The organism is uncultured Bradyrhizobium sp. (genome assembly GCF_936943645.1).
Taxonomy (GTDB): domain Bacteria; phylum Pseudomonadota; class Alphaproteobacteria; order Rhizobiales; family Xanthobacteraceae; genus Bradyrhizobium.
Genome location: NZ_CAKZJO010000053.1, coordinates 227761 through 285431 on the forward strand (window position 1 = coordinate 227761; position 57671 = coordinate 285431).

At 63.8% G+C, this 57671-nt stretch carries 51 protein-coding genes and 1 pseudogene (2 of these 52 only partly in view); 38 read left to right on the plus strand and 14 right to left on the minus strand.

Going from position 1 to position 57671, the window contains the following annotated elements; all coding sequences use genetic code 11:
* The 4 genes from Q0743_RS12970 to Q0743_RS12985 all read left to right on the plus strand — a co-directional run.
* Positions 1–440, plus strand: the 3' end of a protein-coding gene (locus tag Q0743_RS12970; protein ID WP_018317428.1) for a branched-chain amino acid ABC transporter permease. The gene continues 454 nt to the left of window position 1, outside the view; only the last 440 of its 894 coding nucleotides appear in the window; the start codon falls outside the window, past its left edge; its stop codon occupies positions 438–440.
* Between the two features lie 3 nt (positions 441–443).
* Positions 444–1517 (plus strand): branched-chain amino acid ABC transporter permease, encoded by a 1074-nt coding sequence (locus tag Q0743_RS12975; protein ID WP_298241913.1) that lies wholly within the window; start codon positions 444–446, stop codon positions 1515–1517.
* Between the two features lie 48 nt (positions 1518–1565).
* Positions 1566–2849: an ABC transporter substrate-binding protein gene (locus tag Q0743_RS12980; RefSeq protein ID WP_298241914.1), complete on the plus strand. Its 1284-nt coding sequence runs from the start codon at positions 1566–1568 to the stop codon at positions 2847–2849.
* A 146-nt stretch (positions 2850–2995) separates the two neighbouring features.
* Positions 2996–3835: an ABC transporter ATP-binding protein gene (locus tag Q0743_RS12985; protein ID WP_298241915.1), complete on the plus strand. Its 840-nt coding sequence runs from the start codon at positions 2996–2998 to the stop codon at positions 3833–3835.
* Here the strand turns inward: Q0743_RS12985 and Q0743_RS12990 are convergent.
* Entirely contained in the window at positions 3832–4983 is a 1152-nt protein-coding gene (locus Q0743_RS12990) for an AGE family epimerase/isomerase (protein WP_298241916.1), read from the minus strand. The genes Q0743_RS12985 and Q0743_RS12990 overlap by 4 nt on opposite strands.
* 86 nt (positions 4984–5069) lie before the next feature.
* Here Q0743_RS12990 and Q0743_RS12995 point away from each other — a divergent pair.
* Positions 5070–6315: pseudogene (locus Q0743_RS12995) on the plus strand (phenylacetate--CoA ligase family protein).
* A 2-nt stretch (positions 6316–6317) separates the two neighbouring features.
* Here the strand turns inward: Q0743_RS12995 and Q0743_RS13000 are convergent.
* Positions 6318–7955, minus strand: a complete 1638-nt coding sequence (locus Q0743_RS13000; RefSeq protein WP_298241917.1) for a carbamoyltransferase C-terminal domain-containing protein — start codon at positions 7953–7955, stop codon at positions 6318–6320.
* Between the two features lie 197 nt (positions 7956–8152).
* On the opposite strand from Q0743_RS13000, the gene Q0743_RS13005 reads away from it, so the two are divergent.
* The 8 genes from Q0743_RS13005 to Q0743_RS13040 all read left to right on the plus strand — a co-directional run bounded on the left by Q0743_RS13005 (position 8153) and on the right by Q0743_RS13040 (position 17436).
* The gene (locus tag Q0743_RS13005; protein WP_298241918.1) at positions 8153–9529 is read left to right on the plus strand and encodes a CBS domain-containing protein; all 1377 of its coding nucleotides are present in this window, start codon (positions 8153–8155) and stop codon (positions 9527–9529) included.
* A 22-nt stretch (positions 9530–9551) separates the two neighbouring features.
* Entirely contained in the window at positions 9552–11471 is a 1920-nt protein-coding gene (locus tag Q0743_RS13010) for an N-acetylneuraminate synthase family protein (protein ID WP_298241919.1), read from the plus strand.
* On the plus strand, positions 11471–12160 hold the full coding sequence (locus Q0743_RS13015; RefSeq protein ID WP_298241920.1) for an acylneuraminate cytidylyltransferase family protein: 690 nt from the start codon (positions 11471–11473) through the stop codon (positions 12158–12160). The genes Q0743_RS13010 and Q0743_RS13015 overlap by 1 nt, the downstream gene beginning before the upstream one ends.
* Positions 12153–12917 (plus strand): SDR family oxidoreductase, encoded by a 765-nt coding sequence (locus Q0743_RS13020; RefSeq protein ID WP_298241921.1) that lies wholly within the window; start codon positions 12153–12155, stop codon positions 12915–12917. Before Q0743_RS13015 ends, Q0743_RS13020 begins: the two co-directional genes overlap by 8 nt.
* Positions 12914–13762 carry a sugar phosphate isomerase/epimerase gene (locus Q0743_RS13025; protein WP_298241922.1) on the plus strand — a complete coding sequence of 283 codons (849 nt, stop codon included), beginning with the start codon at positions 12914–12916 and terminating at the stop codon, positions 13760–13762. The genes Q0743_RS13020 and Q0743_RS13025 overlap by 4 nt, the downstream gene beginning before the upstream one ends.
* The gene (locus Q0743_RS13030; protein WP_298241923.1) at positions 13759–14520 is read left to right on the plus strand and encodes an SDR family NAD(P)-dependent oxidoreductase; all 762 of its coding nucleotides are present in this window, start codon (positions 13759–13761) and stop codon (positions 14518–14520) included. Before Q0743_RS13025 ends, Q0743_RS13030 begins: the two co-directional genes overlap by 4 nt.
* 13 nt (positions 14521–14533) lie before the next feature.
* Complete coding sequence (locus tag Q0743_RS13035; protein WP_298241924.1) at positions 14534–15373, plus strand: SDR family oxidoreductase; 840 nt, start codon at positions 14534–14536, stop codon at positions 15371–15373.
* Positions 15374–15474: 101 nt separating this feature from the next.
* The gene (locus Q0743_RS13040) at positions 15475–17436 is read left to right on the plus strand and encodes an acyltransferase family protein (protein ID WP_298241925.1); all 1962 of its coding nucleotides are present in this window, start codon (positions 15475–15477) and stop codon (positions 17434–17436) included.
* 219 nt (positions 17437–17655) lie between these two features.
* Here Q0743_RS13040 and Q0743_RS13045 read toward each other — a convergent pair whose 3' ends face one another.
* From Q0743_RS13045 to Q0743_RS13055, 3 genes are read right to left on the minus strand one after another with little or no spacing between them, the layout of a single operon-like run.
* Positions 17656–18864 (minus strand): hypothetical protein, encoded by a 1209-nt coding sequence (locus Q0743_RS13045; protein ID WP_298241926.1) that lies wholly within the window; start codon positions 18862–18864, stop codon positions 17656–17658.
* 14 nt (positions 18865–18878) lie between these two features.
* Positions 18879–19754, minus strand: coding sequence for a hypothetical protein (locus Q0743_RS13050; protein ID WP_298241927.1), 876 nt, complete (start codon positions 19752–19754; stop codon positions 18879–18881).
* A gap of 58 nt (positions 19755–19812) precedes the next feature.
* Positions 19813–20553: a hypothetical protein gene (locus Q0743_RS13055; protein ID WP_298241928.1), complete on the minus strand. Its 741-nt coding sequence runs from the start codon at positions 20551–20553 to the stop codon at positions 19813–19815.
* Between the two features lie 461 nt (positions 20554–21014).
* On the opposite strand from Q0743_RS13055, the gene Q0743_RS13060 reads away from it, so the two are divergent.
* From Q0743_RS13060 to neuB, 7 genes are all read left to right on the plus strand, one after another.
* On the plus strand, positions 21015–21899 hold the full coding sequence (locus tag Q0743_RS13060) for a class I SAM-dependent methyltransferase (protein ID WP_298241929.1): 885 nt from the start codon (positions 21015–21017) through the stop codon (positions 21897–21899).
* Between the two features lie 51 nt (positions 21900–21950).
* Positions 21951–24458: a hypothetical protein gene (locus Q0743_RS13065; RefSeq protein WP_298241930.1), complete on the plus strand. Its 2508-nt coding sequence runs from the start codon at positions 21951–21953 to the stop codon at positions 24456–24458.
* An 83-nt stretch (positions 24459–24541) separates the two neighbouring features.
* Positions 24542–25744, plus strand: a complete 1203-nt coding sequence (locus tag Q0743_RS13070; RefSeq protein WP_298241931.1) for an HAD-IIIA family hydrolase — start codon at positions 24542–24544, stop codon at positions 25742–25744.
* A 131-nt stretch (positions 25745–25875) separates the two neighbouring features.
* The gene (locus Q0743_RS13075; RefSeq protein WP_298241932.1) at positions 25876–26895 is read left to right on the plus strand and encodes an NAD-dependent 4,6-dehydratase LegB; all 1020 of its coding nucleotides are present in this window, start codon (positions 25876–25878) and stop codon (positions 26893–26895) included.
* Positions 26888–28102, plus strand: coding sequence for a LegC family aminotransferase (locus tag Q0743_RS13080; RefSeq protein ID WP_298241933.1), 1215 nt, complete (start codon positions 26888–26890; stop codon positions 28100–28102). The genes Q0743_RS13075 and Q0743_RS13080 overlap by 8 nt, the downstream gene beginning before the upstream one ends.
* A complete protein-coding gene (gene neuC, locus Q0743_RS13085) occupies positions 28095–29273 on the plus strand; it encodes a UDP-N-acetylglucosamine 2-epimerase (RefSeq protein ID WP_298241934.1) in 1179 nt (392 codons plus the stop codon). The genes Q0743_RS13080 and neuC overlap by 8 nt, the downstream gene beginning before the upstream one ends.
* Positions 29270–30340, plus strand: coding sequence for an N-acetylneuraminate synthase (gene neuB / locus Q0743_RS13090; protein ID WP_298241935.1), 1071 nt, complete (start codon positions 29270–29272; stop codon positions 30338–30340). Before neuC ends, neuB begins: the two co-directional genes overlap by 4 nt.
* On the opposite strand, the gene Q0743_RS13095 is transcribed toward neuB, so the two are convergent.
* Entirely contained in the window at positions 30337–30948 is a 612-nt protein-coding gene (locus tag Q0743_RS13095) for an acetyltransferase (protein ID WP_298241936.1), read from the minus strand. The genes neuB and Q0743_RS13095 overlap by 4 nt on opposite strands.
* A 196-nt stretch (positions 30949–31144) precedes the next feature.
* On the opposite strand from Q0743_RS13095, the gene Q0743_RS13100 reads away from it, so the two are divergent.
* The 12 genes from Q0743_RS13100 (at position 31145) to Q0743_RS13155 (ending at position 43520) form a co-directional block, all read left to right on the plus strand.
* On the plus strand, positions 31145–32194 hold the full coding sequence (locus Q0743_RS13100) for a nucleotidyltransferase family protein (RefSeq protein ID WP_298241937.1): 1050 nt from the start codon (positions 31145–31147) through the stop codon (positions 32192–32194).
* Positions 32191–33099 carry a Gfo/Idh/MocA family oxidoreductase gene (locus Q0743_RS13105; RefSeq protein ID WP_298241938.1) on the plus strand — a complete coding sequence of 303 codons (909 nt, stop codon included), beginning with the start codon at positions 32191–32193 and terminating at the stop codon, positions 33097–33099. Before Q0743_RS13100 ends, Q0743_RS13105 begins: the two co-directional genes overlap by 4 nt.
* Positions 33096–33797, plus strand: coding sequence for an acylneuraminate cytidylyltransferase family protein (locus Q0743_RS13110; RefSeq protein WP_298241939.1), 702 nt, complete (start codon positions 33096–33098; stop codon positions 33795–33797). Before Q0743_RS13105 ends, Q0743_RS13110 begins: the two co-directional genes overlap by 4 nt.
* Before the next feature lie 13 nt (positions 33798–33810).
* A complete protein-coding gene (locus Q0743_RS13115) occupies positions 33811–34632 on the plus strand; it encodes an SDR family oxidoreductase (RefSeq protein ID WP_298241940.1) in 822 nt (273 codons plus the stop codon).
* A 9-nt stretch (positions 34633–34641) separates the two neighbouring features.
* Positions 34642–36165: a hypothetical protein gene (locus tag Q0743_RS13120; protein ID WP_298241941.1), complete on the plus strand. Its 1524-nt coding sequence runs from the start codon at positions 34642–34644 to the stop codon at positions 36163–36165.
* Entirely contained in the window at positions 36166–36426 is a 261-nt protein-coding gene (locus tag Q0743_RS13125; protein WP_298241942.1) for a hypothetical protein, read from the plus strand.
* Positions 36423–37355, plus strand: a complete 933-nt coding sequence (locus Q0743_RS13130; RefSeq protein ID WP_298241943.1) for a hypothetical protein — start codon at positions 36423–36425, stop codon at positions 37353–37355. The genes Q0743_RS13125 and Q0743_RS13130 overlap by 4 nt, the downstream gene beginning before the upstream one ends.
* A 25-nt stretch (positions 37356–37380) precedes the next feature.
* Entirely contained in the window at positions 37381–38769 is a 1389-nt protein-coding gene (locus Q0743_RS13135) for a surface carbohydrate biosynthesis protein (protein ID WP_298241944.1), read from the plus strand.
* Between the two features lie 4 nt (positions 38770–38773).
* Entirely contained in the window at positions 38774–40177 is a 1404-nt protein-coding gene (locus tag Q0743_RS13140) for a capsule biosynthesis protein (protein ID WP_298241945.1), read from the plus strand.
* A gap of 12 nt (positions 40178–40189) precedes the next feature.
* Positions 40190–40939 carry a glycosyltransferase family 2 protein gene (locus Q0743_RS13145; protein WP_298241946.1) on the plus strand — a complete coding sequence of 250 codons (750 nt, stop codon included), beginning with the start codon at positions 40190–40192 and terminating at the stop codon, positions 40937–40939.
* 112 nt (positions 40940–41051) lie between these two features.
* Entirely contained in the window at positions 41052–42530 is a 1479-nt protein-coding gene (locus Q0743_RS13150; RefSeq protein ID WP_298241947.1) for a DUF6056 family protein, read from the plus strand.
* 27 nt (positions 42531–42557) lie between these two features.
* Positions 42558–43520 carry a glycosyltransferase family 2 protein gene (locus tag Q0743_RS13155; RefSeq protein WP_298241948.1) on the plus strand — a complete coding sequence of 321 codons (963 nt, stop codon included), beginning with the start codon at positions 42558–42560 and terminating at the stop codon, positions 43518–43520.
* A gap of 11 nt (positions 43521–43531) precedes the next feature.
* On the opposite strand, the gene Q0743_RS13160 is transcribed toward Q0743_RS13155, so the two are convergent.
* From Q0743_RS13160 to Q0743_RS13170, 3 genes are read right to left on the minus strand one after another with little or no spacing between them, the layout of a single operon-like run.
* Entirely contained in the window at positions 43532–44455 is a 924-nt protein-coding gene (locus tag Q0743_RS13160; protein ID WP_298241949.1) for a transketolase C-terminal domain-containing protein, read from the minus strand.
* Positions 44452–45270 carry a transketolase gene (locus tag Q0743_RS13165; RefSeq protein ID WP_298241950.1) on the minus strand — a complete coding sequence of 273 codons (819 nt, stop codon included), beginning with the start codon at positions 45268–45270 and terminating at the stop codon, positions 44452–44454. Before Q0743_RS13165 ends, Q0743_RS13160 begins: the two co-directional genes overlap by 4 nt.
* Complete coding sequence (locus Q0743_RS13170; RefSeq protein ID WP_298241951.1) at positions 45248–46165, minus strand: NAD(P)-dependent oxidoreductase; 918 nt, start codon at positions 46163–46165, stop codon at positions 45248–45250. Before Q0743_RS13170 ends, Q0743_RS13165 begins: the two co-directional genes overlap by 23 nt.
* 174 nt (positions 46166–46339) lie before the next feature.
* Here Q0743_RS13170 and Q0743_RS13175 point away from each other — a divergent pair, with 174 nt between their 5' ends.
* Together Q0743_RS13175 and Q0743_RS13180 are read left to right on the plus strand one after the other, a co-directional pair.
* On the plus strand, positions 46340–47293 hold the full coding sequence (locus tag Q0743_RS13175; protein WP_298241952.1) for a sulfotransferase: 954 nt from the start codon (positions 46340–46342) through the stop codon (positions 47291–47293).
* Positions 47283–48167: a phosphotransferase gene (locus Q0743_RS13180; RefSeq protein ID WP_298241953.1), complete on the plus strand. Its 885-nt coding sequence runs from the start codon at positions 47283–47285 to the stop codon at positions 48165–48167. Before Q0743_RS13175 ends, Q0743_RS13180 begins: the two co-directional genes overlap by 11 nt.
* Here the strand turns inward: Q0743_RS13180 and rfbG are convergent, their stop codons facing one another.
* Together rfbG and rfbF are read right to left on the minus strand one after the other, a co-directional pair.
* Positions 48168–49232, minus strand: a complete 1065-nt coding sequence (gene rfbG, locus Q0743_RS13185; protein WP_298241954.1) for a CDP-glucose 4,6-dehydratase — start codon at positions 49230–49232, stop codon at positions 48168–48170. It lies immediately after the preceding gene.
* Complete coding sequence (gene rfbF, locus Q0743_RS13190; RefSeq protein WP_298241955.1) at positions 49229–49999, minus strand: glucose-1-phosphate cytidylyltransferase; 771 nt, start codon at positions 49997–49999, stop codon at positions 49229–49231. The genes rfbG and rfbF overlap by 4 nt, the downstream gene beginning before the upstream one ends.
* A 218-nt stretch (positions 50000–50217) precedes the next feature.
* Between rfbF and Q0743_RS13195 the strand changes: the two genes are divergently transcribed.
* From Q0743_RS13195 to Q0743_RS13205, 3 genes are read left to right on the plus strand one after another with little or no spacing between them, the layout of a single operon-like run.
* Complete coding sequence (locus tag Q0743_RS13195; RefSeq protein WP_298241956.1) at positions 50218–51180, plus strand: UDP-glucuronic acid decarboxylase family protein; 963 nt, start codon at positions 50218–50220, stop codon at positions 51178–51180.
* Positions 51181–51219: 39 nt separating this feature from the next.
* Positions 51220–52524, plus strand: a complete 1305-nt coding sequence (locus Q0743_RS13200; protein ID WP_298241957.1) for a hypothetical protein — start codon at positions 51220–51222, stop codon at positions 52522–52524.
* Positions 52525–52528: 4 nt separating this feature from the next.
* On the plus strand, positions 52529–53707 hold the full coding sequence (locus Q0743_RS13205; protein WP_298241958.1) for a glycosyltransferase: 1179 nt from the start codon (positions 52529–52531) through the stop codon (positions 53705–53707).
* Positions 53708–53753: 46 nt separating this feature from the next.
* Here the strand turns inward: Q0743_RS13205 and rfbB are convergent, their stop codons facing one another.
* Both rfbB and rfbA read right to left on the minus strand, forming a co-directional pair.
* On the minus strand, positions 53754–54818 hold the full coding sequence (rfbB, locus tag Q0743_RS13210) for a dTDP-glucose 4,6-dehydratase (RefSeq protein WP_298241959.1): 1065 nt from the start codon (positions 54816–54818) through the stop codon (positions 53754–53756).
* A 9-nt stretch (positions 54819–54827) separates the two neighbouring features.
* On the minus strand, positions 54828–55703 hold the full coding sequence (gene rfbA, locus Q0743_RS13215) for a glucose-1-phosphate thymidylyltransferase RfbA (protein ID WP_298241960.1): 876 nt from the start codon (positions 55701–55703) through the stop codon (positions 54828–54830).
* A gap of 153 nt (positions 55704–55856) precedes the next feature.
* Between rfbA and Q0743_RS13220 the strand changes: the two genes are divergently transcribed.
* Positions 55857–56648 (plus strand): class I SAM-dependent methyltransferase, encoded by a 792-nt coding sequence (locus Q0743_RS13220; RefSeq protein WP_298241961.1) that lies wholly within the window; start codon positions 55857–55859, stop codon positions 56646–56648.
* A gap of 3 nt (positions 56649–56651) precedes the next feature.
* Here the strand turns inward: Q0743_RS13220 and Q0743_RS13225 are convergent, their stop codons facing one another.
* On the minus strand, positions 56652–57671 hold the 3' portion of the coding sequence (locus Q0743_RS13225) for a hypothetical protein (protein ID WP_298241962.1). It continues 12 nt past the right edge of the window; 1020 of the gene's 1032 nt are visible here — the last part of the coding sequence; its start codon lies beyond the right edge, outside the window; it ends in the stop codon at positions 56652–56654.

A 57671-nucleotide genomic window follows, 5' to 3' on the forward strand; every position in this document is an offset into this window, starting at 1 on the left:
CCATGATGATCGGCATGGCCTGGTTCTTCCGTGCCTCCAAATACGGCCTTGCGATGCGCGCCACTGCGTTCAACCAGCAGGTCGCGCAGTCGCTCGGCATTTCCGTGAAAAGCGTGTTCGCGATGGCCTGGGCGATCTCGGCGACGGTGTCGGCGGTCGCGGGTGTCGTCGTCGCCGTCGTGAACGGCGTGTCCTCGGGCCTTGCCGCCTACGGCATCAAGGTGTTTCCGGCAGCGATCCTCGGCGGGCTCGATTCCGTCGGCGGCGCCGTGCTCGGCGGCATCATCATCGGCCTGCTCGAGAACGTCGCGCAATATGTCGACAGCGAGTACCTGCACTGGGGCAATCTCTACGAGATCGCGCCGTTCTACGTCCTCATCATCGTGCTGATGATCAAGCCCTACGGCCTGTTCGGCACCCACGACATCGAACGGATCTGACCCATGGCCGGCCCTGCCCTCATTCCTGCTGGTGATTTCCGCACCTCCTACGCGGCCGATACCACGATCTTCCCGACGACGACGAGCCGCAATTTCGCCATCGCGGGCGCGCTGCTCCTGTGCTTCGCGCCGCAGTTCTTCAGCGGCTACTGGCTCAGCATCCTGATCCAGATCGGCATCTTCTCGATCGCGGCGCTCGGCCTCAACATCCTGGTCGGCTTCACCGGGCAGATCTCGATCGGCCATGCCGCCTTCTTCCTGCTCGGCGCCTTCACCTCGGCGTATATCTCCAACAACGCGCCGATCCCGGTGTTCTTCGCCATCCCGCTCGCCGGTGTCATCACCGCCCTGGTCGGCCTGATCTTCGGCATTCCGGCGGCGCGGCTCAAGGGTCTCTACCTCGTCATCGCGACGCTGGCGGCGCAATATATCCTGCTCGACTTCTTCTCCCGTGCCGAGTGGTTTACCGGTGGCTCTGTGCCGGCGAGCGCGAATCCGTTCTCGATCTTCGGCTATACGCTGCGCGGCGATAAACAATATTTCTACGTCGTGCTGGCCTATGTGCTGCTTTGCTACATCCTCGTCACCAATCTGATGCGCACGCGCGACGGCCGCGCGCTGGTGGCGATCCGCGACCATTATCTCTCCGCCGAGATCATGGGCATCAACCTCACGAAATACCGCACGTTGTCGTTCGGACTTGCCGCCTTCTTCGCCGGCATCGCCGGCGCGCTCTACGCGCACTACCAGCTCGTGGTCTCGCAGGAAGGCTTCGGCATCGAGCGCTCGATCCTGTTCCTGGCCATGATCATCATCGGCGGCACCGGCTCGGTGATGGGCACGCTGATGGGCACGGCCTTCGTGGTGCTGCTGCCGGAGTCCATGGAATTCATCAGCCTGTACCTGAAGGGCGGCGCGATCGACAAAGCGCTGTCGCTCAACACCAACATCACCTTCCTGCGCGAGATCGCGATCGGGGTGATCATCATCGCATTCCTGATGTTCGAGCCTGACGGGCTCGCGCATCGCTGGCGGCAGATCAAGGCATACTGGAAACTCTACCCGTTCTCGCATTGAGCGCGGGCAACTAACTTCACTTAAACAATAAACAGGAGGAACCGACCCATGACGATGAAGTCACTTTTGAGCACCGCATCGCTCGCGATCGCGATCGCCGCATTCTCGACCGGCGCGCAGGCCCAGATCGCAATCGGCCATCTCGCCGACTATTCCGGCGGCACCTCCGACGTCGGCACGCCCTACGGCCAGGCCGTCGCCGACACCTTCGCCTGGGTCAACAAGAACGGCGGCGTCGGCGGCAAGCAGCTCAACGTCGACACCAACGACTATGGCTACCAGGTGCCGCGCGCGATCGCGCTGTACAAGAAGTGGTCCGCACCGGACAGCAAGGTCGCCGCGATCATGGGCTGGGGCACCGCCGACACCGAGGCACTGACCGGCTTCCTCGCCCAGGACAAGATCCCCGACATGTCCGGCTCCTATGCCGCGGCGCTGACCGATCCGGAAGGCACGAGCGGCAAGGCCAAGCCTGCGCCTTACAATTTCTTCTATGGCCCGAGCTATTCGGACTCGCTGCGCGCGATGCTGATGTGGGCCGCCGAGGACTGGAAGGCCAAGGGCAAGTCCGGCAAGCCGAAATTCGTGCACATGGGCGCCAACCACCCCTATCCGAACGCGCCGAAGGCCGCCGGTGAGGCGATGGCGCAGGAGCTCGGCTTCGAAGTGCTGCCGCCGCTGGTGTTCGCGCTGGCGCCGGGCGACTACAGCGCCCAGTGCCTGAGCCTGAAATCGTCGGGTGCCAACTACGCCTATCTCGGCAACACCGCCGCCTCCAACATCTCGGTGATGAAGGCCTGCAAGACCGCCGGCGTCGAGATCCAGTTCATGGGCAATGTCTGGGGCATGGACGAGAACGCCGCCAAGACGGCAGGCGATGCCGCCAACGGCGTGATCTTCCCCTTGCGCACCGCGGTGAGCTGGGGCGGCGATGCGCCCGGCATGAAGACGGTGATGGAAATCTCCAAGATGTCCGACGCCAGCGGCAAGGTCTATCGTCCCGTGCACTACGTCGCAGCCGTCTGCTCGGCGCTGTACATGAAGGAAGCGATCGACTGGGCCGCCAAGAACGGCGGCGCCACCGGTGAGAACGTCGCGAAGGGCTTCTACCAGAAGAAGGATTGGGTGCCGGCCGGAATGGAAGGCGTCTGCAATCCCTCGACCTGGACCGACAAGGACCATCGCGGCACGCTGAAGGTCGATCTCTATCGCACCAAAATCTCGGGCGCGACCGACGGCGACCTCAACGATCTCATGGCCAAGGGCACGATCAAGCTCGAGAAGGTCAAGACCGTCGAGCTGCCGCGCAAGCCGGAACTGCTGGGCTGGTGAGCCACGCCATCGCCTCAAACACAACTGTCATCCCCCGCGAATGCGGGGGATCCAGTACGCCGTGGCCCCTCGGGGAACGTCAGGCGGCTCTGGAATACTGGGTCGCCCGGTCAAGCCGGGCGACGACACCGAGAGAGTAACTGGCCATGAGTGAAACAGCTCAGATCGAACGCCCCACTCCCACCGCCGTCCCCGCACCGCCCCTCCTCGCGGTGCGCAACATCGAGGTGGTCTATGACGACGTCATCCTGGTGCTGCGCGGGCTCAGCCTCGACGTGCCCAAGGGCGCGATCGTGGCACTGCTGGGCGCCAACGGCGCCGGCAAGTCGACGACGCTGAAGGCGATCTCGGGGCTGCTCAAGACCGAGGACGGCGAGGTCACGCGCGGCGAGATCCTGTTCGAGGGCGAGCCCATCAACGGCATCGATCCCGACAAGATCGTCCGCCGCGGGATCTTCCAGGTGATGGAGGGCCGGCGCATCGTCGCCGACATGACGTCACTGGAGAACCTCAAGCTCGGCGCCTTCACCCGCAGGGACCGCGAGGTCGATTCCGATCTCGACATGGTCTTCAACTATTTCCCGCGCCTGAAGGAGCGCACCGGCCTTGCCGGTTATCTCTCCGGCGGCGAGCAGCAGATGCTCGCGATCGGCCGCGCGCTGATGGCACGCCCGAAGATGATCCTGATGGACGAGCCGTCGATGGGCCTGTCGCCGCTGCTGGTGAAGGAGGTGTTCTCCATCATCCAAAAGATCAACCGCGACCTCGGCGTCACCATCCTCCTGGTGGAGCAGAACGCGCGCGCCGCGCTGTCGGTGGCCAGCCACGGCTACATCATGGAGCAGGGCAAGGTCGTGCTCGACGGCACCGCCGACGAATTGCGCGACAACGAGGACGTCAAGGAATTCTATCTCGGCGGCGCCGGCGACCAGCGCAAGAGTTTCAAGAACCTCAAGAGCTTCAAGCGGCGCAAGCGGTGGCTCTAATCGAGCACCTGCTCCGCTTCCGTGACCGCGCAGAGAACATGATAGAACGACGACGCAGGAATGGTGTCGACCAGCGATTTGCCGTCGCGATCGAACTGATCGTACCAGCCGCCCCGCACGGGATGGCTGAGATAATGTCGTTCGAGCCGCACCAGCGCTGCGCGCGCCTCGTCGGCCGCGCCCGCTTCGCCGGATTCGGCTTGCGCGGTCCACGCCTTCGCAATTTCGGTCTGCGGCCACAGCCGGCGCGTGTGACGGCGGATGTTGCCGCTGTCGTCCCCCTCGTCGATCAGGCAGCCGGTGGCCTCGTCGCGATAGCGCAGCGCGCTCGCCAGGAGCTCGGCGCGCCGCTGCCCGGTCGGACAGCCCGTGATGCGTTCGAATCCCTTCAAGAGCCAGACCCATTCCGCCTGGTGGCCCGGCTCGATGCTGACCGGCTCGATCTTCGACCAGTCCTCCTCGAAATACTCGCTGAGCACGCACTTCCGCTTGTCATAGAGGTTGGCGAGGAACAGCGCGAAGAATTCGCCGGCGCGGTTCTGGAACGACAGATCGTGGGTCGCTTCGAAGCACGCGATCATCGCCTCGAACAGGTGCATGTGAGGGTTCTGCCGGCGCGGCAGCGAGACCGGCAGGCCTTCGTGCACGCCCCCGTGCGGCGAGCGCAGATGGCCGTCGAGAAAGGCGAGCAGCGCGTCGATTTCGGCGCGGACCTGCGCGTCCTGGTCGAGCGCGTAAACGGTCGCGAGCGCAAACAGGATGAAGGCGTGGTCGTAGGCATCGCGCCGGCCGTCCAGCACGGTGCCCTCCGGCGTCAGCCGGTGCACATAGCCCGGCCGGCCGTCAGGCGATTTCGCCTTCGCGAGCAAGTGCTCCAGCCCCTTCAGCGCGATGACGCGCCCCTCGGGATACCAGCCCATCTGCGCAGCCTTGGCATAGCAATAGATCTGCCGGGCCTGCACGAATACGCGCCGCGGCGCAGCGATATCCGCAGTGCCGTCCCGGTGCAGCCGGTCGATGAAGCCGCCCGTGGCCTGATCCCAGCCGACGGTCGACCACAGCGGCAGCGCCTCGTCGATCATGCGGCGTTTCAGACGCGCGACGACATCCGCAGCTTCATCCGCCGCAATGCTTCCTACGTCCGCCATCGGGTCCTCTCCAGGCCTTGCCAATGGCGGTCTGATACCCATGCCGGTCGCGGTGCGCAACGGATGCCAACACGGAAACAACAGCCATGACCGCCCATTACGACGCCCGCGAGACGCGTGAGCCAGCAGCGCGCGAGGCCGACCTGTTCTCCCGCCTGCCGGAGGTATTGCGAGCCGCGATGGCCGCCCCGGCCTATGCCGAGCGGCTGAGAGGTTTCGATCCCGCCGCCGTGACCTCCAGAGCGGCGCTGGCGGGCCTGCCGGTGCTGCGCAAGTCGGAACTGCCCGCCCTGCACAAGGCCTCTGCGCCCTTCGGTGGCTTCGTGGCGGCCGCCCCCGGCTCATAGGCCTGGAGTACGAGACCCAAAATTTTCATTTCTCTATTACTCCATATGTATCCTCTTAATTTACTAGATGGCACCAGACCCCTGGCGCGGTGCGCGGGCGCTGTTCGCAGCCGGGTTCCGCCCCGACGATATCGTCCTCAATACCTTCAGCTACCATCTCACCCCCGGCGGCTTCATCTTCGACGCTTCGGCACGTGCGCTCGGCTGCGCCGTGATCCCTGCCGGGCCCGGCAATACTGAACAGCAATTCGAGCTGATCGAGGCCTACCGGCCGGTCGGCTACAGCGGCACGCCGGACTTCCTGAAGATCCTGCTCGATGCCGCTGCAAGCGCGGGCCGGGACGCCTCTTCGATCAAGCGCGCGCTGGTCTCGGGCGCAGCCTTCCCGCCCTCGCTCCAGGCCGAGATCAAGGCGCGCGGCATCGACGCCTACCAGGCCTTCGGCACCGCCGATCTCGGCCTCATCGCCTTCGAGACCGAGGCGCGCGACGGTATGGTCGTGAACGAGGATCTGATCATGGAGATCGTCAAGCCCGGCACCGGTGATCCCGTCACGCCGGGCGATGTCGGCGAGATCGTGGTGACCTCGCTCGATCCGCACCATCCCTGGATCCGGCTCGCGCTCGGCGACCTCACCGCGGCGCTGCCGGGCACGAGCCCCTGCGGGCGCACCAATATGCGCATCAAGGGCTGGATGGGCCGCGCCGACCAGACCACCAAGGTCAAGGGCATGTTCATCCGCCCCGAGCAGATTGCCGAGATCGGCAAGCGCCATGCCGCGCTCGGAAGACTGCGCCTCGTCGTCACCCGTCATGGCGAGAGCGATGCGATGACGCTGAAGGCGGAAGCGGTCGCTGCGAGCGAGGCGCTATGCGAAGAGATCGCCGGCACCTTGCGCGCCGTGACGAAGCTCGGCGGCAATGTCGAGCTGGTCAGCCCCGGCGCGCTGCCGAATGACGGCAAGGTGATCGCCGACGAGCGATAGTCTCAGCTCGACTTCGACAGCCGGTAATTGCCGAGATAGAGCACGTCGAGGCCCGAGCAGAAATAGGTGTGGAGCGCCTCCAGCGGCGCGTTCACCGTCGGCTGCTCGTTGATATTGAGGCTGGTGTTGATCAGGACCGGCAACGAGGTCGCCTTCGCGAACTCGCCGATCAGTCGGCTATAGAGCGGATTGCTGTCCACATGGACGCTCTGGATGCGCGCGGTGTTGTCGACATGAACCACCGCCGGCATCGTCTCGGCCACCTTCTGATTGACCGGGAATGTCACCACCATGAAGGGCGCGTCGAACGTGTCCTCGAAATACTCGGCCTGGCGGTCGTACAGCACCGACGGACAGAACGGACGGAATTCCTCGCGATATTTGATGGTGAGATTGATGCGGTCCTTCATGCCCGCATGCCGGGGATCGGCGAGGATCGAGCGATTGCCGAGCGCCCGCGGACCGTACTCCATCCGTCCCTGGAACCAGCCCACCGTCTTCTGCTCGGTCAGATCGGTGACGCAGCGCGACACGGGATCGTCGAGCAGCTCGAACCGCGCGCCGATCTTGTCCAGCGTCTCGCGGATCGTGTCGTTGGAATATTCCGGTCCCCAGTAAGCATGGTTCAGCGGCGCGATCGCGTGGCCCGCCTCCGCGCATTTCATCATCGCGGCGCCGAGCGCTACGCCCGCATCATGCGGCACCGGGGGAACATAGAGACGCTTCACGGACGGCTCGGCCGCAATCTCCATGTTCATCTTGCAATTCAGGCCAACGCCACCGGCGATGCAGACATCACCGCAGCCGGTCTCTGCGATAGCGGTACGGATCACCTCGGTGGCGACGATCTCGAGCTGCTTCTGGCCGCTCGCGGCGATGTTGGTCAGACGCTGGTCGAGCGGCGCGCCACGCAACCGCCGCGGGCCCAGAATCTCTTCCATCTTCTCGGTGAAGATGCGCTCCTGCCGTGTCGAAAAATCGCTGGTGAAGATCTCGGCATCGCGCCGGCGCTTGTCGAGCTCGGGATCGAGCTCGTAGTTGATGCCGTTCGGCCGCAGGAGCTTGGCGAACTTGTCGAGGTAGTCCGGGCTGCCATAGGACGACAGGCCCATGACCTTGTACTCGTCATTGGTCATCTGATAGCCGAGATACTGCGTCAGCATCCCGTAATAGAGACCGAGACTGTTGTGACGGGCGAACCGCGTCAGCACGCGGAAGTCGTTGCCGCGTGCATGGGCCACGAGGCCGGCGCTGGAATCGCCGGAGAAGTCGAAGCAGGCGACCGTCGCCTCCGAGAAACCGGAGCCGTAGAACGAGCTCGCGGCATGACAGAGGTGATGGTCGTAGAGCTCGATCTTCGGGCTATGACCGAACTGGTACTTGAAATATTCGGTGAGGCGCTGGCTGTAGTTCGTGTAGGTTTTCAGCGGCGAGCAGATCCAGTCGACCTCGCGCACGGTGATGCCGGCCTGCTTCAGGCAAAAGCCGATCGCCCCGCGCGGCAGCTCGCCTCGCGCGTGCTTGGCCAGCGTGAAGCGCTCCTCTTCCGCGGCCGCGATCAATTCTCCGTCGCGCAGCAACACCGCGGCGCCGTCGTGATGCCCGTGCTTGATCCCCGAGCTGATTCCGATCACATACATGTTGCCTAGACCCTTCGAGAGCCTTCTATAGAAACCGCCGCCAATGTAAATCGGCTACGGCCCGGCCCAAGTGCTTGATCCCGCCCGTTTTTGGCCCGCTGTCGCCGGGCCAGGAACCTTGCATCGTTCCTGCCGCTCCCGTATTACCAACCTTGCTGTGATATGGCCTGGAATTGGCCCTTCCTGGACCCCAAAACGTGCTTGAACGAACCCTCGTCACCATCGCCGAGACCGAGACCATTGAGGAAGCCTTCCGGCGCCTGAATGCGAATATGCTCGGCATCCTGTTCGCGCAGGACGCGAGCGGACGAATCGTCGGCGCCGTGACCGATGGCGACATCCGCAGGCGCATGTTGACCGGCACCACGATCCAGGACCTGGTTGCGACCTGCACCAATCGCAACTTCGTCTGGGCGAAGGCCGGCGGTCCCCGCGAACAGATCCTCAAGCTGCTCGACCAGCGCGTGCATGTAGTGCCGATCCTCGATAGCGAGGGACGGCTGGTCGACGTGTTCAGCCGCGAGCTGTTCAACCTGTCCGAAGAGAGCGAGGTGTTCGCCCGCGCCCGGTCGCCGGTGCGGATCAGCTTCTCCGGCGGCGGCACCGACCTGACCCACTATTTCGTCGAGAATGACGGCGGCGCGGTCATCAACGCCACGATCAAGATGTACGCCCACGCGACCCTGCGGCGGCGCAGCGATCCCAGCATCCGGATCTACTCACACGATTTCCGCTGCGCGATCGAGGCCCGCAACCTTGCGGAGCTTGGGACGGATGGGGATCTCGCGCTGATCAAGTCCGTCGTGCGCCTGATCAAGCCGGCTTACGGCTTCGAGCTCGAGGTCTCCGCCGACTTCCCCGTCGGCTCCGGCCTTGGCGGCTCGGCAGTCGTCACCTCCGCCATCATCGGCTGCTTCAACGAATTCCGCGGCGACCAGTGGGACCGCCACGAGATCGCGGAAATGGCGTTCCAGGCCGAGCGGCTGATGCTGAACATCCCCGGGGGCTGGCAGGATCAGTACGCCACCGTGTTCGGCGGCTTCAATCACATGGAGTTCTTCTCCGACCAGAACACCATCGTGCCGCTGCGTCTCGACCCCAACGTCATCGCCGAGCTCGAGGAGAGCCTGGTGCTCTGCTATATCGGCTCCGGCCGCGATTCCGGCGCCATCCACCGCGACCAGAAGGCGCAGCACGAGACCAGCGACGCTGTCGCCGCAGCCGCCAAGCAGAAGGAAGTCACGCGCGACATCCGCCGGCATCTCCTGCGCGGCCAGCTCCTGGAATGCGGCCGGCTGATCGACGAGGCCTGGCACGCCAAGCGGAAGCTGAGCTCGAAGATCTCCTCGGACGCGATCGATGCGATCTACGACTTCGCGAAGCGGCATGGCGCGGTCGGCGGCAAGCTGCTGGGCGCAGGCGGCGGCGGTTACTTCATGTTCTTCGTGCGCCCGTTCGAGCGCTACCAGCTCATCGCCGCGCTGGAGCAACAGGGGCACAGCTGTTCGCGCATCATGTTCGAGGAGAACGGGCTGCGGACGTGGAAGTCGCGCTTCCCCGCGCGCTTTGCCTGACGCATATGAGACGAGAATGTTGATGACATCGCCCAAACAGCCCGCTCCGGTCCGCATCGGCAACCGTCTTCTGGGCGACGGCGAACCTTGCTACGTCATCGCCGAGATTGGCAACAACCATAACGGCGACTTCGACCGCGCCATCGCGCTGGTCGATGCCGCGATTGCTGCGGGGGCCGACTGCGCCAAATTCCAGATGCGCAAGCTCGACGAGGTCTATCGTGCGTCGAGCCTCTCCGGCAAGGACGACGACCTCGCCGTCGAATATACGATCGACCTGTTGCGTCGCTTCGAACTTCCGACCGAACAGCAGAAGATGATCGCCGAGTATTGTGCGGCGAAGGGCATTCAATATCTCTGCACGCCCTGGGACGCGAGCAGCGTTGCCGTGCTCGAGGGGTTCGGCGTGCAGGCCTACAAAGTTGCCTCCGCCGACCTCACCAATCTGCCGCTGCTCGCGCGTCTCGCCGCTACCGGCAAGGCGCTGATCGTCTCGACCGGCATGAGCACGACGGACGAGATCAAGGCTGCCGCAAAATTCCTCGACCAGCGCAACGCGAGCTACGTGCTCCTGCATTGCCAAAGCACCTATCCGGCCGCGCTCCACAACATCCATCTGCGTTTCATGGAAACCCTGCGCGAGATTCATCCGGTCGTGGGCTATTCGGGCCACGAGCGCGGCACTGCGGTGTCGACCGCCGCCGTGGCACTCGGTGCCGTCGTCATCGAACGCCACATCACCCTCGACCGCGAGATGGAAGGTCCGGACCATGCCGCAAGCCTCGAGCCGGAGGAGTTCAAGTCGCTGGTCTCGGGCATCCGCGAGGTGGAAGCGGCCCGCGGCGAGAAGCTGGCCGAGCGCGCGCTGAGCCAAGGCGAATTGATCAACCGCGAAAACCTCGCCAAGAGCCTGGTGGCCGCGCGCGACCTCTCGGCCGGTACCGTGATCTCCGAAGCCGACATCGCGGTGAAGAGTCCGGGACAGGGCCTGTCGCCACTGAAGATGCCGGCGCTGCTCGGCCGCAAGCTGACGCGGACGATGGCGGCCGATGACTATTTCTTCCAGAGCGACCTCGACGAAGGCGTGGCGAAGGCACGACGATACCGCTTCGACCGCCCCTGGGGCGTGCCTGTGCGCTACCACGACACAAAGCGCTTCCTGGAGATCTGCGAGCCCGACATCCTCGAATTTCATCTCAGCTACAGCGACATGGAGCGCGATCCGGCGGCCTATCTGTCCGGCACCTACGATCTCGGCTTCGTCGTGCACGCGCCCGAGCTGTTTGCCGGCTCCAAGCTGATGGACCTCGCGACACCGGACGAGACGCTGCTGCGCTATTCGCTGGAGCAGACGCAGGCGGTGATCGACATCACCCGCGGCCTGAAGAAGTACTTTCCCAAGACCAAGCGCCCGCCCATCGTCGCCAATATCGGCGGCTTCACCATGGACGAGCCGCTGCCGCCGGAGGAGAAGGCGGAGCGCTACCGCATCTTCGCGCAGAGTCTGACCGAGCTCGACATGGAAGGTGTCGAACTGACGCCACAAACCATGGCACCGTTTCCCTGGCATTTCGGCGGCCAGCGCCACCAGAACATCTTCATCTTCCCGGACGAGTCGGCGGCATTCTGCGCCCAGCATAACTTGCGCATGTGCGTCGACATCTCGCACACGAAACTCGCCGCCAATCATTTCGGCTTCGACTTCGCGCAAGGCCTCGCCCAGCTCGGACCGCACACCGCCCACCTGCATTTCGGCGACGCCAAGGGGCTCGATGGCGAAGGTCTCCAGATCGGCGAAGGCGAGATCGATTTCGACGAGGTCGGACGGGTGCTGCGCAAGCACGCGCCGACCGCATCCTTCATTCCGGAGATCTGGCAGGGCCACAAGAACCTGGGCGAAGGTTTCTGGACCGCGCTCGAGCGTCTCGAGGGACACATCTGATGGCACGCAAGACGCTGGCCGTGATCGCTGCGCGCGGCGGCTCCAAGGGTATCCCGCACAAGAACCTGCTCGATCTCTGCGGCAAGCCGCTGATCGCTTGGACGGTCGAGCAGGCACGCGCGGCGCAGGGCGTCGACGTGGTGGCGGTGTCGTCCGACAGCGATCAAATTCTTGCCGCGGCCGAGGCCGCGGGAGCCGTCGGCGTGCGACGTCCGGATGACATCTCGGGCGACCTCGCCTCTTCCGAGTCCGCCTGGCTGCACGCGCTCGATGCGATCGACGAGCGGATGGGACGGTTCGAGCGGATCGTCGCGCTCCAGGCGACATCGCCGATCCGCGAACCTGGCGACATCGAGAGCGCGCTTGCCACGTTCGATCGCGATCATCTCGACAGCCTGCTCTCGGTCTGCGAGGTCGAGGATTATTTCAACTGGCGGATCGGCCAAAACGGTCCGGAGCCGATCAACTACGACTACCGCAACCGCCGCATGCGGCAGCAGATCGAGAAACGCTATCTAGAGAACGGCTCGTTCTACGTGCTGATCCCGTCCCTCCTGCGCGAGCAGAGCAATCGCCTCGGCGGCAAGATCGGCTTCCACGTGATGGAGCGTCACAAGATGTTCCAGATCGACCGGCCCGAGGACGTCAAGCTTTGCGCCGCCATCATGCGAAGTTACGGCTATGCCTGATCTCAGCGCCTTCTCACTGACCGGCAAGATCGCGGTTATCACCGGCGCCTCGCGGGGCATCGGCGCCGCCATCGCGACAGGTCTGCATGATGCGGGCGCTATGGTTTTCGGCCTCAGCCGGTCCGGAGGCGCGCCGCAGGGCGTGACCGCAATGGCCTGCGATCTCTCCGACGACAAGGCGATCGAAGACGTATTCGGCATGATCGCGGCGCAGGGTGGCCGCATCGACGCGCTGGTCAACGCTGCCGGCATCAGCCTGCCCCCGCAAAGCGTCGGGAGCGAGCTCGCGCGCTTCCGCGCCACGGTCGCGACCGACCTCACGGGCGTCTACGCCACCATTCTCGCCGCCCATCCGCTCCTGAAGGCCGCAGGCTCGGCTGCGATCGTCAACGTCACCAGCATCAATTCGATCCGAGGCTTCCCCGGCAATCCCGGCTATGTGGCCGCGAAGGCGGGCCTTGCCGGGTTGACGCGCGCGCTCGCCGCCGACTACGCGCCCGACGGGATACGCGTCAACGCGCTTGCGCCGGGCTATGTCGCGACCGAGATGACTGCGAAGAGTTTTGCCGACCCCGCCATGCACGAGGACAGGCGGCGCCACACCATGCTCGGCCGCTGGGGGCAGCCCGCCGACATGGTGGGCGCTGCCATCTTCCTGGCGTCGGAAGCTTCTGCTTATGTGACCGGCCAGGAGATCTTCGTCGACGGCGGCTGGATCGCCAAAGGCCTTGCCATCAGCTCGGATAGCAAATCGTGACCGCAACGCTGCAACGCATCGGATTCATGCAGGGACGGCTCTCGGCCCTGGTCGACGGCAAGATCCAGGCGTTCCCGTGGAACGAATGGCGCGAGGAATTCCCGCGCGCGAAAGAGCTCGGCCTGACGCGGATGGAATGGACCATCGATCAGGAACGGCTGCGCGAGAACCCGCTGGCGACCGAGCAAGGGCAGCAGGAGATTTTGGCGCTGTCGCGCCAGCACGGCGTTCGCATCCCGAGCCTGACCGGCGACTGCTTCATGCAGGCGCCATTCTGGAAGGTCGATGCCGTCGTGCGCGACGCCCTCGTCGCCGATCTCGATCTGCTGATCGCCGCCTGCAGCCGCATCGGCATCGAGTTCGTGGTGATCCCGCTGGTCGACAACGGCAAGATCGAGCGCCAGAGCGAGAGCGATACGTTGAAGCGGGTTCTGCTCTCGCGCTCCGAGCAGCTCGCAAGGCGGAACGTCAAGATCGTCTTCGAATCCGACCTGCCGCCGGACGAGCTTGCCAAGTTCATGGAGGCGTTTCCGGCCGAAATCTTCGGCATCAACTACGACAGCGGCAACAGCGCCTCGCTCGGCTATGACAGCGACGAGGAGATCGCCGCCTACGCGCCACGCATCCTCAATGTGCACGTGAAGGACCGCATTCGCGGCGGCACCACCGTGCCGCTCGGCACCGGCAACGCGGACCTTGCCAAGACGATCCGCCTGATCGAGCGCTCCGGCTACAAGGGTCAGTACATCCTGCAGACTGCACGCGCCGCCGACGGCGACCACGCCGGCGCGCTGGCGATATATCGCGACATGACGGTTCGCTGGATCGAGGACGCCGCGCGATGAAGCTCGAGCTGAACGATCGCGTCGCGCTCGTCACCGGCGCCAGCCGCGGGATCGGGCTCGCAATCGCGACGACGCTCGCCGCGGAAGGCGCCAAGGTCGCACTCGCGGCGCGGGGAGCCGATGCGCTGAAGGCCGCAGCCGCGACGGTCGGCGCACATAGCTCGGTCCACCTGGCCGACGTCACCGATCCCGCTGCCGCCGCGACCCTGACCCACGAAGTCGAGCAGCGCTGGGGCCGGCTCGACATCCTGATCTGCAATGTCGGCAGCGGCGCCTCCGTGCCACCGGGCAGGGAAACCGCGGCGGAATGGTCGCGGGTGATCGAGCTCAACCTGTTCGCCGCGACCAACACGATCGAAGCCGCCCGGCCGCTGATGGCGCGCGGCAGCGGCGACCGTGCGATCGTCTGCATCTCCTCGATCGCAGGGATGGCGGCGCTTGGCGCCCCCGTGACCTACTACGGTGCGAAGGCGGCCCTGAATGCGACCGTGCGCGGTCTCGCACGCCCGCTGGCGCTGGAGGGCATCCGCATCAATGCGGTCGCGCCAGGGAACATCCTGAGCGCAGATGGCATCTGGGCGCGCAAGATCGCGGAAAACAAGCAAGCGGTCGACGATATGCTCCAGCGCGAGGTGGCGCTGCGCCGGCTCGGCACGCCCGAGGAGATCGCCGACGTCGTCGCCTTCCTCGCCTCGCCCCGCGCCGCCTTCGTCACCGGCAGCGTGATCGTGGCCGACGGCGGCCAGCTCAGAAGCTGAACAGGAGCCTTCGATGGCACACCCCTCCTCCCGCTACGATTTGACCGGACGGACCGCGCTCGTGACCGGCGCCGGCGGCCTCTTGGGCAAGCAGCACGTCGCAGCGCTCGGCGAAGCTGGGGCGCGCGTGGTCGTCACCGATGTCCGTCTGGCGCAGGCCGAGGGGGCCGTCGCGGCGCTGAAGCAGGTCACGCCCTCAGCCGATCTGATCGCGCTCGAGATCAACGTCACCTCGCTCGATTCGGTGCGGACCGCACACGAACAGCTTGCAGGCCGCGGCATCACCGTCGACGTCCTCGTCAACAACGCGGCGATCGACCCCAAGGTGACTCCCGCACCCGGCGTCATGCACTCCTCGCGCTTCGAGGCATTCCCGGTGCCACAATGGCAGACCGAGATCGCCGTCGGCCTGACCGGCGCGATGCTGTGTGCTCAGGTGTTCGGCGGCGAGATGGCCAGACGTGGTCGCGGCGTGATCCTCAACATCGCCTCCGATCTCGGCGTGATCGCGCCGGATCAGCGGCTGTATCGCCAACCCCAGGTCACGCGCGAAGAAGAACAGCCGGTGAAACCCGTGACCTATTCCGTGATCAAGCACGGCTTGATCGGCTTGACGAAATATCTGGCCACCTACTGGGCGGATCATGGCGTGCGCGTCAACGCGATCTCACCGGGCGGCGTCTTCAACAACCAGGACCCGGCCTTCGTCGAGCGACTGACGCGCCTGATCCCCATGGGCCGCATGGCCGATGTCGACGAATACCGCGCGGCCGTGCAATTCCTCTGCTCGGATGCCTCGAGCTACATGACGGGGCAAAATCTCGTCATGGATGGGGGGCGCAGCGTCTGGTAACAGAACCAGGACTAGGCGCGCCCTCCCACCCGAGGACATCGCCGACCGGGGCGCTCGATCGCGATCCCCACGCCGGCCCCGAAACCGATCAGGCATCTCAAGTGGACTATCGCCCCGAAATTGATGGCCTGAGAGCAATTGCCGTTCTCTCAGTTATCTTCTTCCACGCCGGACTTGATGCGATTCCAGGCGGCTATCTCGGCGTAGACATATTCTTCGTTATCAGCGGCTATCTGATCGCTTCCATCATCAGCACGGAGATGGAGGACGGCAGATTTACATTTGCAGCTTTTTACGAAAGACGGGGCCGGAGGATATTGCCGGCACTCATCGTGGTTCTGCTCGCCTGCGTCCCCTTCGTTCTCATCTTCATGCTTCCACGCGAGGTCACCGAATTTTCGAAGAGCGTGATCGCGGTATGCGCGTTCGTTTCGAATGTGTTCTTCTGGGCGCAAAGTGGCTACTTTGACAGGGCGGCCGAACTGAAGCCGCTGCTGCATACTTGGAGCCTCGGGGTCGAAGAGCAATTCTACCTGTTGTTCCCCATTCTCCTGATGGGCGCCTTGCGTTTTGGCCGCAAGCGAGCGGGCGTGCTGGTTGCCGCGATTGCGGTCGCGAGCATTGCCTATGCCCAATGGGGCCCCCAGACCAAGGAGACCACCTTCTATCTGATGCCAAGCCGTCTGTGGGAATTGCTCATTGGCGCCCTTCTGGCCCTATGGCCGGCCACGAAATTGAGGGAGCAACTGCCCGACGCGGCGCTCGAGGTCTTCGCCGTCATTGGTATCGGACTTATCGGCTATGGCCTGCTGCGACACAGCGACGTCCGATACCCTGATCTGCGTGCACTGCCCGCCGTAATCGGAGCTGGCCTCGTTATCGCATTCGCTGCCGCACGTACGACGGCCGGCAAGTTGCTCGGAAGCCGCGTTCCCGTCGCGATCGGGCTCATCAGCTACAGTGCCTATCTATGGCATCAGCCGGTATTGGTTTTCGCCAGATTGAATGGCTTCGGCCGGCCAAATGTCGGCGTTGCTTTCTCTCTGACGGCGCTCTCTCTCATGCTTGCCGCCTTGTCCTATCGCTTTGTCGAGCAGCCGGCCAGAGATCGCAAGCGGGTAGGACGACCAGTACTGGTCGTTCTCTCTTTGCTTGGAGTATCTTGCTTGGTCGGTGCCAGCAGCGTTGCAATCGCCACGAACGGATTCGAACAACAAGGGCTCTACTTCAGTAGCGACGATACCCGCCGTCTCTACGATTTGATCGAGCGTAACACGGCGAGCGATCTGATGAGAGACATGGGCACGGACGGCGATTGCGTGTTCTGGATGACCGAATTCGAGTCTGCCGCGTGGGGGCGTCTCATCGATTGTTCGAAAAGGTTTGGACCCGCGACCGTCATCCTCGGCGATTCCCATGGGATGAACATCTATAATGCGCTGTTCCGGAACGGTTATGGCAAGTTTGTCGTGGGGTTGGTTGGCCCTGGATGCCGACCTTGGGCCAGGGGCCCGGATTGTCCCTATGTGGGGTTCGACCAATTCATGGAGGCTCATCGAGAGATCGTCGGGACGATCATAGTGCATTTCTCGGGATCTCACCTCGTGGTCGACGAGCACGACCGTCAAGAGCCTGCCGATGTGCTGAGATACGGGGGCAGGTACCACTTCAACGAACGTCCGATCGGTCTGACGATCGAATACCTCGAAAGCATGTCCAAGACGACGAGAACAATCTGGCTTGGCCCGTTCCTCGAACCGAGAATTGACTTCCGCGACCTCGAAAGCATGAAACGCGTCGCGCGCGCAGGATTTCGTCTCAATCCCGTGGCGGTGGATATCCTTTCGGCGGTCGATCAGCACTTACGCTCCGAAATTGGCGCGCAGCGAAGGGGCTTTCAATACATACCCTTCTCGGATGTCATCGACCAGGATGCAATCGGCCTGCGGACCGGTGAATGCTTGATATATAGAGATTTCGACCATCTCAGCGTCTGCGGAGAGCGCATGGTGGGAAAGAACTTGAAGTCGATTCTTCTGAAATATGCGTCCGCGGTGCACTAATGCTCCCGCGAACGAGCCGAACGGTGTTGTCGGATCGGCAATACTGACGTCCCTTCCAAGGCAGGGCTCTCGCATATAGAGCAATCTCGCCTGTGGCCATCCTTCGAGACGACCGCTCAGCTCGTGCACAAAGCCATATGCGATTGCCTTACCTTCCAGGGGAGAACGCACAATCCAAGCCGAGCCACTCCTTTGGCGGCGTCAGATCCGAGACCGGTCTCAGCCGCTAACGATCTGCCCCTCGGAGCTTCTTTCCAGCAGTTTTCCAATCGCTTCACTGGCCACGAAAGCGAGCCCAACCAGCGCTGGCACGATCAGACGCGTCTCGGAAAAGTCGGCGATCAAAAAGACGAGCCCGAGATGAATGAATGCAGCAGGAACGACGATCGCGATCGTCCGGGTGAGGGCAAATGTCCTCACGATTGCGATCGCCAGCACTGGGCTGGCGATAGCAACGACAAGCTTCATGGCCAGCAGATTGCCGATGAGCTTGCTGAAGTTGCCGCTGGCGACCGTGAATGATGAGAAATCCGCATCGGGACGCATCCAAATCAGCGTCTTAGGTACTGCCAGCGAAAGGCCGATCAGCAAAACGAATACGCCCAATTCCTTCGGCGTTGGCCATCGCCGTTCGAAAGCCGCGACGCTCAAGAGCGCAAAAGCCGAAGCAAAAACGACGTCGGTTCGCCCGAAACTGATAATTAGTCCTGAAATGATCGCGGCTGGATATCGCCGTGAAGCCAACAGGAAGAGCTGCCAGCACAGCCCGCCGGCGATAAAGACTGCGCCCATGCGTCCTGGAAAGATTGCAATCTGCGCATAGAAGGCAAAGGTCAATAGGCACAGCCATGCCGAGGCGGGCGAAAGAAGCAACGTCGCCAGCGCGAACACCGCGAGAAACGACAGGGAATCGAACATGTAATTGACGACGATGTGGGTATGGAACGCCGCCCCGCCTCTTGTGTGGTCGTCGCCGAGGATCCCGACATAGGTCTCAGTGATCCTCGAGATCAGCGGCCGGATGAGGCCTTCGATCGCGTTGGACCTGCCAAACTGGATCTCTCGATCAAGGCTGTATTGCGTTTGGTCCCGCAACAGATTGGCTTCGTGCGCGGTGACGGACAGCGCGAGGCAGCAGCTCACGAGAAGCCCGAGCGCGACCGGATTGAAGAAGCTTCTTCTGACCTTGAACAGTAGCCACAGCGGAGCGAGGGCGACGACCACGAAGAACGCTATTCCAACATACCGCAGCAGACCCGGGAGGTACCTGTCGGAGAGATTCACCCAGTACCAAGCAATGACCAGAACGTTCGAGACGGCCCAGAACCCGAGCACCAGGCCGAGGGATGGGGTCTTCATCTGATCGTCAAACTTCAGCAAGCGGCCAAGACCGCCAGACCGCGACATCATTGCCCCCTGCTCCGACACTCGATCTCCTTCGATCAATGCTGCAGAATGCCGGCGAGGTTCATGTGTGCGGGCCGCGAATGCTCGATGCCCAGCAGTGTCCGCCGATTGTCGTTGGTGCGTTGCAGGTGCAGGCTCGCAAGCGTCATCCCGGTGCAGGTGGTAACCGTGGTCCCGCGACCGCCGAACGGCTTGAGAAAATCGAACACGCGACTGCCGAACATGTCGACGACCGACATCTCGCGCGCACCGAGCGGCGGAATTTCGCCGAAATCGCCTTCGATCTGCTCGCCGTCCTCGCGGATCAGCTTCGACGTCGGTCGCGCCGAATGAGCATATTCGGGATCGGAGGAGTGATTGATCAGCATCACGCTGCTGACGATGTCGCCGGTCGCAATAATCTTCGGATTGATCCCAGTGAACCCGACATGCGCCTTGAGCCTGCCCTCGTTCAAGGGCCGGGCAAACGCGCCGGTGCGATAGATCGCGACGTTGTCCTGATCGACATAGGTCATCGAATAGCTGGCAGGCGAGGAACGGAAGCCGTCCATGCGCCCGCGCGACATCACGGCGATGACCAGATAGTCGTCCTGTGGCAGCGCGAGCGAGGCGAAAAGGCGCGATAGCTCGACTTCGACGGTGGCACCGGGCGCGTAGTTCTCCGGGAATTCATAGGTCGCCCGATACTCGCCGTCGCGCGACAGGATGTGCAGCCTGAACCTGAGCTTCTTGCTGAAGCCCGAGGCGACCAGGCTGCCGAGCTCGGGAACGAGATCCTTGACCGCTTCGCGAAAGTTCTTGCGCAGGCTGCCGGCAACGAGGCTGCGGAGATACCTGATGTCGACCGGCCGATACCAGGCAGGGATCGAGAAACCCATGCGCGATTCGACGCCCGCGAAGGTTGGGAACATGAACCTGGGCTCGTAGGGCTTCCAGGGACTGGACGAGAAACGTGTCACGAAAGCGCCCCTAAAAATGATGCAAGCTGAACTTGCCATTGGCAAATTCATAATAGCTGAACGGACTGGCGATGTTGGTGCCCTTGAACTCCAGGGCAAAACCTTCGGCCGCGCCGATCAGCCGCTCGGCATCCGGGAAAAGGTCCAGCGTGCCGATGCGGGCTGCGCCCATGGGCGCGATCTCCGGCAGCGAGCGCTGCCCCAATTCCGTACCGTCCAGGGCCATGAGCCGCGCCGTCCCGACCGAGACACCCTCGGAGGCCATGCAGGAGTTCACGAGCACCACGCCGGACTCTTTCAGCAAGCGCGTGAGATAGGATTGCATCCAGGCGGATGTCGGGAACGGCGCGGCGGCAACAGGCTCGCGCTCGTGCGACAAGGTGATCGCGCCGTGCTGCGAGTAATATTGCGCGTAATAGCCGGTCGTCACCTTTCGCCCGGGACGAAGCTTGGTCTCATGTTTCGGGACCAGCGTCATCGCGACCGTTCCTGAGATGTGCGGACACAGCTCCGACGTCTGCAATTGCAGCTGGCCGTTGACGCCGAGTTCCCTATGGAAATATCCAGCCGGCTTGCCCGCTCCGTCAAAGAACCAGACATGAGCATCCACCTCTGGGTGATCCTTCATGAAGACCGAGAAGTAATTGAATGCGCAGACTTCAGTGCTGACGGTCGCGTCGTTGCGCAGATAGAGCACCGCGGGCGGGTAGCCCCTTGCGACCGCCTCGCCAATCAGCAATTCACCGGGCATTCGATCAAGACTCGGCGGGAGAGCAAGGGATCGGAATAGGCCGAACCGGCCGGCGGCGCTGCACAATTCATGCGCGATGTTCTTGCCCGCATGCTAAAACGTCGCCGCAATTTCAGCCTGTTTACGCTGGGCCGACGGGGGAATCAACCGGGAACGGCGTCGCATCGAGCGCTGGAAAAACAAGCGCACCGGGCGCGCCGTCGTCTTGCTTAAGGGCAGCCGTCCCTTGAGACGCGCGGCAGCCGTCAAGATTGCAATCCGTCCCCGACACGACTGCCCGCCGCCCTGGAATCCTTGCATTGCCGCTGCGGCTCCCGTATGACCGAATCCGGCGACGTGACTTGGTACCGGCCTGAAAACAGGCGGGTACATCGGCCTTCCCTGGACCCACACCGTGCTTCAACGATTGCTCTTCAGCATCACTCCAATCGCGGCGCCCATTCCGCCGGGGAATCGCTGACGTGCGCTGGCAAACAAAGGCGCGGGCATTCTCGGTTCTGTCGAATACCCCCTGGGGCGGAGACCTGCACTACATCCTGCAACGCTACGTCACGCGACGGCTGCCCCGCCCAGAGAAGCAGGTCAAATCCATCTACACCCTCGCGCAGCGGCTGCTGGCTGTCCACGAAACGTACAGCCTCCGGCCGCTGCAGGATTCCACTTGCTTCGAATTTGGCACCGGACGCGATCTGATCATTCCGCTGGCTTTCAGTGCACACGGGGCCCGGCGCTTCATCACCGTCGACATCGAACGCCTGGCCAAGCCGGAGTTGATCCGTTCCAATGCCGCCATCGTTTCTCGACTGAGCGGCACTGACCATCCCGAGATCAACTCCCTGGAGGACCTCGAACGTTCGTGGAGGATCGACTATCGCGCACCGGCCGATGCCCGGGCGACGGGCCTGCCCGCTGGCTCGATCGACTGCGCGGTCTCGGTCGAGACGCTCGAGCACATCCCCAAACGCGACATCGCGGCGATCCTGAAGGAGTTACGACGCATCATGCGTCCTGACGGACTGGTCCTCATGCAGATCGACTATGGCGACCATTTCAAGGGCTTCGATCCGTCCATCAGCTCGTTCAACTTCCTGACCTATTCCGAGGAGGACTGGGCGCCTTTCCAGTCGCGCTTCCAATACGTCAATCGTCTGCGTCACAGCGAATATCTGCAGCTGTTCAAGGAGGCGGGATTTCAGTTGCTCATCGACCAGCCTGACCGCCGGCCGCCGGAGCAGCCGATCCTGGAACGATTGGCACCGTGCTTCAGAGGCTTCTCCGAAGAGGACCTGTTTACGCTAGGCTCGCTGATCGTTTGCCGTCCTGCCGACTTTTCAAAAGGAAATTGAAGATCGCTTTATACCGATTGCTTGGCCGAAGCCCATTTTAGAGATCTCGCGATGTGGACGACCACATTTGTCCTGACGTTCCTGTTCTTCCTGATACAGCTCGGCACTGGGTTTTCGATTCTGGCCATTGCATCGACGAAATTCGTCGAACTTTGCCGGCTTACGAGGGTACAGCTCGTCGTTCTCGGCTTGACCGTCGGCGCATCCACAACGGGCATCCTGCTCGGAGTAATATCGCTTCTCGTAAGCGATATGCGGCTCCAGCTCGGAGCTATCGTTGCGTTGGCCAGTCTGGGGTTTTCCTGGTCTTGGCTCAACTGGCGTCCGGGTGCCGGCGAGATGCGCACGGCGGCCATTTGGTGCACGCTCTCACTGCCGATCGCGCTTATGACATGGTGGTGGTCGTTCGGCGCGTTTTCCAGCTTTCCTTTTGCGGACATCGGCGCGGATGTTCACTGGATGAAGACCGCGCAGGAATACGCCGACAGCGGCGTCATCAATCCCTACGCGGCCCAATCCTATGTCGATCTTCGCTCGGCGCTCGCGGGCGCCTTCGCCGGGACGCTGGGCCTGGACCTCCTGCGATTTAGCTGGACCTATCGCTTCTTCTCGATCTTGTTCTTCCTGCTGGCGTCCTACGCCTTCGTGCAAGGCGTCTACCCCGTGTCTTCACGAAGATGGATCGCCTTCTTCTTCGCCGCGACCGGCAACACCGTCGCCCTGATGACAAACGGCAGCTTGGCCGTCGCCAGCAGCGTTGTGTTTCTCGGCGTCTTGATGGGCAATTCCGACCGGAACGTGAGCGCTGTGTCGACGCGATCGGCCCTGCTGCTGACCGGGGGCGCCGGGGCGACGCTGCTGATTGCCTTCGCTCTCAACAATAATACGCTCATGCTCGCGCTGCTTGTGGCCGGGCTCTTCCTGCTCAGGATCCTGAGCAACAGCGCAAGACATGCAGGGCCTCTCTTTCTCGGCTGCATATGGCCGGCGACACTACTGCTTGCACACCGCGGTTCCTATCTGTTCGTTCCGACCGTGCTGATCAGCTGGCTTCTCTATCTTGTCATCGTGCGGATCATCGCCGCCTGGCCGTCGCCCAGCATCGCAATCCTTCGAATCCTGTCCTTTGTCCTGCCGCTGATCATCGCTGGAACGATCTTCTGTGTCGCGGGAATGCGCTTCGGCTACATTCCGCCCATCAGCGCCAACGACACCTTCTCCTCGATTACGGGGCTGATCCTTGGCAGAAGGATCGAGGGCGGCGAAGAGCTGTTCCTGGGCTCCGGACCGCAGATTGCCGCCATCGAGCTCGGCCGGGCATTGAGCCCACTCTTCTCCATCTGCATCCTGTTGGGCGTTGCATGGTGGTGGATGACCCGGCCTGCCCTTCGTGCTCCCTCGGGTGCAATTGAGCCGCCCGCCGAAGGCTTCACGACGCTCGTCTGGTCCTGGATTGCCGGCTGCGGGCTGAGCGTCGCTGTCCTCTCCGGCTTCCCTTTCCTGTATCGCACCAGCGCGATCATCGTGTCGCTGCTCACGATCACGGCCACAGAAATCTTTTGCCAATTGCTGGTCGATTTCGCTCCGTTATCGCGATACCGGCAGACCCTGGTCGCGGTCGCGGTCACGCTGCTTGCGACCATCCTTGTGGTTGCGATCTACGCATTTGCCTGGCGGGCCGACCTGCCTTATGCCCATTACCAGGCATTCCTCAGACCAACGGAAATCGCGGGTATCGTGCTTCTGGCGACGCTCGCGCTGTTGACCCTGGCTCGGTCGAGGCCGATCGCCATCTGCAGTCTCGTAGGGGTCGTGGGGGTGGGCATCGCCGTCGACAAGGCCGGTCTGTCAGGCATTCACAGAAACTACAGTTATGGCGCGCTCCCGGACCGCGCCTCGGTCGTTTCCCATTACAATGCCAACGACCTCGATGTGGCCCGCTGGCTCCGCGCCAATCTGCGAAAAGGGATCATTCTCTCCGATCCCTACACGCTCGGCATGATCCAGGCCATCACGGGCGCTCCTGCGGCCTATCTGTTCTCTAATCTGGACACCGTGAACGAAGCGGTCGCACAGCGGACAAAATCGGTCGTGCGGGCAATCCTGCAGCCGACGGAGGGACGTCAGCGGCTGGCAACCGCGTGCAGCTTGGTCACGCCCCTGATCAGCGAAATCAATTCAGAGGCGTTCTTCCAGATGCGCAGGGCGGATGCGTTGAGTGGACTATTAAAAGCCGTCCGTGGGGCCCAGGCACCTGCTCAGGAATCGACCCCAGGGTCCGAGGCAACAAACGCCGGAAGCCCCCAAATCACGAGTGAGGAAGCCAAGGCCGCGTTCCAGAACATTCTGGACACGGGGGAGAACGCCTGGAACCTGGTCGCGATCATCACGCCTCGCACGATCGAGTGGACACAGCTCGCGGTCAATCAGCGCCTCAGCTATTTCCCTCCCGCCGAGCCAATCGGGCCCGCCGTCATCGATGTGCTGCGCACCGGCCCGTTTCCGGTGCTATTTACCAACAATCAGACGGCCGTCATTCGAATTCCCTGCTCGCGCTGATATGAAATGGATCAGACATTGAATCTCGTATCGTCTCGGGCTGGCGCAACAGTCCGTAGCCTAAATTGTGAGGAGAGCATGTCATGCTGAGACAGGCGGTGATCCTCGTCGGCGGGCTGGGCACTCGGCTGGGTGAGCGCACCAAGCTGGTCCCGAAGCCGATGCTCGACATCGGCGGGCGGCCGTTTCTCGACACGCTGATCGACGAGCTCGTGCGCTATGGCTTGTTCGACGAAATCCTCCTGCTCGCGGGTCACAAGGCGGAGATCGTCGAGACGCACTACGCCGCGGCCGTCAGGGGGCAGACCCGAATCGTCGTGTCCCGCGAAACCGAGCCGCTCGGCACGGGCGGTGCGCTCGTGCATGCGCGCGATTTGCTGCACGATCGCTTCCTGCTGCTGAATGGAGATTCCCTGTTCGACTTCAACCTGCTCGACCTGATCGCCCGTGCGCGTGACGGTCGCGTTCACATGGCGTTGCGTGATGGCGTCGTCGGCGATCGCTACGGCCGCGTCGTGCTCGATGGTGACATGGTGCGCGACTTCATCGCCCCGGGCGCAGGCGCTACGGGCCCGGTCAATGCAGGCATCTACGTCATCGACAAGTCCGTCCTCGACGACATCGCGACGCTGCCCGCCTCGCTCGAGCAGGAGGTGTTCCCCGGCCTCGCCAAGTCCGGTGCGCTGCGCGGTACGGCCTATCGCGGCTACTTCATCGACATCGGCATTCCCGACGATTTCGCCCGCGCCGATCGCGAATTGCGCCGGCAACTGCGGCGCCCGGCCGTGTTCTTCGATCGCGACGGCGTGCTCAACCACGATTCAGGATACACTTTCGAGACGCACAAGCTCGAATGGATCGAGGGGGCACGCGAAGCCGTGAAGGCCGTGAACGATGCCGGCTATTTTGCCTTCGTCATCACCAATCAATCCGGTGTCGCACGCGGCTATTACGAGGAGCATCACGTCGTTACCCTGCACCGCTGGATGGCGGAGCAGATGGCGGAGATCGGCGCGCACATCGATGCATTCGAATACTGCCCCGATCACCCCGACGGAACCGTTGCGCGCTACTGCCGCGTGAGCGACCGGCGCAAGCCGGCGCCGGGCATGATCACCGATCTCGCCACGCGCTTCCCGATCGACATGACGCGCAGCATGGTGATCGGTGACAAGGATAGTGACATCGAAGCGGCACGGGCGGCCGGCGTGGCCGGTCACTTGTTCGAAGGCGGGAATCTGGAGACGTTCGTGAAACAGCGTCTGAGCGCGGCAGGCAAGGCATAGGACGCCGCCAAAACCGCTGGATCCCCGGGCATTTGGCGGCGCCCGAGCGCTGCTCTGTTGCGCGCAACCGTCAGTGTGCTATAGCGCCATCTTGTTGCGAATATTGGCTTAATCGCCTTTTGGGGTCCGGCATGGCAGATCTGAGGGACGCCCGCGTCCTCGTTACCGGCAGCGACGGCTTCATCGGTTCGCATGTCGTCGAGGAACTGGTGAAAGCCGGAGCCCGCGTCAAGGCGGTCGTCTATTACAACTCCTTCAACTCCTGGGGCTGGCTCGACACGGTCCCGGCCGACATCATGAAGTCCGTAGAGGTCGTCGCCGGCGACATTCGCGATCCGCATTTCATGATTGCGGCCGCCAGCGGTTGCACCGACGTGCTGCACCTGGCCGCGCTGATCGCCATTCCCTTTTCCTATGTCGCGCCCGATTCCTATGTCGAGACCAATGTGCGCGGCACCGTGAACGTGCTTCAGGCCGCGCGCATGGCAGGCGTGCGGCGCTTCGTGCAAACCTCGACCAGCGAGGTTTACGGCACGGCGCAGACGGTTCCGATCAAGGAAAGTCATCCGCTGGTCGGGCAGTCGCCCTACTCGGCCTCGAAGATCGCCTCCGACCAGATGGCGCTTTCGTTCCAGGCGTCGTTCGACATGCCTGTCGTGGTCATCCGCCCGTTCAACACCTTTGGTCCGCGGCAATCGGCGCGCGCGGTGATCCCGACGATCATCAGCCAGATCGCGACCGGCAAGCGCAAGATCCGCCTCGGCGCCGTCAGCCCGACACGCGACTTCTCGTTCGTCACCGACACCGCGCGCGGCCTGATCGCAGGCCTGACGGCACCTGCGGAGCAAGTCGTCGGCCAGACCATCAATCTCGGCAGCGGCTTCGAGATCTCGGTCGGCGCGACCGTCGAGATGATCGCCGACGTGATGGGCGTGACGATCGAGATCGAGACCGACGAAGCGCGGCTGCGGCCCGCCAATAGCGAGGTCGAGCGGCTCTGGGCGGACAATTCCAAGGCGCGCCAGCAGCTCGGCTGGGCGCCGGAATTCGGCGGGCTCGACGGGATGCGTCGCGGCATCGAGAGGACCGCGAGCTGGTTCACCAACCCCGCCAATCTCAGCCGCTACAAGGCGGATGTGTACAATGTCTGAAGCAACGGTGAAGACGGCCGCAACCCGATCATCCGGCTTCGATCCGAAGGCCGTGGTCGACGCCGTACGGCGCGCTGCCGGCACGCCGAACGGCATCCTCGGCCTGCACGAACCGGTGTTCGCCGGCAACGAGGTCGCCTATCTCGAGGAGTGCATCAAGAGCACCTTCGTTTCCTCGGTCGGCCCCTTCGTCGACCGGTTCGAGCGCATGCTCGAGGAGGTCACCGGCGCCAAGCGCGCGGTGGCCGTCGTCAACGGGACGGCCGCGCTGCATGCCTGCTTCGTCCTCGCCGGTGTCGAGCCCGGCGACGAGGTCATCTCGCCGGCACTGACCTTCATCGCGACGACGAACGCGATCGCCTATTGCGGCGCCACGCCTCATTTCGTCGACAGCTCGCTCGAAACACTCGGCATGGACGCGCGCGCACTCGCAATGCGCCTCGATGCGATCGCGCAAAAGACCGCGACCGGAACCATCAACCGGGAGACCGGCCGCCGCATCGCGGCGATCGCCCCGATGCACACGTTCGGACATCCCGTCGAGCTCGACGAGATCGCCGAGATCGCGCGCGACTGGGGCATTGCCCTGGTGGAGGATGCCGCGGAGTCGCTGGGATCGACCTACAAGGGCCACGCCGTGGGATCGCAGACGCGGCTCGCCGCGCTGAGCTTCAACGGCAACAAGATCGTCACCACGGGCGGCGGCGGCGCCATCCTGACCAACGACGAGGCGCTGGGCCGCCGCGCCAAGCACCTGACGACAACGGCGAAGCTGCCGCACAAATGGGCCTTCGTCCACGACGAGATCGGCTTCAATTATCGCCTGCCGAACCTGAATGCGGCGCTCGGTTGCGCCCAGCTCGAGCAGCTCGATGGCTTCCTGGCAAGCAAGCGCAAGCTCGCTGCCGCCTATCAACGGGCTTTCGCGGATGTGCCCGGCGTGCGCTTCTCGCATGAGCCAAAGGACACCACGAGTAACTACTGGCTGAACGCGATCCTGCTCGACGAAGTAAATGCGGACCGTCGCGACGACGTCCTCGCCGCGCTCAACGACGCCGGCTTTGGCGCGCGGCCGGCCTGGACCCTGATGCACAAGCTGCCGATGTTCGCGCAAAACCCCCGCGGCGATCTTTCCACCGCCGAGTCCATCGAACGCCGACTGATCAACCTGCCCAGCAGCGCCAGCATCAGGTCCCCCGATGAATAGCAGCGCGCGAAAGATCTGCTTCGTCACCGGCAGCCGTGCCGATTTCGGGCTGCTGGTCTGGCCGATGCGCGCAATCCGGGAAACGCCCGGCTTGACACTCCAGCTCGTCGCAACGGGCATGCATTTCGCGCCGGAGTTCGGCTACACGTTCAACGCAATTCGCGACGAGGGGTTCGAGGTCGACGCCCGCGTCGAGACGCTGCTGAGCAGCGACACCGGCGCAGGCGTCGCGAAATCGGTCGGCCTCGGCGTCATCGGCTTTGCCGATACCTTCACAAGGCTTCAGCCGGACCTCGTCGTCGTGCTCGGCGACCGCTTCGAGATGTTTGCAGCCGCGCAGGCCGCGATGTTCATGCGGCTGCCGATGGCGCATCTGTTCGGCGGAGACGTCACCGAAGGCGCCGTCGACGAATCCACGCGTCACGCCATCAGCAAGATGTCGCACCTGCACTTCACCAGCAATCAGGGCTCGACGCGACGATTGATGCAGCTTGGCGAGCACCCGTCGCGCATCCATACCATCGGCTCGGTCGGCATCGACGCCATCAAGCATCTCGATCTGATGGACCGCGCCGGCATCGGCGGCGCGATCGGATTGCAGCTCGGCGAACGCTGCGCGCTCATCACGTTTCACCCCGTCACGGTTGAAGCCGGACGCTCGGTGGCCGAGCTCGACGAATTGTTCGCAGCCCTGTCGACGCTCGATCCCGCCTTTCGTTTCGTTTTCACGCTCGCCAACGCCGACGCCGAGGGTCGGGCCCTGAACGCCCGGATCGAGGCTTACGCGGCCAGCCGGCCGAACACGATCGCCGTCGCCTCGCTCGGGCAGCTTCGCTATCTCAGCCTGATGAACCAGGTGGATGTCGTGATCGGCAATTCCTCCAGTGGCGTGCTCGAGGCGCCCTCCTTCGGCGTTCCCACGGTCGATATCGGCGACCGCCAGAAGGGACGCGAGCGCGCCGCCTCGGTATTTCACTCAGCGCCCGAACGCGGTGCCATTGCAGCAGCCATCGCAGCGGCGCTCCAGCGCGGCCGTCAAGCCACCGTCAGCCCCTACGGCGACGGCGAATCCAGCCGGCGATTTGCCGGGATTATCGCCGGCATCCCGGATTTCACGCAGCTTCTGCTCAAGGGCTTTTACGATCTTCCGCCAGGCGGGGCGCAGGCATGACCATGCACACGCAGATCATCGCGGAAGCCGGCGTCAATCACGACGGGAGCCTGGACAAGGCACTGGCCCTCGTCGACGCCGCAGCAGACGCCGGTGCCGACATCGTCAAATTCCAGACCTTCAATGCCAAGGCTTTGGCTGGCAGCGGGGCGAAGAAGGCCGACTATCAGCAGCGCACGACTGATGCTGACGAAAGCCAGCTGGCCATGCTGAAACGGCTCGAATTGCCGCAGGCTGCGCATCACGCGCTGATCGAGCGGACGCGGGAGCGCGGCATCGAGTTCCTGTCGACGCCGTTCGACGACGCTTCGCTTGCCTTCCTGCTGTCGCTGAAACTGCCGCGCATCAAGATCGGATCGGGCGACCTCACCAATGCACCGCTGCTGCATGCAGCCGCAAAGGCCGGCGCGACGTTGATCCTGTCGACGGGCATGGCGACGCTCGGCGAGATCGAGGAAGCACTGGGCGTGCTCGCTCATGGCTACGGCCCATCCGACGATCGACCCGGTATCGCGGCCTTCCGCGCGGCGTGGCGCGATCCGGCGGCGCGCGCGGTGCTCGCACGGCATGTGAGCCTGCTCCATTGCACGACCGAATATCCCTGCCCCATCGGCGACGTGAACCTCGCAGCGATGGCGACCATGCGGTCTGCGTTCCAGCTTCCCGTCGGCTATTCCGACCACACCGACGGCTTCGAGGTTTCGGTGGCCGCCGTGGCGCTCGGCGCGACGATCATCGAAAAGCACCTGACGCTCGACCGCAAGGCGCAAGGCCCCGATCACGCGGCCTCGCTCGAGCCGGACGATTTCAGGCGCATGGTCGCCGCCATCCGCAACGTCGAACGTGCGCTTGGCGACGGCGTGAAGACGCCAAAGGAATCCGAGATCAGGAACGTCCCTGTAGCACGCAAGAGCATCGTCGCGGCGCGCGCGCTGAAGGCTGGAGAGACCATCGGCCCCGCCGACATCACCGCCAAGCGCCCCGGCGCCGGGCGGCCGCCGATCGACTACTGGTCACTGATCGGAACGGCCGCGCCGCGTGCGCTCGAGCCGGACGACCCGCTCTAGCCTCGCGGCTTTGCCGGAACGCCGCGCAGCACCGATCCCGCCGGGCATGGGGCCGTGACCACCGATCCCATCGCAACCAGCGTGTCGTCACCGATTGCGATATGGTCCCTGACCCGGCTGCCGAGACCGATGAAGCAGTTTTCGCCGATCTTCGCACCTCCGCCGATCACGGTTCCCGGGGACAAATGCGTGCAATCGCCGATCTGCACGTCATGCTCGACGACGACAGCGGAATTGACGATGCAGTGATCGCCGACCCGGCTTCGCGCATTGACGACCGCGCCGGGCATGATGACGGTGCCGGCACCGATCGAGGCTGACGGCGAGATGATCGCGCGGGGATGAACCACGGAGGCCCAGCGCTTGACCTGCATGCGGGCGATCATCTGCCGGCGCGCAGGCCCCGCCTGCATCGATCCGATTCCCAGAACGAAGGCGGCATCCGGGTACTCTGGCGCGACCTCGTCGGTTCCGAGATAGCTGACGTCACCGAACGCTCCGGGCTGGCGGTCGAGGAAGCCGACGACCTTGAACTGGCCGGACAGCAGCGCCGCCTCGTAGACCATGAAGGCATGCTCGCCGCCGCCGATGATGATGAGATCGTCCATCGCGATTCCCTTGCGCGGGCGATCTTAACGGGGCGACCGGGGGTCTTCAAACCATTGATTCGGACCGCGAAATGCTTGGGTTAACAGGCCTGTTCGGGGCCTGTCGTTGGGGTTGACGCGGCCTCTCGCAGCCGCGATATAGCAACCTCAGCCCTGGGCCGCCCCCCGATATCTGGCGTATACGAGGCAGATTGCCATGAAATCCTGGCGTAAGGCCGTCGTTGGAACGCAGGCGACTGTGGGCGAGGCCATTGCTGCCATCGAGAGCGGAAGCATTCAAATCGCGCTCGTGCTCGACGACCAGAATCGCTTGCTTGGCGTGGTCACCGACGGTGACGTCAGGCGCGGCCTGCTGCGCGGTGTACCGCTCTCCGGACTTGCAACCGACATCATGAACCGGACGCCGGTGTCGGCCCCTGCGACATTGCCGCGCGAGGATCGCCTGCAGCTGATGCGGCAGAAGTCGATCAAGCAGCTCCCGCTTATCGACGAGGGCGGCCATCTGGTCGTGGTCGAGACGCTCGATGAGCTGCTCGAACCGGCTCACTATCAAAACCCCGTCCTGATCATGGCGGGTGGCCTCGGCGAACGCCTGGGCGCGCTGACGCGCGACATGCCGAAGCCCATGCTCAATGTCGGCGGCCGGCCGCTGCTCGAGACGATCGTCCGCAACGTCGTGCAGCAGGGCTTTGGCAACATCTTCATCTCGGTCAACTACAAGGCCCAGACGATCAAGGACTATTTTGGCGATGGCGCTGCCTTCGGTGCCAATATCCAGTATGTCCACGAAACCGAACGGCTCGGGACTGCAGGCGCGCTCGGCCTCTTCAAGACGCCGCCGGCCCTGCCCATGATCGTCACCAACGGCGACATCCTCACCACGATCAACTACGGGGCTCTTCTCGACTTTCACAACGCAACGCCGGCGGAAGCGACGATGGCCGTGCGCGAGCACAAGGTGCACGTGCCCTACGGCGTCGTCTCCACGTCGGACGGCTTTCTCGATGCCATTCGCGAGAAGCCGACCGAGAGCTGGTTCGTCAGCGCCGGCATCTATGTGATCGGCCAATCCGTTTTCAGCCATGTCGCACCCGGCGTCAGCATCGACATGCCGACCGTGCTGGAGCGCGTGATCGCCGGCAAGGGACGGGTCGCGGTCTATCCCATCCGTGAATACTGGCTCGACATCGGCCGCCTGGAGGATTTCGAGCAGGCTCACGCGGAGTTTCACGAGGTCTTCCCGTGACCTCGACAACAGCCGTCGTGGTTGGCCTCGGCTCGATCGGCACAAGGCACGCGCGCGTCCTGCGCGAGCTTGGACTTCAGGTCTCAACCGTCAGCCGACGCGACGGCGGCGACTACGGGTCGATCGCGCAGGCCATCGCGGCGGCGCATCCGGACTACGTGGTGATCGCCACCGAGACCGCGCGCCACGCGGACAATCTGCAGGAGCTCGCGCAGACCGGCTTCCAAGGCAAGGTTCTCGTCGAGAAGCCGCTGTTCGCGACGCCGGCCCCGCCTCCGAAATATCCGTTTGCCCGTGTCAGCGTCGGATACAATCTGCGCTTTCATCCGGTGATGACGGCCCTGGCCGAAAGACTGCACGGGCGCGACGTGATCACCGTCGCCGCCTATGTCGGCCAGGACATCAGGGAGTGGCGCCCCGGCCGCGATCATCGCACGACCGCATCGGCCACGGTTGATGCCGGAGGTGGTGTTCTCCGGGATCTCAGCCACGAGCTGGACTATCTGCTCTGGCTGTTCGGGCCGTGGCATCGCGTCGCAGCGCTCGGCGGCGCGTCCGGCGCGCGCGACATCGACGTCGACGACCATCTCGACCTGCTGCTCGATATGCAGCGGGCGCCATCGGTCCACGTCCACATGGACTATCTCGACCGGCAGGGCATTCGCCGCATTCGCGTCAATGTCGATGAGGACACCATCGAGGCCGACCTCGTCGGCAGCCGCCTCACGGTCAACGGCAAGACGACGGAGATCCCCAGCGCGCGTGATCAGAGCTATCGCGACATGCATGTCGCGGCGATGCGTGGCGCGAGCCCGGCCTGCTCGCTGCCCGAGGCGCTTGGCGTCATGCACCTGATCGACGCCAGCGAGCGTGCTCTGCGCACGAAGACCTGGGTATCGCCATGAGTCTGCTCTGCACCATCTGCGCGCGCGGCGGTTCGAAGGGGGTCGTGGGCAAGAATGCGCGCGATCTCCTCGGCAAGCCCGTGCTCGCCTGGAGCATCGCACAGGCGCGCGAGACCGGCCTGTTCGACGCGATCGCCTTCAGCAGCGATTCGGATGCGCTGCTCGATGCGGCCCTGAAGGCCGGCGCCGACATCGCGGTCAAGCGTCCCGACGAGATGGCGACCGATACCGCGCCGAAGCTGCCGGCGATCCGCCACTGTCTGGAGCAAGCGATCGCGCAAACCGGCAAGACGCCGGAGATCTTCGTCGATCTCGACGTCACCTCGCCGCTCCGCCTGGCCTCCGACATCACCGGCGCGGTCGCATTGCTGCGCGAGAGCGGCGCGCGCAACGTCATCACGGGGGCACCGGCCCGACGCTCGCCCTACTTCAACCTGGTCGAGCAGCGCACCGACGGCAGCGTCGGCCTCTCCAAATCCGCCGATCCTCCAATCACGCGCCGTCAGGATGCGCCGCGCTGCTTCGACATGAACGCGTCGATCTATGTCTGGCGCGTCGCCCCATTCCTGGAGCAGCCCGCCGTGTTCTATCCGGACACGCGCTTGTTCGAGATGCCGGAGGACCGCTCCATCGACATCGATTCCGATCTCGATTTTGCCTTGGTGGAACTTCTACTGCGCCAACGACAACCGGGCTGAGGAGCCTCCAGCGATGACCACGAGCTTCAAGGCATTGTTCGATCTGAGCGGCCGAACCGCCGTCGTGACGGGTGGGTGCGGTATCCTCGGACGCCGCTTTGCCGAGGGTCTCGCCGAGTTCGGTGCCAACGTCGCGATCGTCGATCTCGACCAGGCCGCGACCGACGCTGCGGCGGCCGAGATCGCTGCGCTCCATCCCGTCCGCGCCAAGGGCTATGGCTGCGACATCACCGTGCCGGGCTCCGTGCGCAACATTGCCGATGCGCTCGAAGCCGATCTCGGGCCCGTTTCGATCCTGCTCAACAACGCCGCGAGCAAGACCCGCGACGTCGACGCCTTCTTCGCATCGGTCGAGACGTTCTCGCAGGACACCTGGCGCGAGATCATGGCCGTCAATCTCGACGGCATGTTCAACGTCGCGCAGGTCTTCGGCGGCCGGATGGCCGAACGCGGCTACGGCGCGATCGTGCAGACCGCCTCGATCTACGGCCTGATGGCGCCCGACCAGCGCATCTACGAAGGCTCCGAATATCTCGGCCGCGCCATCAACACGCCCGCGGTCTACACGGCGTCCAAGGCCGGCGTCATCGGCCTAACAAAGCACCTGGCGACCTACTGGGCGGCGAAAGGCGTTCGCGTCAACACCCTCACCCCCGGTGGGGTCGAGAGCGGGCAGAACGAGACCTTCAAGGCGCGCTATGGCGCCCGCGTCCCGCTCGGCCGCATGGCTCGCGCGGACGAGATGGTGGGGACCATGCTGTTTCTGGTGTCGGATGCCGCATCCTACGTGACCGGCCAGAACATCGCCGTCGACGGCGGCCTGAGCGCCTGGTAGCACACCTCAATGATCAAGCGCCTGATCCAGAACACGGTGATTTCGGCGCTTGCTTTCGGCATGGCCGCCTTGCTGGGCCTTGCGGTCATTCCCCTGATCATCCGGACCTGGGGAGTGACCGAGTTCGGCCTCATCGTCATCTCACGGCTGCTGCTTCCCAGCGGGATGATGGCGGTGCTGGACCTCGGTCTGTCCGAGGTCGCCACCCAGGTCGTCGCGCGCGCGAGAGAGCACCGCAACTGGGCGCAGGCCGGCCGCCAGATCGCTTTCCTGGGAGTGATCTCCGTCGTTCTCACCGTGATCCTGAGTGCGGCCATATGGCTCTCGACACCGCTGCTCGTCATCGTGATGAGGGTCGACGCCGCGCATCTGGAGACCTTCACCCGGATCATGCACTATACCGCCCTCGCAAATCTGATTTTCGTTCCGGCGCTGGTGTGGGAAGGCATCGTCAAAGGCTTCGAGCGCTACAATCTGCTCCGTGTGGCCGAAGTCACGTCGACGGCAGGCTATGTCGGTCTGACCTTCGCAGCTTCGTGGGCGGAGGCCGGCTTTGAAGTGGTCGCCTACCTCTATCTCGCCACCCTGGTGGCTCGCGCCGTCGTCATTGGAATTGCCGCGTTCGTTGCCCTCAGGCACAAGCATGCGCGATTGCTGCCTTGGACCCCGGACATCCGGCAGGATATTCTGCATCGCTGCCTGCTTCTCCTGCAGGGCAAGCTGATGGGCGGCATCTCCGGTCCGTTTCAGCCCTTCCTGATCGGATTGCTGTTCGGGCCCAAGGCCGTCGGTACCTACGACGCGCTGGTTCGACTGTCGCGGGTTTCCAAAGTCGTTGTCAGCCTTCTGACCTCCGCTCTGCTTCCTGTCGCCAGCCGCCTTGACGAGCGCGGCAACGCGACGTCGTTCCAGCGCCTCGGCGATCTCGGCCTCGTCATGATGCCGATGTTCGTGGTGCCGCCGCTTGCCGCGGCCGCGCTCTTCTCACCGGAGATCATGAGCATCTGGATCGGGCCCCTCCTCGCGCCCTATGCGTTCTGGATGGGCCTCAGCTTCCTGGTCCCGATCTGCGCCCAATACGTCGCAATCGGCAGCCTGATCTTTCTGACGCGGCCGGAGGTGCAGGCAAGGCTCAACCGGCTGATGGCCGTCCAACTTCTGATCTGGGCAGTCGTTTCGGCCGCAACGTTGCATCTGTTCGCAGAACGCGCCCTGATTCTCGGCCAGGCGATCGGCAGCATCGTCATCCTGCCCCTGCAGCTTGGCGAGCTGCGCGGTGCGCTCGAACTCGACCGCAATCGATTTGCAAGGGTGATCGGAACCCAGCTCGCAATCCTTGCGCTGGCAAGCATTTCTCTAGCAGCAATTGCAGGTTACATTCGGTTCGACAGCGTGCTAAAGCTCGCTCTTGGTTCCATGGTTTTCTGTCTGACCACCTGGACGCTTCAATACCTCCTCGTGCTTGAGAAGCGACACCGGACGGTATTTCCAGCCATCGGACAATTGATGGGACTGATATCCAAAAGCAGTTGAATGAACATCCACGCGACAGACACCAAAAGCGCCTCCACGGGTTTCGGTCCGGCGTTGTTCTCGGACAAGGCGGCGACTTATGAGTGGAACGCGGTCAACAGCGCGCGGGGTCTTCGCCAGGTCGGCCGCCAGACGCAACTACTCTCGACGCTCGACGATTACGAGCGACAGGGCCGCGTCCGCATCCTGGCGCGTGAACGCATGCCGTTCGCGCCGACGATTCACAATGATGGTTTTTTGTATTGCTGGGAGCTCACATGACAACCGTCGACACGACGGCTGATCGGCCTGCCCCGAAGAAGGCGAAGATCAGCCAGTTCCGCCGCCTGCTGTGGCACGTCAACCGCACCGATCTCGGATGGCTGCTGAAGGCTGCTCTGACCGGCCTGCAATTGCCGGCCCGCGCCAAACGTGTCGCGCTGCTCAAGCAGCTTCCTACCAAGCCTGAATGGGCCGAAGCCAGCCGCAAGCTGGAGACGGACGGCTATGTCGACGTCTCCTCGATTGTCGATCGCAGCCTCGCGGAAACCGTCGCATCGTTCGCCGACGGCAAGGTAAGCCGCCTCCAGGAACTGGTCGGCCGGCAGAAGGAAGGGCACAAATCATTCTGGGTCAGCCTGCTGGACGAGGATCTCATCAACGGTGCTTTTGCCACCGACCATCCGTTCGTGCGCTATGCCCTGCAGCCCGCTGCCCTGCGCATCATCGGCGACTTCATGCACGATCTGCCGCAATTGTCGGACGTGGTGCTGACGCTGTCGCAGCCCACACCGAACCAGGCATTGAGCTTCTCGCAGCTGTGGCATCTCGATCACGACGACAAGCGCGTCTGCAAGCTCTTCATCTACCTGACCGACGTGCAGGACACCGCCGACGGCCCGTTCACCTTCATTCCGGCCGGACCATCGAAGGCGTTCCGTAACTCGCTCAAGAGTCACATGAGCGATGCGCAGGTGTTCGCCAAGACCGGTCCCGACGCGGTCAAGGAAATGATCGCGCCGCGCCTGTCGTCCTTTATCGTCAACACGGCGCGCTGCCTGCACATGGGAAGCCGGATCCAGTCGGATCACAGCCGCCTGCTATACACGGCAACCTACATTCAGCAGCCGCGCATCTTCCCCGAACCGCCGCCGCGTTTCCGCGCGGTCGGAGCCCTGACGGACCTCGAGCGCACCGTGATGCGGCTCTGACACGGACCTGCCGGGAGCTCACATCTTGCGTATAGGCCTGGTGGTCGATCACCCCAAGCGTGACCTGCCGGGGGCAGTCATGCTCGGTTATCAACTGGCGCGGCGGGGCGTATCCGTCGTGCTGGTGCCGATGTACGAGCAGGCCGTCGACGTCCCGCGACTTGGGCTGGACGCGCTGGTCGTCAACTACGCGCGTCCCGTCAATCTCGATCTGATGCGCAGCTTTGCCAAAGCCGGCCTTGCGCTGTACGTGCTCGACACCGAAGGCGGCGTGCTCGCCGAAAAGGGCGGCAACTCGCCGCCGGCGATGGCCGCCCACATCAAGGCCAGCGGCTACGCCGACATCCTGGCGGGGTATTTCTTCTGGGGCAGCCGGCTGCACGATGCCTTCCTCGCAGGCGGGACCATGAAGCCGGAGCAGCTTCACCTCACCGGATGCCCGCGCTTCGATTTCGCGGCGCCGCACTGGCGCGCGCTGCTCGACGGCGAGCCGCGCGGCTATCTGCTCGTCAACGCCAACTTCCCGCTGGTCAATTCGCGCTTCACCGGCAAACCCGGCGGCGAGCGCGAGGCGATGGTGCGCGCCGGATGGGACGGCGTCTATGTCGATCGCTTCATCGCGGACCTGAAACAGGTCTTCGCCAACTATCTCGTCGAGATCGAGCGGCTCGCCGCTGCGCGGCCCGACCGTAGCATCCTCGTGCGCCCGCACCCCTTCGAGAGCGAGGACGTCTATCGCAACGCACTCTCGCGCCACGCCAACGTTCTGATCGACGGCACCGGCAGCGTGCTCGATCGCATCCGCAATGCGGCCGCCGTCATTCACCTCAATTGCGGGACGGCCGTCGAATCGGTCCTGCTCGGAAAGCTGCCGCTGCAGCTCGAATATCTGAACACGCCGACCACTGCAGGCCATGCCGCGCTGCCGGCGCGCGTGAGCCGGCCGGTTGCCTCGTTCGACGAGCTGCTCGACGCGATCGACCACATCGAACGCGAGACCGAGACTTTCGATTTCGCCCGTGTTCACGCTGCCGACATCGAGGCCTTCTTCCATCTCAACGACGGAAAGGCCGCCGAACGGGTCGCCGATGTCCTGACCGGCGCAACGCGCTCACAGCGTCCTTACGTCTCGCTGCTTGCCACCGTGAAGGGCACGCGTGCAAAGCCGAGCCTCGGCCAGATCGTCAAGGGCGCGGCCAGTGCCGCGCTCGGCTCGGCGGTGACCGAGCGGCTGCGTAGTCATTTCAATCCGGCCCGGCGCGACAAGCGCATCGCGCCGCCCTTCGTCCAGACCCTGCTTGCGCGCATCGCGGCCCACGATCAGGCCAGCCCGTCCCAATTTACGGCAAGACGCGCGCATTGCGCGACGACGGGCTTGCCGCTCGCGAGCATTGCGATCGAACATTCCCGATAGAGCCATGTCCACACCTGCACAGACCATTCTCATCACCACGCTTGCCGAATACCAGACCCGGTTCTGGATTCCGGTCGCCCAGCGTTTGCGCGCGGCAGGCCATGATGTCGAATTGCTAGCCTTCGACGATCGCAGCGCGGAAATGTCCACGAACGAAGGCATTCCGGTCACCAACATGTACCGCGAGGGCCTCAAGGCCGGCCCGTCGCCGGAGGATCGCAAGGCGTTCGACGCGCGCGTCGCGTCTTATGGGCTCGACGGAACCAACTTCCTGTTCAGCCACGAGCGTTTCACTTTCGGCATCCGCGATACCGCCGCGCTGCGGCGGCGCTTCATGATCTACGCCCATGCGATGGAGACGGTGCTCGACCGGCTGGAACAGCAAGGCAGGCGCGCCGAACTGGTGCAGGAGCTCGGCGGCTTCCTCTCGGTGATCGCGAGCTTCTACGCTGCCAGGCGCCGCAGCATCCGCAACTGGTTCATCGAGCCTTCGTTCTTTCGTGGCCGCATGTACTTCACCCCCGACACTCTCGGCGCGCCCGATGTGATGCCGACGCCCGCGGACGCCGTATCGCCTGAAGTGCGCACCTATCTCGACGACACGCTGACGCAGCGCGCGATCGTCATCCCCAAGAAGGATCAGCACCATTATTCGGCTGCCTTCAAGAAGGTCGTCAATCTGCGCAATGCCCGCCGTCTCACCGAAAAGCTGTGGGACCAGTTCGCGCTCGGCAAGCACCAGGAGTTCGGCCACAATCTGCGCCATGCCCGCGTCCACGCGGCGATGGCGCTCAACGCAACGCGGCTGCGCAAGCTCTATCAGCCAATTCCGGAAACGCCGTTCGTCTACTACCCGTTTCACGTCCCCGCCGACATGGCTCTGACGCTGCGCTCGCCGGACTATCTCGACCAGGTCGCGACCGTCGACTTCCTGCTGCGCACGATCCCGGATTCCCATGTGCTCGTGGTGAAGGAGCATCCCGCGCAGATCGGCGCGATCTCGGCCGATCGCCTGTTCGAGCTGGCGCGCCGGTTCGACAATTTCGTGCTGCTGCCGCCGCAGACCAACAATTACACCGTGCTCAACCGCGCCGATGCGATCATCTCGGTCAACAGCAAGTCAGGCGCCGAAGCCTTGCTGCTCGGCAAGCCCGTGGTGGTGATGGGCGATGCGTTCTACCGCTCCTGCCCGCTGGTCTATGCAGTCGACCGGCTGGCCGACGTGCCCGCGCGGCTGCGCGAGGCGCTCGCAGCCGGGCCGTTCGATCCGGCCAAAGGCGCGCCGTATTTCGAGGCAGCCTGGCGCCGCTCCTATCCGGGTGAGCTCTATATCAGCGATCCCGTGTTGCTCGACACGTTCGCAGCCTCCTTGCGCGCGGCGATCGCCGAGCCGGCCCGTACGAACTGAACGGACCCATTCATGCCGCTCGTCTCGATCATCACACCATCCTGGAACGTCGAAGGCCTGATCGAGGAGACGATCCGCTCGGTCCAGAGCCAGACATTCGCCGATTGGGAGCTCCTGATCGCCGACGACTGCTCGACCGACAGGACGCCGCAAATCATCGCCGACATCGGCGCGCGCGATCCGCGCGTCAAATTGATCCGGATGCCGAAGAACGGCGGGCCGGCGTTGGCGCGCCAGGCATCGATTGACGCCGCACAGGGCCGCTATCTCGCCTTCCTCGACAGCGACGATCTGTGGCTGCCCGAGAAGCTGGAGCGGCAGCTTGCCTTCGCTCAGGAAAAGCGGGCCGCGCTCAGCTACACCGCGTTCCGGCGCATCAACGAGACCAACACCGTCACCGGGCGGCTGATCGGCGTGCCGGCCTCGCTCAGCTACGACCAGCTCCTGATGAACACCGCGATTGCGACCCTGACCGCGATGGTCGACCTTGAAATCTCAGGTCCCATTGCGATGAAGAATGAGGGCTATGATGATTTCTGCCTCTGGCTCTCCATCCTCGAGCGCGGCCACATTGCGTATGGTCTCAACGAGGATCTCGCCCGCTACCGCGTCAGAGGCTCCTCGGTCTCCAGCCGCCCCGCGCGATCTGCCAAATGGGTCTGGCAGATCTATCGCAATGTGGAGCACCTCTCGCTGATCAAATCGGCCTGGTGTTTTGCGCATTGGAGCACGCGGGCCTGGCTGAAGCGGCGGGAATTCTAGCGAGGTTCGCAGCCCGCCAGCGCCTGTCAGGCGCGCACGGCAAGGGGCGGAAATGAACATTGCGACCCGGGCCGGTTGTCTCTAGTCTGGCCCGGATCGGAGGGGGCTTTGCGTGTACAATCAAGGTGTTATTCCACTGGCAGCGCGTCCCCACGCCGATCGCCGGGCCTGGATTGGCTGGACGCTCGGCTGCCTGTTTCCGGCAATTTTTCTGCTGCTTCTGTTCGCGCTCACGTCGCTTAGCGCGCCCGAGCATGACGACTTCTGCTTCGCTGAGCTCTATGTGCGCCACGGCTTCATCGATACCGTATCGCTGTTCTATCATACGCAATCGGGACGGGTGCTGGCCCTGTGGTTGACCCAGGTTCCGCCAGCGATCTCTGCCGCGGCAAATGTCAGCTTGCTGTCGGCCTATTCCCTGACGATGGCGGTGATCGCAGCGCTGTTCCTGGCCGCCACGAGCCTCGCGGTGGTTCGGGCCTGGCCCGGTGCCTCCGCTCTCCAATTGGCTTTCCTCGCGCTCGCATTCGCAAGCGCCGTCGTTAGCGCGGCGCCGAGCGTCCGGGATCTGCTCTATTGGCTGTCGGCCGTGACCTGTTACGTTCCGCCCGCCGTGGCCACCATCCTGATCCTTGGGGAGTGCGTCCGGGCGCTCGACCGGCAAGCCGGCTTCTCGTGGACGCTCAGTCTCGCGATGGCCCTGGGCGGTCTCGCCGCTGCGCTGTGCAATGAATTCACCGGAGCCTGGCTGCTGCTGATCGTTGCGGCCTCACTGGCAGCGCGTCATCTTTTCGGCCAGCAGCGTCAGATCGCGCACCATGTTCTGATCGCCGCCGCCATAGGCATCGGCTGGATCATCGTCGTCTCCGCCAGCGGCAACGGCACGCGCATGGAGCAGCTCCCGAACGGCGGGCACGCGATCTCGTCCGTCCTTCAAGCGCTGGTCGATTCGCTCGTCGGCCTCGGCCGCTTCCTGCGAGAGCCGGCCGTCATCGTCTGGCTCGCCGCCGTCGGCCTCATGACGTTGGCCGAGCCCGACCCGACGCCCCAGGCGCCGTACAAAAGCAGGCTGTTGGCTCTCGGCACGATCGCGATCAGCCTGGCGTGCTGCTATTTCGAGTATTTCGCGCATCGCTATGCGACGGGCATGCGGCTGGTCGAAAGAGCGCAGAACCAGGCATTGATCCTGTTGCTGTTCGGATCGACGCTCGGCGTCAAGCTGCTCGTCGGCGCCTACGGCCCGCAATTGCGCGAGCGGATTGCGGGCAGCGCGTTCCGCGGCCTGCTCGGTCCGGTCGGAATGCCTGCGAGCCTGACGCTGCTCACGATCGCCTCGCTCTGCCTGAGCTCGACGGGACTGCTGCTCCGCGCGCAATGGCAGAGCCTGTACCCGTACTGGCAGGAGAGCGCCGAACGGCACACCCTCTTGACGACGAGCCCCGAGGCGGTTGTCGTGGTGCCCCGGCACCAACGGACGCCGTCCCTGCTGATGACGTCCGACGTGACGGCCAACGCCGACCGGTTGCCGAACGACTGCATCGCCAGATATTACCACAAGTCCGCCGTCTACGCCGCCGACACGCCGCGTTGACACCTGTCCTGCTGCAGAGAAGCGAACGTGAAAACAATCAGCGTCATCACGCCCTGCTACAACGAAGAGCTCAACGTCCGGGATTGCTATGAGGCTATCCGGAAGATCTTCGACAGCGAGCTCCAGGGCTATCGGCGGGAGCACATCTTCTGTGACAACGCCTCCGACGATCGTACCCTGGAGATCTTGCGCGAGATCGCGGCGAAGGACCCCGCGGTGAAGATCATCGTCAACGCACGCAACTTCGGACCGTTGCGCAACACCTATAACGGGGTGATGGCGAGCGGCGGCGATGCCGTTCTGCTGTTCATGCCGGCCGACCTGCAGGACCCGCCGGAGCTGCTTCCCCAATTCGTCAAGCTGTGGGAAGCCGGCAACGAGATCGTCTACGGCATCCGCGCCGTCCGGGAAGAAAGCCGCCTGATGCGCGGGCTGCGCGATGCCTATTACCGCGTGCTGACCAGATTCTCCGAGCTCAAGGTGCCGCCCGGCGTCGGCGACTTCCAGCTCGTCGACAGACGCATCGTCGAGGCCATGCGTCACGTCCGCGACGCCTATCCGTTCATGCGGATGATGACGTTCGAGTGCGGCGGCCGCATGGTCGGCGTGCCCTACACCTGGCGTGAGCGCAAGAAGGGCTTCTCGAAGAACCGCGCCGGCGCGCTGATCGACCAGGGCCTCAACGGCCTCGTGTCCTTCACCACGGCGCCGGTTCGCTTCGGGCTGCTCGCGGGCTTCCTGATCTCGGCCCTGAGCATCGGCTACGCCATCATCAATTTCGTGATCGGCCTCGTCCTGTACCGACAGCTCGCCGAGCCCGGCATCATCACGCTGATCGTCGCCATGTTCTTCTTCGGTGGCGTCCAGCTGTTCTTCATGGGCATGATCGGCGAGTATGTCCTCGCGATTTACGGTCAGGTGCGCGAGAAGCCCGTCGTGTTCGAGCGCGAGCGGGTCAATTTCGATCCCCCGCCGACGTCTGGGGCTTGACGCGCTGGGCGTCAGCGCTTCGACAGCGACTGCTCGATCCGTGCGACGATCGCCTCGGCCGAGAGGCCGGCAAGATCGAGCAGCGCCTCGCGCGATCCCGCCTGCGAGGTCTTGCCGCCCTGCTCGGGAATGCCGATGCCCGCAATCGGCGGTCGAACCGCATCGCCAGCAAACACGCCCGCCATTAGGCTGAACAGACCGCCGCGCAAGATGTGCTCCTCGAGCGTCACGATGAGCGAGGCGCCGCGCACGGCATCCCGGATCGCAACTTCGTCGAGCGGCTTCAGGCAGGAGACGCTGACGACACCAACGTCGCGGCCCCGCCCGGCAAGCGCGCCGGCTGCCTCCAGCGCGCGCGAGGCGATCGGCCCCGACGCGAGGATGACGACGTCCCGTCCGTCACGCAAAACCCTGGGCTTGCGCAGGTCGGTCACGGTAGCGCCGAGATCAGGCTCCCCCTGGCGGCTGAGCCGCAGGTAAGACGGCTTGCCGCTTCCTGCGATCAGTCGCGTCGCGGCGCGCACCTCCATGGGATCGCAGGGCACGAACACCTCGATGCCCGGCAGCATCGACATGATCCCCGCATCCTCCAGCGCGTGGTGGGTGTAGCCCTGGCTGCCATAGGCATAGCCAGCGCCCACCGCCACGACTTTGACGTCGGCACCGTGGTAGCAGACGTCGTTGCGGAGCTGCTCGAGGCAGCGCAGCGTCGGGAAGTTGCCGATCGAATAGATGAAGACCGTCTTGCCCGACAGCGCGATGCCGGCGGCGATGCCCGCCATGTTCTGCTCGGCGACGCCGACATTGAGATAACGGTCTGGAAACTTCGCCGCGAACGGCTCCAGCACGGAATAGCCGAGATCGCCGCAGAGCAGCCAGATGTCGGGGTTTTCGCTTGCCGCCTGCGACAGGCTCTCGATGAACGTCGTCCTCATGCGCCGACCTCGGCCAGCGCCTGCGCGAGCAGCTCATCCGAAGGCGAGCGGTAGTGCCATTCGAGCTTGTTCTCCATGAAGCTCACGCCCTTGCCCTTCACGGTGTGGGCGATCACGACGGTCGGCCGGCCCGAGATCGCCGGCACACCGCCCAGCACACGCTCGAGCGCGGTGAGATCGTGTCCGTCGATCTCCTCGACCTGCCAGCCGAACGCCTTCCATTTCTCGGCGAACGGATCGAGGTTCAGCACCTCGGCGACCGAGCCAAAGCTCTGGATCTTGTTGAAGTCGACGATGACGCAGAGATTGCTGAGCTTGTGATGCGGCGCGAACAGGATGCCCTCCCAGTTCGAGCCCTCGTCGCACTCGCCGTCGCTGAGCAGGCAGAACACGCGGCTGCCCGCGCCCGCATTGCGCGCGGCCAGCGCCATGCCGATGGCAATCGGGAGGCCATGGCCGAGCGATCCGGTCGAGACCTCGACGCCGGGCACGGCATGGCTGACGTGACCGGTGAAGATCGATCCGTCGCGGCAATAGGCGTCGAGCTCTGCGAGCGAAAAGAAACCGCATTCGGCGAGCGTAGCGTACATGATCGCCGTGGCGTGGCCCTTGCTGAGCACGAAACGATCGCGACTGGGCGCTTGCGGATCGACGGGATCGACGCGCAGGATCCGCGTGTAGAGCACCGCCAAAATGTCCGCCATCGAAAGGCAGCCGCCGATATGGGACGCCTTCGCGGCATGCACCATGCGCAAGGCGTGCGCACGGATGCGTCGGGCGAATTCTTTGGGCTCAGGAAGATTTGGTCGCGTCATGCCACTCTACCGTCTCGCGTAGTCCCTGATCTAACGGCACTTCGGGCTTCCAGCCCAGGGCGAGCATGCGCGAAACGTCCGCAGCCAGGACCATAACCTGATCGGGCCGGTACGCCAACTCGCCGAAGCCGAGCGCAGACTCGGGGCGAACGAGATCGCGCAGCCGCGTCACCGTCTCGCGCAGCGGCGGAGCGTCCGCACTGCCGACGTTGAAGATGCCGCTCGCCGCGTCATGCGTGATCGCCAGGCTAAAGGCGCTGGCGGCATCGCGCGCGTGCAAGAATCCCCAGCGCTGCTCGCAGGCCGTCAGCGCCATGGGCTGCCCGGAGCGCAAGTTCCGAATGAGGCTCGGGATCAGCCAGTAATCGGCATCCTTCGGACCGTAGGTCGAGAAGATCCTGAGCCACGCCGCACGCAGCCCGCGCTCCTCGCACAGCCGCATCGCCATTGATCCGGCCGCGAGCTTGGCCATGCCGTACAGCGTCGTCGGCCGCGGCACGTCGTCCTCCCGGATCGCCCGGTCATAGGGGCCGTATTCCGCCTGCGATCCGGCTCCGACGACGATTCTCGCCCCGGCGTCGGCTGCGAGTTCGACGAGGCCCACCGTGTCGGCCACATTGACGGCCTGGACCGGGCTGTTGCGATCGCTGCCCGCAACGCCGCGCCAGGCCATGTGCACGACCGCGTCCGGCGCGAACGCCAGCAATGCTCCGCGCAACCCCTCCGGATGCTCCAGACTGCCCGGGATCACGTGCAGCCGATCCTGAAGCTCTCGGAGGCGCCAGTTGGAACTTGCCGGCCGCAGCAGGACGGCCACCTCATGCCCCCGCGCCACGAGGTCCGCGACGAGATAGGAGCCCAGAAAACCGCTCGCACCGGTGGCAAAAACACGCATAAGCCCCGGGTAGATCAGCTACCCCCGGGGCCGTCAATCTCCCGCATCGGCAAGTCCCCTGCCCGGGCTGCTCTTTTTCGGGCGCGGCCGCCAGGCGATCCGAACTTGATTATCCGGCCCATGCGGCTAAACGGAGGGCCAGATCGAGGGTTCGACGACGCGAGGGGTAGACGCATGAACGACTTCAGGCTGGCCATGGTTTCCGCGGGCTTCGAGCACGGCGGAAACGTCACCCATCGCCACTTCGACGGCCATCCCGACCTGCTCGTCTATCCCTTCGAGTCGCAGCTCGGCAACCGCAACTTCAACGACTTCCTGGCCTCGGTCGAGCGCGTTCAGTACCGCTATCCCGAATTCCCCGAGGGGCTGACGGCGATCGAGCTCTACGAGCAGATGATCGACGAGGAGCTGAAGACCTTCCTGCGCAAGCGCAACGGCTCCAAGTTCCGGGATGCAGATTGCGTGATGGACGAGAAGAAGCGGGTCGCCGAGTTCGCCCGGATCGTCGGCGAGCCGCCGATCTTCCGTCGGCAGGTGGTCGAGGCCTACTTCCGGTCGACGTTCGCGGCGTGGGAGAACTACTACACCAAGCCCCGCCCGGGCATGGTCCATGTCGGTTACTCCCCCGCCATCGGGATCGACGCCGATCGCATGGTGCGCGATTTCCCTGACATCCGTATCCTGCACATCGTGCGCAATCCGTTCTCGGCCTACCGCGACACCAAGCGCCGCCCCTTCCCGCAGCCGCTGACCAAATACCTGATCACCTGGAACATCTATCACTCCACGGTCGAGATGTTCGCCAAGATGTACCCGAAGAACGTGCGCATCTTCCGTTACGAGGACCTCGTCGACGACAAGCGCAAGTTCATGACCGAGGCGGCCGGCTTCATCGGCGTGCCCTTTGCCGACACCATGCTCTACCCGAGCTGGAACGGCGTCGAGATCAAGGATTCCATCGCGCCCTGGGGCACCGTGCTCAAGAGCACCAAGGACTACAACCAGGCCGTGATCCAGGAGCTCTCGGACGAGGAGCGCAAGCAGATCGCGCAGGGCACCGCAGCCCTCGCCCGTCATTTCGGCTACGACCGGATCGACTATCTGAGCCCGCTCTATCGTGCTGAGTAAGATCGCGTTCTTCGAAACCGACGCTCATCCCGACATCGCAGCCGACCGCGCGCGACTTCTGCCCGCGCTGCGGCAGCAGCTGCAATCCCCCGGCCGCAACGCCACGATCACGCCGGCGGCCGGCGGCACGCTTGGCGTCTGCTTTGACGCGGATTTTGCCGGCGAAAGGCGCTTTCTGAAGACCCATCTGCCGGGCGCGCGCGCGAGCCTCGCCAGGGAGGCCGACGCCCTCGCGCAGCTCTACGGCAAGGCGATCGTAATCGACCGTTTCGAGATTCCGCTGGCGGATGGAACGGCGCGGCTCTGCCTCTTGATGCCCGCGCTCACACCGCTCGCCGGTCCACTGGACCCCGCCGATGCCGCCGCCCTGGCAGAGGCCTGCGGTCAGCGGCTCAAGGACTGGCGGCCGGATGGGCTGGCCTCGTTCGAACAGCATCTGGCGTCCGCCGCAGAGGCGCTGAAGACACTGTCGGACCGCGGCCTGCTGGAGCAGGCCAGCGCAGCCGAAGTGCGCAGGCTGGTTGCACTGCTCGGAGATCGTCGTGCGGATTTTCCGGAGGCACTCTGTCACGGCGATTTCGGACCGAAGAACATCATGCGCCAGGCCGGCGCGCTGCGCGTCATCGACTGGGAAGACGCATTCCACGGTATCGCCGGCTACGACTACCTCTATTGGTTGACCTTCATGGAGAACCGGCCGTTCCTGCAAACGGCCGCCTTCGGCCGAACCGGCCTGTCGCCCGACGTCGAACGCGCCATTCTCGTGCTCGTCGTCCTGCTCAAATCCTATCTGGCGGTCTTGTCGGGCGAGCATTTGAAACACGCGGTGTCGGCTCAGGCGCGCATCGCCGAAATTCTCGATCTGCCGCGCTGATCAAGCCTGCGCGGCGCCAGTGACCTGGTCGAGCTGATCGAGTGAGAGCCTGCGCAAGTCGCGGCCCTCGCGTAACGCCTTGTACCACTCCACGGTCAGCCGAAGGCCCTGCGCCAGATCAAGCCGCGGCGTCCAGCCGAGCTCGTTCCTTGCCTTCGTGCAGTCGAGCCTGAGATAGGCCGCTTCGTGCGGATGCGGGCCGGCGTCGGCCGTCCACCGCGCCCCCTCGCCCCACAGCGCGATCAGACGTTCGACCACCGTTCCGACCGGCACCTCGCTTGCGGCATCGGGTCCGAAATTCCAGCCGCCGACGAAACGTTCGTCGCTCGCCAGTCGCTCCACCAGCGTGAGATAGCCGAGCACCGGGTCCAGCGCGTGCTGCCAGGGCCGCACCGAATTGGGATTGCGGATGCGAAGCGCCTCGCCAGCCAGGAAGGCCTGCATCGCATCGGGCACCAGACGGTCGCGCGCCCAGTCGCCGCCGCCGAACACGTTGCCGGCACGCGCGGTCGCCACGCGCGCCGCGCCGTTCGCGTTGAAGAAGCTGTGACGGTAGGAATGCGTGACGAGCTCGGAACAGGCCTTGCTGTTGCTGTAGGGATCGTCGCCGCCGAACCGGTCGCCCTCGCCGAAAGGGACGCCCTTGCCGTTGTTCTCGTAGCACTTGTCGCTGGTGACGTTCAGGATCACCCGCACCGAACGCAGATGCCGCGCCGCCTCCAGCACGTGCACCGTGCCCATCACGTTGGTCGCGAAGGTCTCGACCGGCTCTTCATAGGAGGGGCGCACCAGCGCTTGCGCCGCCATGTGGATGACGATGTCAGGCTCTGCCTCCGCCATTGCGGCGCGCAGGGTTGGGAGATCGCGGATATCGGCCACACGGTGCCTGATGTCATCGGCGATGCGTGCCGTGACGAACAGCGCGGATTGGTGTGTCGGCGGCAGCGCATAGCCGTAGACCTCCGCGCCGAGGCGGCGCAGCAGCAGCGACGCCCATGCGCCCTTGAAGCCGGTATGCCCGGTGAGAAAGACCTTCTTGCCGCGCCAGAACGCCGGGTCCGTCACCAGATCCTCCATTTGGCGCGGTTGCTGGCCCACTCGCCTTCGAGAAAGGTCCGATCGCGCAGCGAGTCCATCGGGTGCCAGAAGCCGTGATGCACATAGGCGCGCAGATCGTCGCCGCGCACGAGCTGCTCCATCGGCTCGCGCTCCCAGATCGTATTGTCGCCCGCGATCAGCTCGCCGACCGACGGTGACAACAGAAAGAAGCCGCCATTGATCCAGCCGCCGTCGTCATTGGGCTTTTCCTCGAAATTGACGACCCGGTCGCCCTCGATCGCGATTGCGCCGAACCGCTTGGCCGGCCGCACCACTGAAACGGTCGCGCGCCGCCCGTGCGCCTTGTGGAAAGCGATCTCGGCGCCAAGGTCGATGTCGGCGACGCCGTCGCCATAGGTCAACGCGAAGAATGGCTCGTCCGCGACGTAAGGCAGTACCCGCTTCAGCCGGCCGCCGGTCTGGGTATCCTCGCCGGTGTCGACGAGCGTGACCCGCCACGGCTCGGCGGTTTCGCGATGCACTTCCATCCGGTTCTCGGCGATGTGAAAAGTCACATCGGACATGTGCAGGAAGTAGTTCGCGAAGTACTCCTTGATCATGAAGCCCTTGTAGCCAAGGCAGATCACGAAATCATTGAAGCCATAATGGCTGTAGATCTTCATGATGTGCCACAGGATGGGCCGCCCGCCGATCTCCACCATCGGCTTCGGCCGCGTGCTGGTCTCCTCCGCGATTCGCGTGCCGAGGCCTCCCGCAAGAATTACGACTTTCATTCATTTGGCTCCGAACCGGAGGCACGCTCCCCGCGTATCCCAGACGGCTTCTATACGAAGTGGCGTGACCTGGAAAATCATCGGTCCTCAAGTACTTCCGGGCTCAATAGGTATTTTATTACCTTGCCGCAAGGCTATTGGCGTTTCCGCCCGTAGCCGATACCACTCTGCCCGCCGCACCGGGGCGAGACTGCCCCGAGACCCAGCTGGAACCGATCATGCCCTTTGAAAACTACAAGAACAGCCGCATCCTCGTGACCGGGGGCGCCGGGTTCATCGGATCGCATCTCTGCGAGCGATTGCTCGATTCTGGCGCCGAGGTGGTGTCCGCGGACAATTATTTCACCGGCAGCCGGCGCAACATCGCCCATCTGATCGCAAATCCGCTGTTCGAGGCGGTCCGGCACGACGTCACCTTCCCGCTCTACATCGAGGTCGACGCGATCTTCAACCTGGCCTGCCCGGCCTCGCCGATCCACTACCAGCGCGACCCCGTGCAGACCACCAAGACCTCGGTGCACGGCGCCATCAACATGCTCGGCCTCGCCAAGCGGCTCAAGGCGCGCATCTTCCAGGCCTCGACCAGCGAGGTCTATGGCGATCCCCTGATCCATCCGCAGACCGAGGATTATTGGGGCAACGTCAACCCGATCGGCATCCGCTCCTGCTACGACGAGGGCAAGCGCTGCGCAGAGACGCTGTTCTTCGACTATTGGCGCCAGCACGGCTTGCCGATCAAGGTCGCGCGCATCTTCAACACCTACGGTCCGCGCATGCAGCCCAATGACGGCCGCGTGGTGTCGTCCTTCATCGTCCAGGCGCTCAAGGGTGAGCCCATCACGGTGTTCGGCGATGGCGGGCAGACCCGCTCGTTCTGCTATGTCGACGACCTCGTCGAGGCCATCATGCGATTGATGGTGACGGCAGAAGACATCACCGGCCCGATCAATCTCGGCAACAACTCCGAGTTCACGATCCGTGAGCTCGCCGAGAAGGTCATCAAGCTCACGGGCTCGCGCTCCAGGCTGGAGTTCAAGCCGCTGCCGCAGGACGACCCGCGCCAGCGCCAGCCCGACCTCGCCAAGGCAAAGGCGGTGCTGAACTGGGAGCCGAAGGTCGCGCTCGAGGACGGGCTGAAGGAGACGATCGCCTATTTCAAGCACTCGCTCGACATCGCCTGATCTGCTCGCAACGTCCGTCGTCCGCAGCGAGCTTCCACAATGAGCGCACCGCCCGGCATCCTCAGCAACTTGCGTGCCTATCTGGATTCGAAGGCCGGGCTGAGGACCTTGGTGCTGCTGCACAGTGCCGTCACCTGCCTGTCGCTGATCGAGGTCGCGACCTTCCAGCTCTCCATCGACTTCGACCCGAAACGGCTCTGGATCGCGGTCATCGTTGCGACCGGCTTTTCCGTCGTCTCGCTGCTGTTCGTCGTCGCCCGCTTCAGCTTCGGCTATTTTGCCGGATTCTATTTCTACACGATGATCCTGGGCTTCCTGTGGATCAACGTCTTCTCCGACTACAATTACCCCCGTTTGCTCGCCGGAATTTCGGCGGCATTGGCGCTGCCGCTCCTCCTGATGCCCATGCTGTTCATCCGGGCACCGCTGCGGCCATTCGTGACCCTGTCCAATGTCCGCTTCGAGCATCTGCTGACGATCATCCTGATCGTCTCCATCGCCACCATCGCGGTCGCATCGACCTACAATTTCCGCCTGGTCTCGATCGCAAACATCTACGACTATCGTGACAGCCTCGAATTTCCAGGAGCGGTGCGATATCTCATCGGATGGGTTTCCAGCGCGCTGCTGCCGTTTGCCTTTGCCAGCTACTGGCTGCTCGGCCATCGGTGGCGCGCAGGGCTGGTCCTGGTCCTGCTCCTGCTGTTCTATCCCATCACGCTGACGAAGTTCGCGTTCTTCACGCCGGCCTGGTTGATCGCGCTGGTCGTTCTGTCGCGGCTCCTGGAGGCGAGAGCGTCGGCGATCGCGTCGATTTTCGTCCCGATGCTGATCGGCCTGCTCGTGATCTGGGTGACGGAGGCGAGCCTGGGGAGCATTCCCGGCAGGTATTTCGACATCGTCAACATCCGGATGATGGCGACGGCGTCGGGCGCGCTCGAGCTCTACAACGATTTCTTCGCCAACCACCCGCTGACCTGGTTCTGCCAGATCTCCATTCTCAAGCCGCTGATGCATTGCCCTTACAACGAGCCGCTCGCGGTGGTCATGCAGAACACCTACGATTTCGGCAATGTGAACGCCTCGCTGTTCGCGACGGAAGGCATCGCCTCCGTTGGCCCCTGGCTGGCGCCGCTGACTGCGCTCGCCGCCGGCTTCGTGCTGGCGCTCGGCAACCGCGCCTCCGCAGGGCTACCGCCTCGCTTCATCCTGATGTCGTCAGGCGTGCTGCCGCACGTTCTGCTCAACGTGCCGCTCTCCGTCGCCTTGCTCACCCATGGCACCGCCATCCTGTTCCTGCTCTGGTACGTGATGCCCCGCACCCTGTTCGAAGAAAAGCCGTGACGCCGTGCGCATCCTGATCCTCAACGCCGATTATCCGCGCTTCCTGTCCTGGCTCTACCGGCGCACGCCTGGCCTGGAAAACGAGCCTTACGCGGCGCAGATGGCGGCGCGGAATGCCAGCCTGTTCGGCGTCGCCGATTTCTACTCGCGCAATTTCGCCGGCCTCGGGCACGTCGCCGCCGACATTCATGTCAACAATCCCTGGATGCGGGCCGCCTGGGCTCGCGAGCACGGCCTTGCCGCCGCCGAGCCGCCCTCACCCGGCGCTCCCGCCGCGCGCAGCGCCATTCCCCCCTGGGTGCAGCGTGCAGTCGCCCCTTTCAAGCCTGTGCTGCGGCCACTCGCGCGCAAGGTTGGTCTCAGCCCACGCCTCGATGCGGAAGCGGAAGAGATCTTGCTGGCGCAGATCGAGGAGTTCAAACCCGATCTCATTCTCAACCAGGATCTGTTTCACGTCGACACGCGCCTCGCGCGGCGGATCAAAGGGATCGGCCGCCCGATCCTGATCGGCCAGATCGGCATCTCGCCCTCGCGCGGCGAGGACTGGTCGGTCTACGACCTCATGATCTCGCAGATGGCGGCGGTGGTGGAGTTCTTCCGTGCCCATGGCACGCGCGCGGAAGTCGTTCACCTCGCCTTTGAACCTGATATCCTCGACGTCCTGCCTCCGCCGCCGCAGCAGGAATTCGACGTCACCTTCGTCGGTGCCGTATCGGTGGATCACCAGCTCCGTGTCGCCCAGCTCGAAGCGGTCGCGCGGCGCTACGATCTCAAACTGTTCGGCAGCGGCCTGAACTCCCTTCCCGCCTCATCGCCGTTGCATCGCTGCTATCGGGGCGAGGTGTGGGGCGTCGAGATGTACCAGGCGCTTCGTGCTTCGCGGGTGACACTGAATTCGCATATTGATGCCGCAGGTGCGGAGGCCGGAAACATGCGCCTGTTCGAGGCGACCGGCGTCGGGTGTTTCCTGCTCACCGACTCCAAGGACAACCTGCCCACGTTGTTCGAGCCGGAGACCGAAGTCGCCGTCTGGCGCTCCGTCGACGATTGCCTTGCCAAGATCGAGCGATACCTCGGAGACGACCAGCAGCGCGCGATGATCGCAAGTCGGGGGCAAGCCGGAACGTTGGAGCGACATACCTATCGTCGCCGCGTCGAACAGATATTGCAAATGCTGGCCTAGCGTTGCGGTCGAGCTGCGGCAACGTGCAGCGTTTGCGCCGGCAAGTTCAGCCAAGCCCGATCCTGGGCCGCTGGTAACCCCGGTCCAGGATCGCCTGCCACCAGCCGCGATTGTCGCAATACCAGCGTACAGTCTTGCGCAGCCCGGCCTCGAACTTCTCCGTCGCGGACCAACCGAGCTCGCGCTCGATCTTGCCGGGATCAATCGCATAACGATGATCGTGGCCAGGTCGATCCGTTACGAAGGATATCAGCCCCCGTCGGCCTCCGGACCCGCTTGGCGCCATCTCATCGAGCAGATCGCTGATGGTCTCCACGACGTCGAGATTGGTCCGCTCGGACCGCGCCCCGATGTTATAGGTCTCGCCGACGACGCCGCGCTCCAGGACCGTCGTCAGCGCGCTGGCATGGTCCTCGACGAAGAGCCAATCCCGGATGTTCTTGCCGTCGCCATAGACCGGCAGACTCTCGCCCGCCAAGCCTCGGATCACCATGTGAGGTATCAGCTTCTCGGGAAACTGATACGGGCCGTAATTGTTGGTGCAATTCGTGACGATGGTTGGCAACTCATACGTCTCGCGCCAGGCACGCACGAGATGATCCGACGCGGCCTTGCTCGCGGAATACGGAGAATTGGGTGCGTAAGCGGTCGTCTCGGTAAAGAACCCTTCGCGGCCCAAGCTGCCGAAGACTTCGTCCGTCGATACATGGACCATTCGAAATCGATCCCGCGCCTCCTGCGAAAGACCGCGCCAATAACGCAAGGCTTCCTGCAACAGGGTGAACGTGCCGACGACATTGGTCTGGATGAAGTCGGAAGGCGCATCGATCGAACGGTCGACATGGCTTTCCGCAGCGAGGTTCAACACGGCCGACGGCTGATATTTTTCGAAGAGGAAGCGGAGCGAGTCGGCCTCGCAAATGCACCGTTTCTCGAAGGCATAGCGCGGATTCGAGGTCGCTCCGGGCAGGGAATCAAGGTTCGCCGCGTAGGTCAGCTTGTCGACATTGACGACATTGGCTTCGGTTTCACCGAGCAGAAGGCGCACGACCGCCGACCCGATGAATCCGGCGCCGCCCGTCACGAGGATCGTGGCTCCCTTGAAACGCATGCTTGCGACCTACCTCTTGAAAGCCCGCCAGATCGCCGTCAGGTATTCGCCATAGCTGCTCTTGGCGTTCTTCCGGGCCAGCACCTCGAAGGCGTCGAGAGAGATATACCCCCGCCGCAGCGCGATCTCCTCTGGACAAGCGATGCGAAGACCCTGACGTTGTTCCAGGATCTGCACGAAATGGCTGGCCTCGACGAGCGAGGCATGAGTGCCGGTGTCGAGCCAGGCGAAACCGCGTCCGAACATGTGAACGTGCAGCTCGCCACGCTCGAGATAGGCTCTGTTGATATCCGTGATCTCGAGTTCGCCCCGCGGCGACGGCTTCAGCCCGGCCGCAATGTCGACCACCTGGTTGTCGTAGAAATAGAGTCCCGTCACAGCGACGTTGGATTTTGGCTTGGCGGGCTTCTCCTCGATGGAGACGGCTCGACCCGCGCCATCCAGCTCGACGACCCCGTATTGTTCAGGAGAGTTTACGGTGTAGCCGAAGATCGTCGCACCGCGTGAGCGCGACAAGGCATCTTCCAGCTCTTCCTGCAGGCTGTTTCCGTAGAAGATATTGTCGCCCAGGATCAGCGTCACGGAATCATCGCCGATGAAGTCACGGCCGAGGATGAATGCGTCGGCGAGCCCGCGAGGGCTTTCTTGCGCGACATAGGAGAGCCGCAAGCCGATCTCGGAGCCGTCGCCGAGCAGCGCCCGGAACAGCGGCTGATCCCTTGGCGTGGTGATGATCAGGATGTCCCGGATTCCCGCCAGCATCAGGGTCGAGAGTGGATAGTAGATCATCGGCTTGTCGAACACCGGCAGCAACTGCTTGGAGACAACCGCCGTAACAGGGTAAAGCCGGGAGCCGGTCCCGCCTGCTAGGATGATACCCTTCATGCTCTCCTCGACAGCTTCGAACGCCTGCGCCGCTGCATCTTGCAAATCCCAGCCTCTGAGGAGGCGCGCAAGCGCGAAATTAGACTATTTCGCAATGGATTGCTATGTCCGTCGGCACCAATCCAGGTCGTGCATCGTCAAGCGCCAGCGCTCATGAAACTGCCACCCCTTCCGCGCAAGATCGCCTCACGCATCGTTCGCTCTGTTCCGCTTCTGCGGCGACAAATCCTCGTCTCGACCGACTACCGAGTCCTCGGCGGCGCCGATGAAGCGCGCAGGCTTGCAGCGGCCGATTCAGGATGGCTGAGTGGCCGGACCGCCAGACGGCAGGACCGCGCATATCGTGCGCTGATCGCAGGCATGATGAGCGGAGAACCTCGGCTCGATCTCAGGATAGCAGCCGAAGCTGTGGTCGCCGCAGGTATCGACCGACCGCGCCTGATCGAGATCGGTTGCGGCAGCGGTTATTACTCCGAGGTTTTCGCACAGCTGGTACCACGTGGCGTTCAATACACCGGCATCGATTTCTCGCCGCCGATGATCGCCCGCGCCTGTGAGCGCTATCCTGCCGCTCAGTTTGCCGTTGGCGACGCGACCGATCTGCAATACCCCGACAACAGCTTCGACATCGCCTTCAACGGCGTATCGTTGATGCACATCATCGATTACGAAAAGGCGATCCGTGAAGCAGCGCGGGTCGCCACGCGATATTGCATTTTCCACAGCGCACCCGTCTTCGACGAGCATCATCGAACGACATTCCTTCAGAAATATGCCTATGGCGCGCCGGTCGTCGAGGTCGTGTTCGACAGGCAGGAGCTTCTGGCGATTTCGGAGAAGGCAGGATTGCGCCTCGTCAAGGCCTGGCAGAGCATTCCCTACGACGTCTCCGCGATCACCGGACATCGATCGCGGAGCGAGACTTTCCTGTTTTCCGTCACGTAGGCGTCAGTGCGCCCGACCGCGCCATACCAGGAAGGCGCGGCCGGTGACGATATCCAGGAGATGGATAGCGAACATGACCACGCTGCGCAGCTTTGCTCTCGCGCTCTCCTTCAGATCGGGAACAGCAAAGCGCTTCTGCGGCGCGGCCGTCGCGATCGGCAATATCGGCTCGATCTTCGCCTCGATTTCCAGCAATTCCTGAACATAGGGTTGATAGACGTGCCGGCGCACGCTCGCGGGAAAAGGCGTGCGATAATAGCGATGGCTGTTGAAGACAAACCAGCGTAATCCCTTTCTCAAGCCCTGGAAGTGGAAGAAGATCAGGGGCGTCGCGGAATCCAGCATGACTTTGCCGGCGGTGACGTCGATCATATAATTGCCGACGTTCCAAGGGGCGAGATTTGCGCCGACATTGTCGACGACCCTGACCCTGTTCGAGAGTCCCGGAAACGAGTCGAGATATCGTTGGTCGGCGAACCTTTCACCGTCGACATAGTCGTGACACCACTCGATGCATCGCGCGCGCCACCAGGCCGCGACCGCAAGTCCCGCCTCGTCGCGCCGGACGCCGACCCATCCGACGTTGTAGATCCCGAATTTCAGCAATCGCTTTTCCAGCTGGCGTGGATATCTGTGCGGAATGATCGCGACCGACGCATCCGGCAACTCGTCGTAGATGGCTTCCGGTGACTGGAAGAAATACAGATCACCGTCGAGATAGGTGATCCATTCGGTCTCTGTTTCGCGTGCAGCGACGAACAAGATCCAGGCCGGCGTGCAGGTGAAATAGTACTCGACCGGCGTCCGGCTGGCGCGTGTCGCCGCCACCTCGGGCTCGGCGGCTTCGAATTCGGCCATTCGTATCGGAACGATATCCGGAAGAGCGAGCTCACCGAGCACGTCGTAAGCCTCATCGCTGAGGCAAAGCACCCACAGGCGCGAGCCGGGAGCATGGCGCTGAAGGGACTGGTGCAAAGCCAATCCGCGCGACAGATAGTTGTGATCGAAGTAAGTGCAGTAGAC

Excerpts from the sequence above, each read along its gene's own strand:
- neuB (WP_298241935.1), top strand. The coding sequence starts at position 29,270 with ATGACCATGCACACGCAGATCATCGCGGAAGCCGGCGTCAATCACGAC.
- Q0743_RS13145 (WP_298241946.1), top strand. The coding sequence starts at position 40,190 with ATGCCGCTCGTCTCGATCATCACACCATCCTGGAACGTCGAAGGCCTG.
- Q0743_RS13140 (WP_298241945.1), top strand. The coding sequence starts at position 38,774 with ATGTCCACACCTGCACAGACCATTCTCATCACCACGCTTGCCGAATAC.
- Q0743_RS13130 (WP_298241943.1), top strand. The coding sequence starts at position 36,423 with ATGACAACCGTCGACACGACGGCTGATCGGCCTGCCCCGAAGAAGGCG.
- Q0743_RS13010 (WP_298241919.1), top strand. The coding sequence starts at position 9,552 with ATGACATCGCCCAAACAGCCCGCTCCGGTCCGCATCGGCAACCGTCTT.
- Q0743_RS13175 (WP_298241952.1), top strand. The coding sequence starts at position 46,340 with ATGAACGACTTCAGGCTGGCCATGGTTTCCGCGGGCTTCGAGCACGGC.
- Q0743_RS13035 (WP_298241924.1), top strand. The coding sequence starts at position 14,534 with ATGGCACACCCCTCCTCCCGCTACGATTTGACCGGACGGACCGCGCTC.
- Q0743_RS13095 (WP_298241936.1), bottom strand. The coding sequence starts at position 30,948 with ATGGACGATCTCATCATCATCGGCGGCGGCGAGCATGCCTTCATGGTC.
- Q0743_RS13160 (WP_298241949.1), bottom strand. The coding sequence starts at position 44,455 with ATGAGGACGACGTTCATCGAGAGCCTGTCGCAGGCGGCAAGCGAAAAC.
- Q0743_RS13170 (WP_298241951.1), bottom strand. The coding sequence starts at position 46,165 with ATGCGTGTTTTTGCCACCGGTGCGAGCGGTTTTCTGGGCTCCTATCTC.
- neuC (WP_298241934.1), top strand. The coding sequence starts at position 28,095 with ATGAATAGCAGCGCGCGAAAGATCTGCTTCGTCACCGGCAGCCGTGCC.
- Q0743_RS13020 (WP_298241921.1), top strand. The coding sequence starts at position 12,153 with ATGCCTGATCTCAGCGCCTTCTCACTGACCGGCAAGATCGCGGTTATC.
- Q0743_RS13200 (WP_298241957.1), top strand. The coding sequence starts at position 51,220 with ATGAGCGCACCGCCCGGCATCCTCAGCAACTTGCGTGCCTATCTGGAT.
- Q0743_RS13110 (WP_298241939.1), top strand. The coding sequence starts at position 33,096 with ATGAGTCTGCTCTGCACCATCTGCGCGCGCGGCGGTTCGAAGGGGGTC.
- Q0743_RS13080 (WP_298241933.1), top strand. The coding sequence starts at position 26,888 with ATGTCTGAAGCAACGGTGAAGACGGCCGCAACCCGATCATCCGGCTTC.
- Q0743_RS13165 (WP_298241950.1), bottom strand. The coding sequence starts at position 45,270 with ATGACGCGACCAAATCTTCCTGAGCCCAAAGAATTCGCCCGACGCATC.
- Q0743_RS12975 (WP_298241913.1), top strand. The coding sequence starts at position 444 with ATGGCCGGCCCTGCCCTCATTCCTGCTGGTGATTTCCGCACCTCCTAC.
- Q0743_RS13075 (WP_298241932.1), top strand. The coding sequence starts at position 25,876 with ATGGCAGATCTGAGGGACGCCCGCGTCCTCGTTACCGGCAGCGACGGC.
- Q0743_RS13070 (WP_298241931.1), top strand. The coding sequence starts at position 24,542 with ATGCTGAGACAGGCGGTGATCCTCGTCGGCGGGCTGGGCACTCGGCTG.
- Q0743_RS12980 (WP_298241914.1), top strand. The coding sequence starts at position 1,566 with ATGACGATGAAGTCACTTTTGAGCACCGCATCGCTCGCGATCGCGATC.
- Q0743_RS12985 (WP_298241915.1), top strand. The coding sequence starts at position 2,996 with ATGAGTGAAACAGCTCAGATCGAACGCCCCACTCCCACCGCCGTCCCC.
- Q0743_RS13030 (WP_298241923.1), top strand. The coding sequence starts at position 13,759 with ATGAAGCTCGAGCTGAACGATCGCGTCGCGCTCGTCACCGGCGCCAGC.
- Q0743_RS13015 (WP_298241920.1), top strand. The coding sequence starts at position 11,471 with ATGGCACGCAAGACGCTGGCCGTGATCGCTGCGCGCGGCGGCTCCAAG.
- Q0743_RS13125 (WP_298241942.1), top strand. The coding sequence starts at position 36,166 with ATGAACATCCACGCGACAGACACCAAAAGCGCCTCCACGGGTTTCGGT.
- rfbA (WP_298241960.1), bottom strand. The coding sequence starts at position 55,703 with ATGAAGGGTATCATCCTAGCAGGCGGGACCGGCTCCCGGCTTTACCCT.
- Q0743_RS13220 (WP_298241961.1), top strand. The coding sequence starts at position 55,857 with ATGAAACTGCCACCCCTTCCGCGCAAGATCGCCTCACGCATCGTTCGC.
- rfbB (WP_298241959.1), bottom strand. The coding sequence starts at position 54,818 with ATGCGTTTCAAGGGAGCCACGATCCTCGTGACGGGCGGCGCCGGATTC.
- Q0743_RS13055 (WP_298241928.1), bottom strand. The coding sequence starts at position 20,553 with ATGCCCGGTGAATTGCTGATTGGCGAGGCGGTCGCAAGGGGCTACCCG.
- Q0743_RS13195 (WP_298241956.1), top strand. The coding sequence starts at position 50,218 with ATGCCCTTTGAAAACTACAAGAACAGCCGCATCCTCGTGACCGGGGGC.
- Q0743_RS13050 (WP_298241927.1), bottom strand. The coding sequence starts at position 19,754 with ATGTTCCCAACCTTCGCGGGCGTCGAATCGCGCATGGGTTTCTCGATC.
- Q0743_RS13000 (WP_298241917.1), bottom strand. The coding sequence starts at position 7,955 with ATGTATGTGATCGGAATCAGCTCGGGGATCAAGCACGGGCATCACGAC.
- rfbF (WP_298241955.1), bottom strand. The coding sequence starts at position 49,999 with ATGAAAGTCGTAATTCTTGCGGGAGGCCTCGGCACGCGAATCGCGGAG.
- Q0743_RS13120 (WP_298241941.1), top strand. The coding sequence starts at position 34,642 with ATGATCAAGCGCCTGATCCAGAACACGGTGATTTCGGCGCTTGCTTTC.
- Q0743_RS13115 (WP_298241940.1), top strand. The coding sequence starts at position 33,811 with ATGACCACGAGCTTCAAGGCATTGTTCGATCTGAGCGGCCGAACCGCC.
- Q0743_RS12990 (WP_298241916.1), bottom strand. The coding sequence starts at position 4,983 with ATGGCGGACGTAGGAAGCATTGCGGCGGATGAAGCTGCGGATGTCGTC.
- Q0743_RS13065 (WP_298241930.1), top strand. The coding sequence starts at position 21,951 with ATGTGGACGACCACATTTGTCCTGACGTTCCTGTTCTTCCTGATACAG.
- Q0743_RS13100 (WP_298241937.1), top strand. The coding sequence starts at position 31,145 with ATGAAATCCTGGCGTAAGGCCGTCGTTGGAACGCAGGCGACTGTGGGC.